This is a genomic window from Parapedobacter deserti (assembly GCF_042646065.1).
GTDB classification, from domain to species: Bacteria; Bacteroidota; Bacteroidia; order Sphingobacteriales; family Sphingobacteriaceae; genus Parapedobacter; species Parapedobacter deserti.
Genome location: NZ_JBHRTA010000036.1, coordinates 1 through 57,671 on the forward strand (window position 1 = coordinate 1; position 57,671 = coordinate 57,671).

50 protein-coding genes (1 of these 50 running past the window's edge) are annotated in these 57,671 nt (G+C 50.6%); 31 read left to right on the plus strand and 19 right to left on the minus strand.

Features of this window, described 5'->3' with window-relative positions; all coding sequences use genetic code 11:
* The 3 genes from ACFOET_RS11485 to istB form a co-directional block, all read left to right on the plus strand.
* The coding region (locus ACFOET_RS11485; RefSeq protein ID WP_379022717.1) for a transposase domain-containing protein at positions 1 to 216 on the plus strand (216 nt) is incomplete at its 5' end.
* Between the two features lie 37 nt (positions 217 to 253).
* Positions 254 to 958 carry a Mu transposase domain-containing protein gene (locus ACFOET_RS11490; RefSeq protein WP_379022719.1) on the plus strand — a complete coding sequence of 235 codons (705 nt, stop codon included), beginning with the start codon at positions 254 to 256 and terminating at the stop codon, positions 956 to 958.
* A 21-nt stretch (positions 959 to 979) separates the two neighbouring features.
* On the plus strand, positions 980 to 1,711 hold the full coding sequence (gene istB, locus ACFOET_RS11495; protein WP_379022721.1) for an IS21-like element helper ATPase IstB: 732 nt from the start codon (positions 980 to 982) through the stop codon (positions 1,709 to 1,711).
* 279 nt (positions 1,712 to 1,990) lie between these two features.
* Here the strand turns inward: istB and ACFOET_RS11500 are convergent, their stop codons facing one another.
* The 10 genes from ACFOET_RS11500 to ACFOET_RS11545 form a co-directional block, all read right to left on the minus strand.
* Positions 1,991 to 2,677 (minus strand): hypothetical protein, encoded by a 687-nt coding sequence (locus ACFOET_RS11500; protein ID WP_379022723.1) that lies wholly within the window; start codon positions 2,675 to 2,677, stop codon positions 1,991 to 1,993.
* 350 nt (positions 2,678 to 3,027) lie between these two features.
* Positions 3,028 to 4,737 carry a DUF262 domain-containing protein gene (locus ACFOET_RS11505; protein WP_379022725.1) on the minus strand — a complete coding sequence of 570 codons (1,710 nt, stop codon included), beginning with the start codon at positions 4,735 to 4,737 and terminating at the stop codon, positions 3,028 to 3,030.
* 291 nt (positions 4,738 to 5,028) lie between these two features.
* Positions 5,029 to 6,171: an AbiH family protein gene (locus ACFOET_RS11510; protein ID WP_379022727.1), complete on the minus strand. Its 1,143-nt coding sequence runs from the start codon at positions 6,169 to 6,171 to the stop codon at positions 5,029 to 5,031.
* 236 nt (positions 6,172 to 6,407) lie between these two features.
* Positions 6,408 to 6,926: a hypothetical protein gene (locus ACFOET_RS11515; RefSeq protein ID WP_379022729.1), complete on the minus strand. Its 519-nt coding sequence runs from the start codon at positions 6,924 to 6,926 to the stop codon at positions 6,408 to 6,410.
* A 397-nt stretch (positions 6,927 to 7,323) separates the two neighbouring features.
* A complete protein-coding gene (locus ACFOET_RS11520) occupies positions 7,324 to 8,241 on the minus strand; it encodes a restriction endonuclease (protein WP_379022731.1) in 918 nt (305 codons plus the stop codon).
* Positions 8,238 to 8,906 (minus strand): hypothetical protein, encoded by a 669-nt coding sequence (locus tag ACFOET_RS11525; RefSeq protein ID WP_379022733.1) that lies wholly within the window; start codon positions 8,904 to 8,906, stop codon positions 8,238 to 8,240. Before ACFOET_RS11525 ends, ACFOET_RS11520 begins: the two co-directional genes overlap by 4 nt.
* 77 nt (positions 8,907 to 8,983) lie before the next feature.
* Positions 8,984 to 9,442, minus strand: a complete 459-nt coding sequence (locus tag ACFOET_RS11530; RefSeq protein ID WP_379022735.1) for a hypothetical protein — start codon at positions 9,440 to 9,442, stop codon at positions 8,984 to 8,986.
* Positions 9,443 to 10,067: 625 nt separating this feature from the next.
* Complete coding sequence (locus ACFOET_RS11535) at positions 10,068 to 10,658, minus strand: hypothetical protein (RefSeq protein WP_379022737.1); 591 nt, start codon at positions 10,656 to 10,658, stop codon at positions 10,068 to 10,070.
* 597 nt (positions 10,659 to 11,255) lie between these two features.
* Positions 11,256 to 11,759: a hypothetical protein gene (locus tag ACFOET_RS11540; protein ID WP_379022739.1), complete on the minus strand. Its 504-nt coding sequence runs from the start codon at positions 11,757 to 11,759 to the stop codon at positions 11,256 to 11,258.
* A 152-nt stretch (positions 11,760 to 11,911) separates the two neighbouring features.
* Positions 11,912 to 12,328, minus strand: a complete 417-nt coding sequence (locus ACFOET_RS11545) for a helix-turn-helix domain-containing protein (protein WP_379022741.1) — start codon at positions 12,326 to 12,328, stop codon at positions 11,912 to 11,914.
* A gap of 773 nt (positions 12,329 to 13,101) precedes the next feature.
* Here ACFOET_RS11545 and ACFOET_RS11550 point away from each other — a divergent pair.
* Together ACFOET_RS11550 and ACFOET_RS11555 are read left to right on the plus strand one after the other, a co-directional pair.
* On the plus strand, positions 13,102 to 16,929 hold the full coding sequence (locus ACFOET_RS11550) for a SusC/RagA family TonB-linked outer membrane protein (RefSeq protein ID WP_379022743.1): 3,828 nt from the start codon (positions 13,102 to 13,104) through the stop codon (positions 16,927 to 16,929).
* Positions 16,930 to 17,005: 76 nt separating this feature from the next.
* Complete coding sequence (locus ACFOET_RS11555) at positions 17,006 to 18,289, plus strand: RagB/SusD family nutrient uptake outer membrane protein (protein WP_379022745.1); 1,284 nt, start codon at positions 17,006 to 17,008, stop codon at positions 18,287 to 18,289.
* A gap of 75 nt (positions 18,290 to 18,364) precedes the next feature.
* Here ACFOET_RS11555 and ACFOET_RS11560 read toward each other — a convergent pair whose 3' ends face one another.
* From ACFOET_RS11560 to ACFOET_RS11585, 6 genes are all read right to left on the minus strand, one after another.
* A complete protein-coding gene (locus tag ACFOET_RS11560; protein WP_379022747.1) occupies positions 18,365 to 18,871 on the minus strand; it encodes a hypothetical protein in 507 nt (168 codons plus the stop codon).
* Between the two features lie 17 nt (positions 18,872 to 18,888).
* Complete coding sequence (locus tag ACFOET_RS11565) at positions 18,889 to 19,557, minus strand: hypothetical protein (RefSeq protein ID WP_379022749.1); 669 nt, start codon at positions 19,555 to 19,557, stop codon at positions 18,889 to 18,891.
* 72 nt (positions 19,558 to 19,629) lie between these two features.
* Positions 19,630 to 20,217: a Crp/Fnr family transcriptional regulator gene (locus ACFOET_RS11570; protein ID WP_379022751.1), complete on the minus strand. Its 588-nt coding sequence runs from the start codon at positions 20,215 to 20,217 to the stop codon at positions 19,630 to 19,632.
* 13 nt (positions 20,218 to 20,230) lie between these two features.
* Entirely contained in the window at positions 20,231 to 21,160 is a 930-nt protein-coding gene (locus ACFOET_RS11575; RefSeq protein ID WP_379022753.1) for a hypothetical protein, read from the minus strand.
* Complete coding sequence (locus ACFOET_RS11580) at positions 21,157 to 21,726, minus strand: hypothetical protein (protein ID WP_379022755.1); 570 nt, start codon at positions 21,724 to 21,726, stop codon at positions 21,157 to 21,159. Before ACFOET_RS11580 ends, ACFOET_RS11575 begins: the two co-directional genes overlap by 4 nt.
* Before the next feature lie 2 nt (positions 21,727 to 21,728).
* Positions 21,729 to 21,959: a hypothetical protein gene (locus ACFOET_RS11585; RefSeq protein ID WP_379022757.1), complete on the minus strand. Its 231-nt coding sequence runs from the start codon at positions 21,957 to 21,959 to the stop codon at positions 21,729 to 21,731.
* A gap of 188 nt (positions 21,960 to 22,147) precedes the next feature.
* Here ACFOET_RS11585 and ACFOET_RS11590 point away from each other — a divergent pair, with 188 nt between their 5' ends.
* The 14 genes from ACFOET_RS11590 (at position 22,148) to ACFOET_RS11655 (ending at position 38,045) form a co-directional block, all read left to right on the plus strand.
* On the plus strand, positions 22,148 to 22,951 hold the full coding sequence (locus ACFOET_RS11590) for a LytR/AlgR family response regulator transcription factor (RefSeq protein WP_379022759.1): 804 nt from the start codon (positions 22,148 to 22,150) through the stop codon (positions 22,949 to 22,951).
* Positions 22,932 to 23,990 (plus strand): histidine kinase, encoded by a 1,059-nt coding sequence (locus ACFOET_RS11595; protein ID WP_379022761.1) that lies wholly within the window; start codon positions 22,932 to 22,934, stop codon positions 23,988 to 23,990. The genes ACFOET_RS11590 and ACFOET_RS11595 overlap by 20 nt, the downstream gene beginning before the upstream one ends.
* Before the next feature lie 147 nt (positions 23,991 to 24,137).
* Positions 24,138 to 24,455: a helix-turn-helix domain-containing protein gene (locus ACFOET_RS11600; protein ID WP_379022763.1), complete on the plus strand. Its 318-nt coding sequence runs from the start codon at positions 24,138 to 24,140 to the stop codon at positions 24,453 to 24,455.
* 686 nt (positions 24,456 to 25,141) lie between these two features.
* Positions 25,142 to 25,783 carry a DUF6266 family protein gene (locus tag ACFOET_RS11605; RefSeq protein ID WP_379022765.1) on the plus strand — a complete coding sequence of 214 codons (642 nt, stop codon included), beginning with the start codon at positions 25,142 to 25,144 and terminating at the stop codon, positions 25,781 to 25,783.
* Positions 25,686 to 26,477 (plus strand): DUF6266 family protein, encoded by a 792-nt coding sequence (locus ACFOET_RS11610; protein ID WP_379022767.1) that lies wholly within the window; start codon positions 25,686 to 25,688, stop codon positions 26,475 to 26,477. The genes ACFOET_RS11605 and ACFOET_RS11610 overlap by 98 nt, the downstream gene beginning before the upstream one ends.
* Positions 26,478 to 26,506: 29 nt before the next feature.
* Positions 26,507 to 26,965, plus strand: coding sequence for a DUF5675 family protein (locus tag ACFOET_RS11615; RefSeq protein ID WP_379022769.1), 459 nt, complete (start codon positions 26,507 to 26,509; stop codon positions 26,963 to 26,965).
* 234 nt (positions 26,966 to 27,199) lie between these two features.
* Positions 27,200 to 27,517, plus strand: coding sequence for a hypothetical protein (locus ACFOET_RS11620; RefSeq protein ID WP_379022771.1), 318 nt, complete (start codon positions 27,200 to 27,202; stop codon positions 27,515 to 27,517).
* The gene (locus tag ACFOET_RS11625; RefSeq protein ID WP_379022773.1) at positions 27,504 to 27,677 is read left to right on the plus strand and encodes a hypothetical protein; all 174 of its coding nucleotides are present in this window, start codon (positions 27,504 to 27,506) and stop codon (positions 27,675 to 27,677) included. The genes ACFOET_RS11620 and ACFOET_RS11625 overlap by 14 nt, the downstream gene beginning before the upstream one ends.
* 73 nt (positions 27,678 to 27,750) lie before the next feature.
* Positions 27,751 to 28,200, plus strand: coding sequence for a hypothetical protein (locus ACFOET_RS11630; protein ID WP_379022775.1), 450 nt, complete (start codon positions 27,751 to 27,753; stop codon positions 28,198 to 28,200).
* Between the two features lie 216 nt (positions 28,201 to 28,416).
* Entirely contained in the window at positions 28,417 to 29,016 is a 600-nt protein-coding gene (locus tag ACFOET_RS11635; RefSeq protein WP_379022777.1) for an RNA polymerase sigma factor, read from the plus strand.
* Between the two features lie 61 nt (positions 29,017 to 29,077).
* Positions 29,078 to 30,334 carry a FecR family protein gene (locus ACFOET_RS11640; RefSeq protein WP_379022779.1) on the plus strand — a complete coding sequence of 419 codons (1,257 nt, stop codon included), beginning with the start codon at positions 29,078 to 29,080 and terminating at the stop codon, positions 30,332 to 30,334.
* A gap of 152 nt (positions 30,335 to 30,486) precedes the next feature.
* Complete coding sequence (locus ACFOET_RS11645) at positions 30,487 to 33,858, plus strand: SusC/RagA family TonB-linked outer membrane protein (protein WP_379022782.1); 3,372 nt, start codon at positions 30,487 to 30,489, stop codon at positions 33,856 to 33,858.
* Positions 33,859 to 33,869: 11 nt separating this feature from the next.
* The gene (locus tag ACFOET_RS11650) at positions 33,870 to 35,555 is read left to right on the plus strand and encodes a RagB/SusD family nutrient uptake outer membrane protein (RefSeq protein WP_379022784.1); all 1,686 of its coding nucleotides are present in this window, start codon (positions 33,870 to 33,872) and stop codon (positions 35,553 to 35,555) included.
* A 15-nt stretch (positions 35,556 to 35,570) separates the two neighbouring features.
* Positions 35,571 to 38,045: a hypothetical protein gene (locus ACFOET_RS11655; RefSeq protein ID WP_379022786.1), complete on the plus strand. Its 2,475-nt coding sequence runs from the start codon at positions 35,571 to 35,573 to the stop codon at positions 38,043 to 38,045.
* 291 nt (positions 38,046 to 38,336) lie between these two features.
* On the opposite strand, the gene ACFOET_RS11660 is transcribed toward ACFOET_RS11655, so the two are convergent.
* Positions 38,337 to 38,951: a hypothetical protein gene (locus ACFOET_RS11660; RefSeq protein ID WP_379022788.1), complete on the minus strand. Its 615-nt coding sequence runs from the start codon at positions 38,949 to 38,951 to the stop codon at positions 38,337 to 38,339.
* Between the two features lie 199 nt (positions 38,952 to 39,150).
* Between ACFOET_RS11660 and ACFOET_RS11665 the strand changes: the two genes are divergently transcribed.
* The 7 genes from ACFOET_RS11665 (at position 39,151) to ACFOET_RS11695 (ending at position 51,012) form a co-directional block, all read left to right on the plus strand.
* Positions 39,151 to 39,693, plus strand: a complete 543-nt coding sequence (locus tag ACFOET_RS11665) for an RNA polymerase sigma factor (protein WP_379022790.1) — start codon at positions 39,151 to 39,153, stop codon at positions 39,691 to 39,693.
* 61 nt (positions 39,694 to 39,754) lie between these two features.
* The gene (locus tag ACFOET_RS11670) at positions 39,755 to 40,876 is read left to right on the plus strand and encodes a FecR family protein (RefSeq protein ID WP_379022792.1); all 1,122 of its coding nucleotides are present in this window, start codon (positions 39,755 to 39,757) and stop codon (positions 40,874 to 40,876) included.
* A gap of 263 nt (positions 40,877 to 41,139) precedes the next feature.
* Entirely contained in the window at positions 41,140 to 44,502 is a 3,363-nt protein-coding gene (locus ACFOET_RS11675; protein WP_379022794.1) for a TonB-dependent receptor, read from the plus strand.
* 22 nt (positions 44,503 to 44,524) lie between these two features.
* Positions 44,525 to 46,330 carry a RagB/SusD family nutrient uptake outer membrane protein gene (locus ACFOET_RS11680; RefSeq protein WP_379022796.1) on the plus strand — a complete coding sequence of 602 codons (1,806 nt, stop codon included), beginning with the start codon at positions 44,525 to 44,527 and terminating at the stop codon, positions 46,328 to 46,330.
* Positions 46,331 to 46,353: 23 nt separating this feature from the next.
* Entirely contained in the window at positions 46,354 to 48,762 is a 2,409-nt protein-coding gene (locus ACFOET_RS11685) for an outer membrane protein assembly factor BamB family protein (RefSeq protein ID WP_379022798.1), read from the plus strand.
* 368 nt (positions 48,763 to 49,130) lie between these two features.
* Positions 49,131 to 49,670 carry a DUF4142 domain-containing protein gene (locus tag ACFOET_RS11690; RefSeq protein WP_379022800.1) on the plus strand — a complete coding sequence of 180 codons (540 nt, stop codon included), beginning with the start codon at positions 49,131 to 49,133 and terminating at the stop codon, positions 49,668 to 49,670.
* A gap of 97 nt (positions 49,671 to 49,767) precedes the next feature.
* Complete coding sequence (locus ACFOET_RS11695) at positions 49,768 to 51,012, plus strand: DEAD/DEAH box helicase (RefSeq protein WP_379022801.1); 1,245 nt, start codon at positions 49,768 to 49,770, stop codon at positions 51,010 to 51,012.
* A 20-nt stretch (positions 51,013 to 51,032) separates the two neighbouring features.
* On the opposite strand, the gene gldG is transcribed toward ACFOET_RS11695, so the two are convergent.
* Entirely contained in the window at positions 51,033 to 53,429 is a 2,397-nt protein-coding gene (gene gldG, locus ACFOET_RS11700) for a gliding motility-associated ABC transporter substrate-binding protein GldG (RefSeq protein WP_379022803.1), read from the minus strand.
* A gap of 149 nt (positions 53,430 to 53,578) precedes the next feature.
* On the opposite strand from gldG, the gene ACFOET_RS11705 reads away from it, so the two are divergent.
* Positions 53,579 to 54,376: an alpha/beta fold hydrolase gene (locus tag ACFOET_RS11705; protein WP_379022805.1), complete on the plus strand. Its 798-nt coding sequence runs from the start codon at positions 53,579 to 53,581 to the stop codon at positions 54,374 to 54,376.
* Positions 54,369 to 55,520 (plus strand): sensor histidine kinase, encoded by a 1,152-nt coding sequence (locus tag ACFOET_RS11710; RefSeq protein WP_379022807.1) that lies wholly within the window; start codon positions 54,369 to 54,371, stop codon positions 55,518 to 55,520. Before ACFOET_RS11705 ends, ACFOET_RS11710 begins: the two co-directional genes overlap by 8 nt.
* 533 nt (positions 55,521 to 56,053) lie before the next feature.
* Here ACFOET_RS11710 and ACFOET_RS11715 read toward each other — a convergent pair.
* A complete protein-coding gene (locus ACFOET_RS11715) occupies positions 56,054 to 56,176 on the minus strand; it encodes a helix-turn-helix domain-containing protein (RefSeq protein ID WP_379022809.1) in 123 nt (40 codons plus the stop codon).
* 203 nt (positions 56,177 to 56,379) lie between these two features.
* Here ACFOET_RS11715 and ACFOET_RS11720 point away from each other — a divergent pair, with 203 nt between their 5' ends.
* The 3 genes from ACFOET_RS11720 to ACFOET_RS11730 all read left to right on the plus strand — a co-directional run.
* The gene (locus ACFOET_RS11720) at positions 56,380 to 56,577 is read left to right on the plus strand and encodes a hypothetical protein (protein ID WP_379022811.1); all 198 of its coding nucleotides are present in this window, start codon (positions 56,380 to 56,382) and stop codon (positions 56,575 to 56,577) included.
* A 159-nt stretch (positions 56,578 to 56,736) separates the two neighbouring features.
* Entirely contained in the window at positions 56,737 to 57,150 is a 414-nt protein-coding gene (locus ACFOET_RS11725; RefSeq protein WP_379022813.1) for a helix-turn-helix domain-containing protein, read from the plus strand.
* Positions 57,151 to 57,328: 178 nt separating this feature from the next.
* Positions 57,329 to 57,671, plus strand: partial view of a tail fiber domain-containing protein gene (locus ACFOET_RS11730; RefSeq protein ID WP_379022815.1) — the 5' portion only. It continues 260 nt past the right edge of the window; 343 of the gene's 603 nt are visible here — the first part of the coding sequence; its start codon is at positions 57,329 to 57,331; its stop codon lies beyond the right edge, outside the window.

The window sequence follows — 57,671 nt, forward strand, 5'->3', positions numbered from 1 at the left end:
CTCGGACGCAAAAATTACCTCTTTGCTGGAAGCCATGAAGCTGCGCAGCGTGCTGCGATGATCTATTCCTTCTTCGCCACTTGCAAAAAACATGAAGTCAACCCGCTCAAATGGCTCAAATACACCCTGGAAAACATCATGTCCATCAACCATAAAAACCTAAAAGACCTCTATCCGCAGAATTATAAAAGAAAACTGCAGGAATCAAACATGTAGTTCATAGGACGGATACATATTCACTTCGCTGGGGCAATTGAACCACGCCATCCGGCAAAAGCTGGGGGAACACCACGACAGGAACTTCCAGCGCAGGACATTCAGCCGCAGGGAGCTTTTTACCGATAAGGAAAAACCGGTACTTCAGCCCCTGGCCGGGACACCTTTTGTTGCCAAACATTACACAAGGGGCAAGGTACAGCGTAATTACCACGTGGTGGTGGGCGAAGACTGGCACTTCTACAGTGTGCCCGCCCGCTATATCGGGAAAGAGGTGCGTATTGTTTACTGCACCGACACGGTGGAAATATACCACGGCAGCCAGCGTATTGCCCTGCATAGGCGCAGCTATAAAAAACATGGGTACACGACCGATAAAGACCACCTTCCGGAAAACCACCGGCATATGCGCGAGCGCCTTGCATGGAACCCGGACCATTACCTTTCAAAAGCGGAAAAATACGGCCCCGCTACGCGCGAGTACTTCCAAAGGGTCATGGACAGCAAGCTTGTCATCGACCAGTCCTACCAGGCCTGCCGCGGGCTCATGCGCCTGGCAGGCCTCTATCCGGACCGTATAGAGGCTGCCTGCACAAGGGCGCTCAAAGGGCAGCGGTTCAACTATATGTCCATAAAAAACATATTGGCCAACAATATGGACCAGCTCGAAAAAAAGGAAGCCCCGAAACAATATACCATACCCCTGCACGAAAATATCCGGGGTGCCGGGGAATACAGATAAGGAAAACCATAAAAACAGAAAATGAATACAGATCAGACCATCGAACAGCTGAAAGCGCTCCGTCTGGCCGGGATGGCCAGACGTTACGAAGCGGTGAGTGCACTGCCCGTGCACGAAGTACAGAACGTACATGAACTATTGGCATCCATGGTGCAGGCCGAGGTGGAATACCGCGACCACGCCAGGACGCAGAAATACCTGAAGGCAAGCCGGCTGCGCTATAACGCCCTGCCCGAAGAGATCATCTGCAACCCGGAAAGGGGGATCACGCGCGAACAGGTGCTCCGGCTATCGGACGGGGCCTTTATCGGGCGGGGGGACAATGTACTGATCACCGGGGCTACCGGATCCGGCAAAAGCTTCCTGGCCTGTGCCCTGGGACGGTCGGCATGCCTGCTGGGATACAGAACAATCTATTTCAGCATGAACCGTTTCATGGATACGGTCACCCAGAGCAGACTCGATGGTACATACCTCAAGTGGATCAAAGCCATATCCAACCATAAATTGCTTATAATCGATGACTTCGGGCTGAAAGCCATCGATACGGACGCCAGGCTGGCACTATTGGATATACTGGAAGACCGGTATGGCAACAGTTCTGTTGTTGTCACTTCCCAGTTACCCGTGGAGGCGTGGTACAACTTCATAGATGAGCCTACACTGGCTGACGCGATAATGGACAGATTGACAGCATCGGCACATAGGCTGCCCCTGCAGGGAAAGTCTATGAGGAAGAAAAAAAATCTTTAACTTTGAAAACCCAGTGGCGCAGCTGCGCGGATTATTGGCCTCTTCACTGGTGTACTTTCATCCGGAACGGGTGGTGTACTTTCCCCGGAATATTCAATAGTGTTCTAGATTGCCTTGCGTCTGCAGTATGCTGGCTGAGGATGATCGGTTGCTTTCTTTTTTTAGTTTAATCTTTTTTAGTTTTCTATATGGTCATCATTCATTGTTCTTAAATTCTTGCATCGTTACTTTTCGATCTCGGTTAAGACTCGCCCGAATGGGGATTTCTGTTTTCGGTGGTTAAATTGGGCTTGGCAATATATTCGCGGGTCTAGGCGTTTCAAACCTCGTATAGTCAATTTCTTCAGCTTGTTCTATTATTCCGTTCACATAAAGGACTATGCTTTCCTTCAGGCGTATTACTGGCGTATTCTCCAGTATATAATACCTATCTTCACTCGGGTCATTTATTTTTATTCCCAGGGACCTTAATAATTCTGTGAATCTTTCTCGGTTTTTACTGTCACTGCTTAGAGTGGAGTTTTCATGTATGATATTATTCCTTAATTTTTGGTATCTAGATATTTCTACCCATTGAGTGTCGAGTTTGTCAAAACAAAGGTGACCAAAAGTCTCTAAAAATTTTTTGGTCTTACCGATATAGTTGTTGCCCGTATAATCCTCCATGTGCATAGGTAGGCCGCATTGGCTGATAATCTCTCTGCAAATGCCATTTAACGTCGATTCAAGTATGGAAAACAACATGAGAATGCTTGACGAAAAGAAAAGCGACGGGATTCTCTCGATTTCATCTTTGTAAACCAAATCCATTGGAATTGAAGGGTTGTAAAATTGATCCTCTTCAATATTGGTTATTAACCTTTCATTTCGCTCTTTCAGAGATTTTTCGTTAAATGTTAGATATTCTTTAAAAAAATCGATTTCTATATTAAATCTTGCTTTAAGGTCATTCAGTTCTACTTTCATATTATAATATTCTGTATTGCATCGCACTATTATAATGTATTACATCGCACTAAAATGGCAGCCGTCATCAGTATATGGCACGAGCCGATCGATCTTATATCAATGGAAAATTCCTTTTCGAGGTCGGAGTCAAACCTTTTATAGGAATAATCGAAGCTAACAGGTAAATTGTGTTTGCTTAGTATTTTTGCGATTTCGTATACGGAATGCTTGACGAAAGTAACCTGTCTTTCCATTTCATAGTTTCCGATTTAAGGAAGGCTTGATAAATCTCCTTCCATAAAAATTTGGTGACGTATTTTTATGTTGGGCACACTCACCAAATTAGCCATGTTCTGTTTTTTAATTGGTTATCTGAAATGCCTGATTATTTTTTCCAGCAAGTCTGCTTGCCTTTTTTGAAGTACCGGTAAATCCCATTCGTTGTACTGCATCACTTGAAGCGAGTTGGGAAATGCACTTATGGAACCGTTGAAATAAACCCTCTTCTTGTCGAGAAAGTCCTTTCGGCCTAGCGAGGAATTTTTGCTTCTTGATATTAACACCAAATTACCAAGCTTATGAACGTTATCCACCATTTCGTCGTCTGTGAATATTTGTTTCCATTTGCTCTCATTTGAAGGGCTTTGCGGTAGTATGTGTTCAACAGACAGTCTAGAAAACTCCGGAAATGTCGATGAATGATCATGCATAAGGTATTCTAATAACAAAAGGATATATTTTCCGAATCGCTTTCTATAGATGTGGCCGGACACACTATTCTTTATATCTTCAATGGAATAGTTGAAAACCACATCATTGAGTAAAAGTGCTTTATAACTGTCTGCTTTTTCAATCGCTCTCAGTACATTTGCCATGTTGTTTATCCGAGACGACGGGCTCAATTGAGACATCCAGTCCGCACTGAATTTATTGCCAAGCTTTTTGGTGAAATCCAGCAAACCGTTATGTTGGAACTTTTTATAATAGCATAGGAGTGGAGGAATCCAGTCGTTGGACGGGAATCCATGCCTCATCACGGTAATTAGGTTCTTGAATTGACAAGAATCCGCAGGTAAATCCTCTAATAAAATTAGTTTTTTATATACGTCCGCATAACCGAAGATCGCGTCAAACGTCTCTTTGCCTTTTTTCAGTAGTGGCGGTCTGGTATTGTATATTCTTTCATTGAATTCCTTAACAATGTTTTCGCGCGCCTTGTCTTTAACATAGATGGTTCTGATAAAGGAAAGTAAACGGTTGAAATCTTCGCTCCCCATCGAACTCTCCAGCTCTTCCCAATCCTGAGCAATCTTGGTCGACAAAGATTCTGCCACCTCGCCCAAGTTCAGCGATTTCAGAATATCGGCATTCGTAAGGGGCACTCCCCGATTGTTCAATATTGTAAACAAACGAAAAGCATCTTCAAGCTCTTCCGATGCAACGTATATAACGATTACATTATTAAAGAGATGCTTGGCAAATTTCTCAAGCTCAGTTTGCTGCACTTTCCGGAAATAATCTTGAATACATAAAATGGCTTTGGCCATATTCGAGATGGAAATGTTTTTCGTGTCTTGGGCGATTTCAAGATCAGCGGTGAGTGATGTGCCTCCGGATGATTTGATGTGCTTTTGGATAAAAGATTCCACATTATCCCTGATCTTGTATACCATTCTCAAGCGCTCTGGTATTTGTTGGAACTCGTCTTCTTGTTGGTAAATATACGCTGTGCAGACCTTTGCCAACCCATTACTACCCGTCAAGTCCCGAACTACTGCCAGTATTAACAGAATTGTGGTCAATCTTTGCTGCCCATCAAGTAAATCATATTCATAGTAAGATATCCCTTCGCTATTCAAATCATTAACTTCCCTTCTTTGCAGCACTAAGGACCCGAGGAAGTACTCAGAGTATGGATTATGTTCGGCAGCATAGAATATGTCTTCGATAAGTTCTAAAACGTTATCTTGCTGCCATACATATGAACGTTGATACTCAGGCACTTTAAACCAATAATTTTTGAAAAGCTGTTGGATACTTACTTTTTGTGTTTCGATTTTATTTGTAGTTGCTTTCATTATTAGAGTTATTAGGAGACCGATTTAGGCAGCGTATCCGCTTAAGGTCTCGGTCGGATGCGGTAAAGATATAAACTCCGATGTTAATTTCCAACACAGCGCTGTTTACAGATATTATGGGTTGAATAACATACTCATTAACTTTGTTAGAGGCAGTACTTGTGCTATTTCTTTATATTTTTATTGTTTCAAGTGTCCGAAATAATTAGCTATGCGAGGAGCATACAGTAGCTATTAAAATTTTTATCGACTGTTCTCCCATTTTCTCTTACTTGATTTGGCTGTGGCTAATTAAAGTGGCCTACATTCCTTTTTATTCACCAGTCGGTTTCTGAATTTTTGTTTGTTTTTGAAGTGCCTTGATAAGTTCTGAATCATTTCCGTAAAATTATCCGTGCCGTCCGGTCGCTTCCAATAAAATGGCTGAATCGCAGCACAATTATCGTGTTCAAAGATCATGTTTAACAAGGTTCTGTCTGAAAGGCCGCAAGAATGACCCCATATATAGACATAAAAGGAATCAGATTCAATAAAGCGTGTTAAGTCAGAATAATTGCGATTCTGGGAATACGCAAATGATTTAGCAAAGGATAGGAATCTATTATCATTCGTTTTTTCCATTTCAGCATATTCTTCTCCAACTTCGTCCCCATATCCAAATATGGGGGGGCTATTTTTATCATGGATGGTTCCATGGATATTCATGTAGTTGAATATACCATGTCTGTCAAATAGTCGATTCGGAAGAGTCGTGTAGTTGAAATTCAAGAAAAGCACTTCCCCCGGTCTTATGTAACGTTTGCTTTCAGGATCATCATAGTCAGCGTCTTCCAAATGCCTTAAATGGTGTTTTCCCTGTATCAATGCGGCAGGAATAGATTCGTCAGCTAGATCACCAAAGTGTTCATTCGCTCTTTTGCTGCCTGCCACTTCACGAAGGTATTCCTTTAGTTTCTCAATCAAGTATCCTAAATTTTGATTTAACGTATCTAAATTGTCTATTGCTTCGTTCTTGATATGATTCTCTTGATTATAGATTCTGAGGATTATGGACAATTGCTTAAAATACGCTAACTCGATATCCACCCAGTTACGTGTTCTCATATTTTCTATGATTTCGGTCGCAAATTGTCCTTGGAGGCATAATTCACACCTGAATAATTGGGAATTACTATTAAAAATGTTTTCTTCTTCTTTGGCTGTGTTTTTAAGTAAGCATTCAATTAGCTCTTCAATTGATTGTACATGAATTGGTGATGTACTCGTACTATGAAGATTATCTATCCTAATTGTGAACAGCTCCTTGTCACATGGTTTATTAGCTAATACCTTTTCTAAGTTTTGCTTAATCAACCATTTTATAAATGAACCGTAGCTCGTTGGCAAATTGTGGTGTAGATCGAAACCGTTTCCTATGATTATTAATTTGTTCATTCGTGTGAGTAGTACATTTGGTACTTCAATTGTAAGCCTTTTTCGTTATGCATTTATATATACAGTCAACGACCGTATTACCCAAATCAAAATTCCTTGCAGTAGGCTAAGTTGCTGGTCAAATATAAAAGTAGGGTGTCAAGGTTTCATTTCCAAACTTTCACCAGAAATTGTAGAGAAGGAGCCTTTAGTTATTTTCAACCTAACGGCTTTTTTTGGGGTCATATGTGCAAGTCTTATTGGAACACAAATTTTTGGAATGGATCGACGCTTTTTTTCACGTCCTTCCAGAGAAAATCGTACATCTCATTTTCGTGCCATGTTTGCGGAAGGATTACACTAAACAGGGTATCAGTGCCTGAAAGCTCATAATTATCGTCAGATCTCCAAGCCCAGGTGTTTTGGTATTGGTTAAATATAAGCATATGAAATTGTGCAAATACAATCGAAAAAACAGCTCCTACAGCAAACAATACATTTTTTAAGGAAGCTTTTGGAAATTCGTCATGTCTATTATGCTTGACCGAATTGTAATCTTGGTACCAAGATAGGGTAGGTGTTGACGCCCACTCTGAGAAGGGAATAATTTCTTTTTTTCCACTCCCCCATACGTTGATAAATAAACGGTACTCACTCAAACGCATCGCTGCGTTTATTTTGTAGTAATCAGATACATTCCAATTGCCACTTCTTGCGTATCCATTTGCAGTCAATATTTTTCTAGCGTTGAGCTCAAATTCCGTTGACGCCCTCAATAGGAGCTCATATGTTTTATGAGAATAAGTACTAAGATTAGCGTCAGTCGGTTCAATAAAGTCAAACAGTCTAATAAGTCTTTTTCAAGTATATAGTAAGCCCTGATAACTTCAAATCTGTCTGCAGCGTATTTGTCATCTGCAAAATAGATGTTTTCTAGCGGGCCATGAACATAATTGCTCGGCAATGAGAATGGTCTTATTATTCTTTTGTATGGCGTTTGAATTTTCATAGTTAGGTGTATTATTTATGAGCCTAGTCTCAATGTCTTCTCGGTATCCGTATTTAAGTGGTATAAAATGCCATGATTGTATTGTCATCGTTCTGTTTTGCTTTAGGTCATATTTACAACCTGAAGATGGCTGGGTAAGCGGTTAAGTACTTTTTCATTCTTATTTATAATCCGGAAATCCGAAAATATATTTCGCCTGTATCTGATGCATGTCTCCGTTTGATAAATATCATTTCATTTAGTCTTATACGCCCGTCCAAAACCATCATTAGGTCTTGCCCATCCATTAATATCATTGATTTGACTACCGGGCTTCCCGTTTCAGTACATTCGCTTGAATAGCCATCAAGTGAAACGAAAAGGCCTAAAGTGTTTTTCAGTTTCCCAGAGATTTTACCACCAAATTTATATAGGTCGCCTGCATTTACTTGGGATGTTTGCCATTTTGCCTCCAATAAGTAGTCATGATTATCAAAGGTAAATGAACCATCAATTTGTTCGCCCGTAAGTTTGAAAGGAGCTTTTGGTTGTAGATCAAAAAGATGAAACAAATCATTTAATAATTTTTCCAATTTAAAACCTCTTTGTTGGTGGTTTAAGCTAGTAGCAAGCTCTAAGAACTGATTTTTGAGTTCATTGAGTTTCTCCGCGAATGAAATAGTATGTTTAACTTTTTCTATATTTTCCAGCCGTTTTTCTGCTGCTTCATTGAGTTCTTTTAATGTGTCAAAGTAGCCCTTTGTTTGTGCTCTTAACTTTGCAACAGATTCTTTCGCTCGTTTCGTTAAGTCGCCTTTATCATCCCAATATTTCAAGTGACTGAAGTCATTAATGTTTGAAGTTTCCTGAAGTAGCCTTAAAAGGTCATTTTGATACATGGCCTGGCGTGCAACCATTCTATCAATTAATTGCGATACGCTTTCGTATTTTGGATTTTCTTGCCAATCTATGGTCGAAACAATGTAAGAGTTCTCCATTGTTAACTCGATAAACTGTCTCAATTCTTTTTTTCGCCAATAGACGTTTGCTAAGGCGTCTTTTAGAGCGATGAGAGCCTGTGTTGAGATTTTTTGAACTTTCATGGTGTATTGATGTTGTCCATACCATCTACTTGGTCTTTAATTCCTATCCATATTATATATACAAAGAAAAGAAGGGTATAGGAAGACACTACTGTTGGTGTTGCAATTAGGAAATAATCGTATAGCGTTTTCGAATCGAATTTAAGTAATAAGGATATACCGTCCCATAATATCCAAAATGGAATCAGATAAATGCCGAGAAAAACCAAGTGCATCGGTATGTTTATGAATGAAAATTTCCCCTTAAATGAATAGATGGTTTGATTAAATTCTAAAGGAGTGAGAAGTCTTGTAATCCAATGTAAATCAAGTGGTTTTTTAGTTGATATTTTGTATTTATTTTTGAGTTGCGTGTCCAGCAAATGCTTTAGCTCTTGTTTTCTGAATTGAATATTTATATATAGGAAATATGATATAGATAAAATTGAGGGCATTACCGAAAAAAGCAGCTCCGAGCTTCTTATGGAAAGACCGAACAGTTGTAATTCATCGACCAAATTAAATTTGAACAAGAAATAGATAAATAGGGTGATTACAATAAATTTGGTTACAGCTAAGACCCTTCCATCATTTTTTTCCAGGGAGTTGAGAACCAATGTTTGTAATTCTGACTTCTCATCATCTGTTCTGTAGCTTAAAAAATCCTTGTATTTATTTATTTCCATAAGTCTATTGATATCTTATAGTATTAGTTTGGCAAACATCTTGAGTAATAATGTTTTTTGGTGGCGTTTTCCAGTGTTTAAAAATAGTTTTCAGGATAAAGAAAAGAGGGGAGACATTTCCTAATTAAGGTTGCCTGCGATTTGTAACCTCGTTTTTCTAATTCATTTAAAAATACAGGCCACGGTGGGATATTACTTTTATAGACATTGGTCGATGAAGTAGACATTCCTCCCCCAATTGCGGTTGATAGTCCTCCATACATTGCGCTAGAAAGCCCTCCATACATTGAAGTAGATAATCCCCCATACATTGAAGTAGATAATCCTCCGTACATTGCCGTTGACAACCCACCGTATAAAGCTGTTGACATGCCACCATACAAGGCTGTTGACATGCCGCCATACAGGGCGGTAGAAGCTCCGCCATATAGTGCGGTTGACATGCCCCCTCCTACAGCCGTTGACAAGCCCCCACCAGTCGCAGTACTTAGGTTTCTAGGCCAAGTTCTTAGTTTCTCTATTTTAGGTTTGCTCATAATCATTTCGGTTTAATTGGCTATTATTTAGCAATTGAGATATCAAGTTCGGTTAACAATCATTTGGATATAAAATGGCTTTACTTCATCCTATACAACTTCTTCTGCCTTTTCTTCTTCCCAGTACCCCCACTTTGTCCTTATTCCGATGGACTTAATCCGCTCATTTATACGTTTGAGCAGCAGTGTCCAAGTCGAGATTTCATCGTCACCCGTTTCAAAACCAAATCTATTTACTTCAGGCCCAGCTCACAATTGGCTCCGTTAAAAGTAAAAACTAAAGTATTAAAATCCAAACTTCAATAAGGGAAATGGCTACGCACCAGCCATTTCCCTAAATCAAAAATTAAACTCATGTGTGTTCATGTACACAGTAGATGTGAGGATATTTGCCTTATTCTGCACGCCAATGGCTAATTAGCGAGTTTTTAAATAATCGTGTTGCACGAAGCAAAACCCAAATCCAAAAGTTGCAATTTTAAGCAATGTCACATTACGGTTTACCGTAAACGCACAAACCAATCGTATTTCGCTAATTGGGCGGGAATAGTGCTATGAACGAGAATGTAGAGGTTATATATTTCCAAGCGAGAAAAGGCAAGTTCATGCATTTTTTTAATCGATTTTAATCGGAAATTGGTGATTTTAATAACTTTGGTATCGCTATAAAGATTGTGCCGACGTCTTCCGGTATATCTGTAGCGTTATTTAAAACCACGCCACATTCATTTATTACATGTTCGTAAACCGCATTACCAAGCTTAGAGTGCTTTAGAGAAACTACTTGCAACTCCTGCTCGTCTGTTCCACCCATTAGGTATTTATGTATAGCTTTAATCCTGGTTTCGTTGAAGTCTTTTATGTCAGCGATTATTTTCTTATCAAACCCGAAACTTTCGCATTCATTTATTATCGCGCCAAAGAGTTTTCTGCTATCTTGATCAAGGATCGCACCCGCCGGATTCTTTGTTACCCAGAATATTTTTAAGTAAAATTCTATATACTGAATTTTTAAAGATATAAACTCAATATAATGTCCAGCCTGCAAAGCATGCTTCGCCCTTGCTACTATGATGGAAAGATTTTCAAGGGCCTTTTGAGCGTTAATTATACCAATATTAGAGGATTTTGGGAGTAATAGTATTTCAAACTGTCCACTCGCTATCTGAGCTTTCATATCGTCATACGTTCCCACATTTTCTACATTATTTGTCATCTTACTTGATTTTATGAAAGTGTTTTTTTGGTATAACCTCCTTCCGTTCTCATGACCTAAATCTCGACGCGCCATACCGAAGTTTTTTCAATATCCCTTAAAATGCCAATTCATTTAATATAAAAATAAGAAGAAGGCTGTTCCTAAAGGTATTAATGAGCGTTTGAAGAATTTTGGCCGCTATAGCTCCTAAACCGAATTCCACGTTTACTATTAACCTTGCTAATCGCAAATGTCGAAATCGCATTATCTAAACGATCCCAAAATTCAAACCCCGTTACCTAAGAAAAACTATTTGCCTTTTTTTGAAGGAGGGGGGGATTGCGTAGTTGTTCGTCTAGGCGGTGGTGGCGGATTTCGCATTCCACCAACCTGACCTTTCTCGAAATGGTCTCTACTTGGTTTCTGAATTGGTTGCTTTGACATGTTCTACAATTTTTTAGTTATTACTTTCTATTTTTGGGGGGTGGGGGTGGCGGATTTCTAAACCGTGGTACCTGACCGTCGCGGATGGCTCCGGAAACAACATCTTTGCGATGCAAGTCACCGCTACGCTTCGCAGCCCTGTCTCGTTTTATCTCTTCAGTCCTCTTAGGGTTATTCTGTGTAGCCATGATATTGATCTATATAAGCCTGTGTATTTAGTTGCGCTTTATTGTCCAATTTTCTTCGCTTTTTAAGCAGTAACGAGTTATCTAGTTTTTCGATATCACGCGCTTCTTTTCGCGTTTCATAATACCGTATTTGAGCTTCGTCATCATTGATTCGCTCGTCAAACATTTCAAACCATAAGTCTTCCAGCTTTGCCCAGCGCTCATAATACATCATTCTCAAACCACCCAGTTTTCCAAAATTGTCATCACTCATAACAATGAAATTTTGCACCTGACTGACTAATTGCGAAATCCAGACCACCGTCAGTGACAATACCGGGACTAACGGATTTGTTTGTGAAAAATATAAACCAGCGGTTGTTACTACAATTAACCCCACCTTGTACCATACACGCCATTTTTTTTCCCTAGCCAAATACAAGGTAAGATATTCGTCTCCGGCCTTAGCATGTAGCATATCGTACCAAACACGTGTTCTAATACTCATGACGTTGATTGCGCGTTCGCATATTTTCTTTTACTTTCTGAACCGATCCCAATAGACCATCTTTTGTTTTCTTCACAAGATATGACTCAATATTGTCATCATCTCACCTGGCTCTTTCCTGACAGTTTTTTATCAGAAGAAATTCATATGGCTCATAAGCGGCGGGATTTACTTTTAATCTGCTTATTAACTTCCGCTTTCGTCTCCCCATCCACGACAACAATTTCCACCACTACATTTTCCATTATCTTTGAGTCACTGCCGTCAGCTTTCTTCTTAGGCACTTTTTTATACAGAATTACGATCTGTTCATCTTTAGGCATTCCATTAGGAAACAAGTCATCCAAACTTTTGAAGCCAAAAACTTTTTTTAATAGTCCGATATGGCGTAAATTATATTTTTCTGGCTGATCTAAAGATTCGCATTTACCAACAAATGTCTCCGTAAAGCCCATTTTTCCGCTCAGAACTTCTTGTGACCAACCTCTATCGTCGCGAAAAGACTTTACATTTAATATCAACTCATATTCTATTCGAAAGATAGCTTTTGTCTGATAAATCTCCGTCATGTCCTGAAATTTTCCCACCGAATACTTGGTGGTTTAAAACATTGTTTTTATATTTGTGTCAGCGATTGATAATCACGGCAATTTTGCCCTGATAGACGATGTTTTCTCGGTCCGTAAACGACCAATTTCCGCCGAGGGAACCGTGTGATCGCCCCATGCTTTGAAAAAGTTTCCTACTTTTGTCATATAGCATGTGGGTGGCTGCACGTCAACTTTAGGTGGAAAATGTGCTCTCATGGGTCTCGCGAGACCTAGGGACTACTGGGTTGGTCACCCTCGGGCCTAAAGTGTGCAGCTGCCCCTTGCTTATTTCAAGTGGTAACTATTTCACATAGAGACTGACATCGTTCTGCATAAAACCAAATGGATTATGAAAAGAACGATTTTAAACCAAAGCCATAGTGCCGAATCTTGCCTCTACGAGGCGCGACTACGGTTCGCACATCGCATCCTTATAAAGAACGTAAAGCGACATCCAGTTTAACACGAAAATACTGCAACTAAGGGGAACGAGTAGGGGATAGGCGTAAAACCCAAGTCCCTGAAACGAGGCCAAAAAAAAAAGCCTAACTTCCCGGTTGCTACCGACCCCAATGCTGAATGAAAAGCCATTTTTTGCTCAGGTTGGAGAAGGTGTCTATTTTCGGTAAATAATGTCAACGATAAAAGTAGTCGCTTTTTCTTATACCTGCAAGTAAATCGAGGAATTTCTTCGGCGTTGGAAGTCGGTTTTGAGAATGAATTTTTCTTAAACCATTAATTATCAATGCTGAATGAAATTAAATTTACGCATAGGGGAGGGGTATGCCTTTTCCACACATAAACTTAAACACACTTATATACGACATTTCAGCCTACTGGCTGTAGCAACGATCATGTGTTTGTACGCCCATGCCCAGCGCCCCGAGCCTTCGGGGCCTGTGCCGCTGGGCATTTCATTGGACAGTATCAAGCCTTTGCAAATCGGCGATACCATCCCCCACGGGGTTTGGCATATGCCGCTTACCGTGTGGTCTTCAACAACCGGTTCCACAGAGACCATTACCCTGGATGACTTTAGAGGAAAATGGATCATACTAGATTTCTGGAATACATTCTGCGGCTCCTGCATCCAGGCGTTCCCAAAGAACAATGCGTTACAGCAGCGTTTCCACGATGAAATCCGTATCCTGCCGGTAACCACCGAGGACACCGTACGGTTGCACCGTATGCTGGAGAGGAGGCCACATCTCAAAGCCAGCATCCGCGAATCGGTGATAAATGATACCGACTTGGGCAACATATTCCCCCATCAGACGGTGCCCCACATCGTGGTAATCAGCAATGACGGCATTGTTTCCGATTTTCCATCGAATAGCGAACTAACCACGGATTACATCGCGCAGCGGATAGCCCCTAATCCACAAACCATCGGACGAAAGGAGGTGAAAGAGAGTAGATCCTTGCAGCAGCAAAAAGAAGTAAGCATCATGGTGGTGGATACCATAACCGGCCAACCGCTCCGGGCCACGGTGGTGGATGTGGACGCACAGCGGGAACTTGCTGTCCATGAAGGAAACCTTCTGTTTCGGATAGCGGGAAACACCCACAGGCTGAGGGTATCCCATGTGGGCTACGCTACCAGGCTCGTAACCATCAATCGTGAAACGCCTGCGGAGTTCGTTGTGGGGCTTTCCTCCACCCGCAACATGCTGGAAGAGGTACCGGTTTATACCGGCTACCAGAGCCTCCCGAAGGAACGGGCTACCGGCTCATTTGAACCAGTAGACAATGCATTGATAAACAGGAGCGCGGGATATGACATCCTGAGCCGGCTGGAAGGGGTTACGGCCAGTGTGTTACTGAACAGGAATAATTATGATCCGAACCAGATTACGGCCCGGTCGCTTAATGCGGGCCAGTTACGCATCCGGGGCGAAAGTTCGCTGTTTACCGAGGCCAACCCGCTGGTCGTTTTGGATAACTTTCCTTACGATGGCGACATCAGCAACATCAATCCGAATGATGTGGAAAGCATCACGCTGCTGAAAGATGCGGCTGCCGCCTCTATCTGGGGGGCACAGGCGGGAAACGGGGTGATCGTCATCACCACTAAGCGGGGCCGATTTAACCAGCCGTGGCGGCTGTCGTTCAACAGCAACGTGGGGATGCACGATAAACCTGATCTCTATTATAAACCTGTATTGCCTTCGCCCGCGTTTATCGATGTCGAACGGTTCCTTTTTGAAAATGGGTATTACAACAGCATCGAAAACAACATCAGGCGGCCGGCGCTATCACCTGCGGTGGAGCTGTTGATCAGCAACCGGGATGGGCTGCTCAGCGATGATGATCTGCAAAGGCAGCTCGATGCGTTGGGTGCACAGGATGTGCGGGATGACTACCTGAATCACGTATACCGCAACGCAGTACAGCAGCAGCATGCGGTAAGCCTGCACGGCGGCAGTGATCGGTTGACGTTCAGGACATCGGTGGGGTATGACGACCGGTTGCAGGGGATGACGGGCAACCGGGACAACCGATTCTCACTGCGCAATGAACTTGTATTCAAGCCTGTCGATAAGCTGGAAATCCAGACTTCATTGCAATATGTGAAACGCCGGGTAACCTCGCGGGATTTGAGTGGCTATGGAGAGACCAGGATGGGCAGCTACGATCTCTATCCCTACGCTGCGCTTATGAACGAAGATGGTACACCTGCACGTATAGCCCGCGACTACCGCCTCGGATTCACCGATACCGCCGGTGCGGGCCATCTGCTCGACTGGAACTACCGACCGCTGGCTGATGTGGGCGACCGGACCATCCTGAACAACGAGATCCTGCTGCAGACGGGTTTGTCTTACACCATCATCCCCGCGCTGCGCGTCAACCTCAAATACCAGTACCAACAGGGAAAAGGGGAGCTCCATGCCATCAGCGGATTGGAAATGTACACCGTACGAAATAAGATCAACCGCTTCACGCAGATCAACGGCAGCGAAATCATCCGCAATTTCCCGCTGGGCGCGGAGTATTACATGACCAACCAGCGGCAGGAGTCGCACAATGCGCGGTTGCAGTCCGATTTCAATAGGCGTTGGGGCCGGAGCGACATCGCTGCCATCGCGGGGCTGGAGGTGCGGCAGCATACATCGATAGGCAATGGCCGCACGGCCTACGGGTTCGACCGCGAAACGCTGACCTTTGCCAAAATCGATCCGGTAAACCGCTATCCGCTGTACGGTAATCTGGGTTCGACCGCGCTGCTGCCTGTTTCGAACGATATGTTCAGTGACCTGACAAACCGCTACGTGTCCGCATTCGGAAACATCGCCTATACCTATTATGACCGGTACATCTTCTCGCTGAGCGCACGCAAAGATGCGTCCAACCTGCTCGGCGTGGAAACCAACCGCAAATGGCAGCCGCTCTGGTCCGTGGGCGGCTCGTGGATCGTCAGCAGGGAACCTTTCTTTAATAATCCGGTCGTCAATTACCTGAAAGCGAGGGTTACCTACGGCTACAGCGGCAACATCGACCCTAGCCGGGCCGCCTACACTATTATTGCCCATCGGCCGATAGAAACGCTCACCGGGCGATCATACGCCGATATCATGAATCCGCCCGATCCCGCGCTGCGGTGGGAAAAGGTAGGCACGCTCAATGCAGGGTTGGACTTCGAATTGCTGGATGGCCGCTTATCGGGTAGCGTGGAAACCTACTGGAAAGAATCGACGGACCTGTTCGGTACCACTCCGGTAGACTGGACCGTGGGGTTCCGTACACTAACCGTAAACAGCGCAAACACGAAGGGACGCGGTACGGACGTTACCCTGCGATCGGTCAATTTGGCTGGTAGGTTCAAATGGAATACAACCGCGATCTACAGCCACAATCAAGTGGAGCTTATCGAATACCTGGGGCCCGAATTTATGCCCAGCTCGTATATTAGTTCGGGCCAAAGTATCGGAACGCTCAAAGGCTATCCGTTCTACTCCCTGTTCAGTTATCGATGGGCCGGTCTGGATCCCGCAAACGGCGATCCGCAGGGATGGCTGGATGGCGGGGTGTCGAAAGATTACACTGCAATCGAGCGGAATTCTACGTTCGACGACCTCGTATTCCATGGCTCGGCTATACCCCTGCATTTTGGTTCGCTGCGCAATGATTTCAGCTATGGAAGCATTTCATTATCCGTCAACCTGACGTATCGCCTGGGGTATTATTTCCGTCGCGACGGTCTGCATTACACCAGCCTGTTTTCAAACTACGACAGCCACTCCGAGTTACAGCAGCGATGGATGAAACCGGGAGACGAGCAGTTTACCGACGTGCCTTCAATGATCTATCCCGCCAGCCGCTACCGGGACAATTTTTATGGCAACTCAGAGGTTATGGTTGAGCGCGGCGATCACATAAGGCTTCAGGATGTAAGGCTTGGCTATACGATTGACAATGTGCGGCTCGGGCGGGCCACACTGCGGAATTTCCAGGTTTCCCTGTATGCCAACAACCTAGGGATAATCTGGTCGGCAAACAAACGGGGAATCGACCCAGACCAGGTAAGTACCTTCCCGTCTCCGCGTTTTTATAACCTCGGACTATCACTAACGTTATAACTATTTGATGATGAAAACGAAAGCAATACTAAGATACTTTCCAATCGCCTTATGTATGGTTTCTTGTAGCGAATATTTGGATTTAAAACCTGACAAGAAGCTGGTTATACCGGCTACTTTAACCGATGTACAGGCATTGCTGAACAATGCCGGTTTCCTGAATACATCGGAAGAGGCCATGCCGGAAATGTCGGCTGATAATTACTATCTCACCGACGATGCGTTCAACGCGCTGGGGGAGAGCAGCCGCTTGATTTATGTATGGGACAAAAACGCTTCATCCGGCGGATCGGCATGGTCAAGCTATTACCGGACTATCCTGTACGCTAACGAGGCACTGGCAACGCTGGATGGAACCGAAGGTCCGGAGGCGGAGAAAGCCATTTTAAGAGGGAAAGCCCTGTTCTTCCGTGCGAATGCATTTTACCATCTTGCTCAGATTTTCTGTAAGCCTTACGGAAAAAATGATGCTGCCGACAATATGGGGTTGCCACTCCGTCTAGCGCCCGGAATTTCTGACCGTTCGGAAAGAGCTACGCTCAGCCAGACTTATGACCGGATAATTAAGGACTTTTCTGATGCCATTGAGCTGTTACCTGACGCAGTTTCCGAAGTGACTACCCAACCCAATATAGCAGCTGTCTACGCCGGATTGGCGCGTACATACCTGCTGATGGGTGAATACGAAAATGCATTGGCCATGGCAAACGCCAGCTTAACGATATACGACACGCTCATCGATTACAACGAGTTGGATACGGAGACGGCTAATCCGGTTGAATTATTCAACAAAGAGGTCATCTACTATTCAAACTACGGGGGAGCTACATTACTGCGGAATAATACCTGTAACGTCGACAGCAATCTGTTTAATTCCTATGAGGAAGACGATTTGCGGAAAAGCGCGTTGTTTGATATCCGTGACGACGGAACAGTCCGTTTTAAAGGTAATTACGCAGGAAACGATTCGCAGGGAATCTTCAATGGAATGACTACCGCTGAAGTAATGCTTATAAAAGCCGAATGCTTGGTACGACTAGGGGATTTACCGAAAGCTCAACAGGCGTTAAATGGTTTATTGATCAACCGTTATGAAATCGGTAAATTCCATCCGGTCAACTTTGAAGGCTTTGAGGAGGGATTGCGGAAAATTATAGACGAGCGCAGAAAAGAACTGCTGTTCCGCGGCTCGCGGTGGATTGATCTGCGAAGGTTAAACCGCGAGGGTTCATTGCAGTTGACCATTTACCGGAACATTGGCAGCAACGTATATTCCCTGCCTCCCAATGATAACAGGTACGTGTTTAGGATACCAGACGAGGTCATAGCGTCCTCGGGGATGGAGCAAAACCAGCGCTAATTAAATGAAAAGCAACCAGGAATCCTCAGGCAGGAGGATTCTTGGTTGCATCTATGTTTGATTTATCGACAACTGTTAGTTGTCCCGTAATTTTACGTTTGCGGTATCATCCCGATCTTCTGGGTCGGTCTGGAATATCGCGGTGATCTCATTCCTCAGGGTTTGAGTCATCACTGGGCGCCAGTCCTCTTCGGGATCATCGGGATTCTCCACTTCAGCGATAATATAGCAGACTTCTGCAACACCTGGGTCACATGTTGGCGGTGCTGAAGCATGCTCATAACTGTCAGCTTCCAAAGGATCGGTATCGATAAGAGCAAAACTTGAAGTTTCCAACCGCTTTGCCTTCCTCTTCACCACCGGCAAACCCTTTACCCAATTCGGGTCCACCTTCGTGATTGCAGCCACAACCGCTTCCAAACTAATGTTTACTACTTCCACTTTTGCCTTCTCGACAGTTGGGCTTATGGCTGTTTCCTCGGCATAAGACATCATGCTTATCCCACCTAGAAATGCACCGAGCAATACCGCTTTTCGGGCTTGTCCGACGACTTTCTTGAGTATTTTGGTTATCGCTTTCATAACCGTAAAGGCATTTATTACACGGAAATGCTTACCGTTTTAAGTTTAAAATAAGGATTGGTTAGTCTCGTATCGGTAGACCGGGCGCCGGCTTCCACTCGCTGGAGTGGGGGTCGGTAGATAGTGATTACCCGTTGACCACCGGAAGCATAACTTACGGCCCTACGCCGAAACAAGGCAAACCTGCGATCATGCACGAACCGGTTCATCGCTCCATAGGACAGGGCGGGTCTGCGGAACCACATCCATCGCGAAACACGGACGGTGATGGCAATCAGGCGAACGAAACGAAAAGTAAGCTTGGTGGTCAGCGCCACATGTTTACGCATATGCGCCAGGTAGTACCTGTGGATTTGCGCTTGCCTCGCCGTTACTTTTGCTTTCACCCGGCCAACCAAGGCCTTCCAGCCTTTCGCTGGGACCTGCTCCGCCCCGCCGTCACCGCGCTGCTGCCTCGGCAGCGCGGGGCCCGGGTGGCATATGACAGCACATATCGCCGTGCCGGGCGTCCCTTGCGATGGCTCCGGAAACCTTGTTGCCAGCACCGCCGGTTTGCGCAAGAGCGGGGTGTTCAGACTTCGGGGCACCCCGCCCGAGCGGCCATAGCTTGCCTGCGGGGGAACCGCAGTGTCAAATCCGGTGCTCCCCTTGCCGTATCTTTTGCTTATGTATGTTGCTTTTACCATACAAGCAAAAAACGGGCTTTCGCGGTGCCCCTACAATCTCATATGAGACAACGTAAAAAAAGAGATTTCAAATCATCGCCCCCGCCGCTCATCCAGATATCGCTTTAGTACCCGGTAGTAAGTCGGCCGCGTGATATTGATAAAATCCATCTCCTGTTCCGGTTCCGTCCGTTTTGCCAACTCGGGGAAGGATGCCGAGAACTTGGTGTAGCGTTTATAAGCCGATGGCTGCTGCAGCACTTCCACGAGCATATCCTGCCGCTCCTGATAGCGTTGGTTCATCAGGTGTAGCAACTCGCTCACCTCAGCGAATCGCTCCTTCCCTTCGCGCATCTTCAGGGCAGGAACGCGCAAAATGCGGGATACTTCCGCAAACTGAATGTAATGCAAACCCGGCTTGGGGGTGTACAGGTGCCTTACCCCGGCAAAGCCCTGCATCTCCGTGGCAAACCAACGGATGCGGCGCTGGCCGTCTTCGGATAGCGTATAACCATAGGCCATCCCTTCGAGCACCACGCACCAATAGGGCGCCCGCGTATCGGGCGTCAAAAAGTGGCTCAACCGGTCGTAAGCCAATACACGGCTATGCTGCTGCAGAAATGCTTCGGCCTCCTTGGAGAGCGGAATGCGATGGCGGATATAGTCGATAAATCGGTTCATGGTTTTTTGTGTGTTAGATACCTCCTTCCCTTGTATCGCCAGCAACGTGGTGCGGTTGCTTCCAAACCGCCCACCGCAGCCGCGAGGGTTTTTTATTGGATGGATAAACGGGCTGTTCGGTTTCGGTGTGGTACGCGTAGTGATACGCAACCACGTTGAGCAGGATCATCACGGCGGCAAATTGGAATAGCCCGATGACAAGCGCAATGCCCATGTGCATGCCTACGATGCTCCAAAGCCAATATGGCCGTAAACGGTGTAACCAGATAAACAAGGCGTAGCCCAGCTCCAGCATGATCACGCCCCAGCCGCCCACCGCCCAGAGCCATGTAAACTGGCCCAGCCAGGCGATAAAGCCGGGTACGGCATCGAGATGATAGGGTTGGTTAACCGCCTTCCAAAGGGCTTCGCCGTTCCACCACGTAGCGCCCAGCGCCTTGGCCAATCCGCTGAAAAAATAGATGATGCACAGATGAAGCTGCAACAGACGCAAGGCCGGGGCATGCCACATTGGCCGCGCTCGTGGCGTACATAAGCAGTAAAATAGCGCTGTTGCGCTGAGGTAATCTACCCCATAGCTAAACGCGGAGCCGCTGGTGTGCCACAGCGCATGGATGGCCAGCAGCGTACCGATGCCTACGCAGGGCAGCCGGCCTAAAGCGAGCATCGTAGCCAATGCGATGTATAGCACGGCGATTAACTTCACGAAATGTTGTTCATAATCGCCAATGAGGTGGGCGGTACCGCGTACGATATCGGTTATCGTGATGCCGAACGTGCGGCCATGCACCAGTGCTTGGTCAACAATGCCAGCGGGCCCATACAGCATCGACACATCGGGCAAGAGGAATAGGGCCTGGATGGCAAGCAGCACACCGGTGCCGGTATGCAGCAACCGGATGGCACCGGGACGTAATGGCGCATCGAAAAGAAAGTGTTTCATGGTGCGGCGCAGGTGTCAAAAAGCTCAATATAATGCGAGGCGTACCCGCGGGATGGGCGCAGCGGCGCGGGATACCACACGCCCACGCGGCACTCTACCCGGATGGCCGTCCCTAGCGCAGCCAACCGTTCGCTGAGCGACTGGGCTATCGCTTGGGAGACCTGCCGCTGTAGTTTTGGGGTAGCCACCTCATGAGGGTGGGGGAGTAGGCCGCTGAATACATCGGAAAAGGCGCGGTAACGGATGCGCCCTTCCAATGTTTTTAGCGGCGGGTAATGCCGCACCTCTTGTGGCCCCCCGGCGGTGTACAGCCGAAATTCCGTAAGGAAATGGCTGCCCACGCGGGGTGCATAAAACCCATACCCGCTGGCGTAGCCGCAGGTATGGGCCAGGAGGCGCAGTACCGGATTTTCGGCAAGTTGCATAAGTAGCGGCGGCAGGGCCGTGCCCCCATCGTGGGCATATTCCTGCTGGTTGTGCCAGCACGAATACGTGCTGAAGAGCACCACCTGCGCAAGGAAAAACCCCATCAGGAGCATAGCCGCTTGCTGTAACTTGCCTACCACGGTTACTTCCCCTTTTGAATCAAACTTGGCTCTTCCGGTATTTCCTTTTCAGGGGGCTTCGGGAAAAACAGCTTTTTCGAGACACATGCAAGCCCTTCAAGCTGGGCTGATGTGCCGTCAAATGATTGGAATTCCGCTTCGTTGGCTTGGTGTGTCGATAAGAACAAGAGCTGGCCTGCTACAAGTAACGACAGCGCGGTGCCGATGGTGGATGTACCTGTAAATCGTTTCATGTTTTTGAATTTTTTGGTTAAAAACTGTAACGAAGTTGTGGAAAATGGTAGCTGAACGCTGTTTTTTTCGACCGATCTTGGAATTCGCTCGATAGATGTTTAATTTCGGACGATAGTTAATTAACCAATTCGTCTAATTATCCAATTCGTCCTTCGGATCGAATAATTACAAACCATGTGTACAAACCATGACAGTATTTCACAAAATCAGTGTATTTATTATCGATGACGAGCAGCTCGTATTGGAAGACGTTGCCGACGAACTTACCGCATCGGGCTTTTTTGACGTAACGGGTCGGTTTACCAACTTGCCAGCCGCATTGCAGGCGGTTGAAAAAGTGGGCGCGCCCGATTTTATACTGTGCGATATCCACATGGAAGGCATGGATGGCCTTCAGGTAACCACCCTGTTTAAAGACGTGTGCGATTTTATTGTTTTGATGACGGGGTACCCCGAGTTGTCAGAAAAGGCGTTCGGCGCGTACCCGCAGGGGTGTGTTTTTAAACCGGTCGATATCAAAGATCTGATGCCGCTGGTGAAGCGCTTCCTTACCCATCACCGCAACAGGCAGACCGAAATCGTCGGCGGGAACCTCATGGCTAAGGGCAGTAAAGAAGGCGGTATCCGGCCCATCCCCGTGGATGATATCACGTACATCGAAGCACTAGCTGATTACGCGAAAATAGTTACGGCATCGAATGGCACGCGGGTGGTGCTTGCAACGATGAAAGGGCTGGCTGCTAAGCTGGTGCTCACAGGTAAGTTTATGCGCATAAGCAATAAGCACATCATCGCTTATAGTAAAATCCGGGCTATTGAGGATAAATCGGTTTACGTGGAAGGGTCAGACCGCGCATTGAAGGTAACCACCATGGGCGAGCGGGCCTTTGAGACGTTTTTGAAGAACGTTTGGGCAGGTGAGTACAAAAAGGAACTCAAGGATAACCAGCAGAGGAAAAAGGGGGGGCGCGATGAAGCCTCGACGGAATAAGTATGCGCATTTTGGGCGCCATGTGTTGCTGTGGCTGATTATCGGCATCGTGCTCTGGTGGTTTGTGATGGTTACGGCGGCACCGCTTTTCAGTGGTTGGCGCGACTGGCTGGTGCTTTACGTGCTGGCGGTCTGCACGTATTACCTGGGGGTATATCGAATTGCCCGCATGCTCCTCGCCGCACCCGATCCAAGTGGAAAAATATTGGTGCGCATAACGGCGCAGTTGCTAATCGTGCTGCTGTTCGCGTCAGTCGTGTTCAGTTCGTTTACCGGTGCGCTATCATTTGGTTTCAGTGATGAAATCCGTTCGGATACTGGCATCAAAAACTTCATCGAGGTAGGTATTGCGATCGTTGTGGTCATGCTGGTGGCTTACCTCACCCACACGTACCGCTGGGGGATAAACCAGTATTTTTTCCGGGTGGCGGCAGAGGCCAAACTACGGACGATAGAAACCCAGTTAAGGCGCATCCAACAGTCATGGGCACAGCAAGACCTGCCCCCACACCTGTTGTTCAACTCGTTGAGTGTGGCTCGTGCGCTCACGCGCGAAGAGCCCGCAAAGGCCCGGGAGGCAATAACGCTGATATCCGGCCTCGCCAAATATTACATCAAAAAATGCAAGCTGCCCGAGATACTGCTGCTTGAAGAACTGAAACAGTTCGGCCAGTTGCGGCGGCTGTATGCGCTCCGGTTTGGTCGTGACCTTGCGCTGGATATCCGGTTGCCGGATGACATCGCCGAAATGACCATCATCCCCATGCTACTCATCGTTTTGCTGGAGAACATGGCTAAGTACGGTGTGCTTACCAAACCGGAGTACCCTGCAACATTGCAGATAAGCAGGCGAGGGGAGCGGACGGAAATCGTTGCCCAAAATAAGGTGAAGCGCGGACTGGAAACGGTACCCCATGGGCTGGGTATAGCCATCAACAACATCCGCAGACAGCTCGAACTCCGCTACCCGAATCAAAGCGGCATCGAAATCATTCAGTCTGCTCAAAGCTACTCTACCAAACTGTTTTTTATACAATAGACTGTATATTCGTTTTATTTTATCACGCCCATCCCCGATGGGTAAGGATGCCAAACCGATTGCAAGGGCTGTAAATTGCATGGATGGATAGGCATTCGTTTATTCCTTACCGAGCTTTCTCCTTGGTGGTGGCTAATCTTTTAAGCCATGGAAAACTTAGATTTAGCTATCGTATCAGAACTCCAAAAACAACACCACACATTAAAGCAAATGCTCTCTTGCCTAATGGTACTGGCCGGCGAAAAGCACCCAGATTCTCGGGCCGAACACGCAGAGCCGGTGCCGGAAGAAAAATTATTCAACCGCAATGAGGCGGCGGCATTTCTGCTGGTGCACCCCCGCACCGTAACGCGCTATCGGACCAGCGGCAGACTTCGGTTTGTACACAACGCGGATAGCCGGATTCGCTACCGCGAAGAAGACCTGAAAGACTGCTATTTTTGGAAATGGGACAAACGGCCATAAGGTTGTGCATTCGCTGCACGACTGCTCCGCGACTGCTGCGCGTGGCTTGGCGATCTACCTGCTGTGGGCTGGCTGTCAGCCGGGTGTTTGCAGCACGCTTACAGCACGGCGACAGCAGCCTGATAGCCAACTGACCCCTCCGTGATGCGGCGCGGTTTGGTGCGAGGTGTGCGGTGTGCGCTCGCCGGCGTACGGGCCGCCGATTGCCGTTTTTTTGGGCGTCGAGGAGTGGCCAAAAGTGTATGAATTTTGGCCAAAAGTGTAGGAAAAAGTGTGGCCATTCGTGTAGCAAATTTGGCCATTCGTGTAGGAACAAGTGTGGCCATTCGTGTCGTGAATGTGGCCATTCGTGTCATCTCAACCGTGGGTCAAAAGTGTATGAATTTTGGCCAAAGGTGTAGGAACAAGTGTGGCCATTCGTGTCGTGAATGTGGCCATTCGTGTCATCTCGACCGTGGGCCAAAAAGTGTAGGATACCTGGCCATTCGTGTCACCAAATGTAGCCAAATGTGTCATCTAAAACTAACCATCGGTGACAACCCGCCCCGAAACGGGTGACAACAGGGTGACAGCGCTATGACGCTGTGGCACAGTATGCTATGTTTGCCGCTGTCCAGTTGTCGTACCGGTACATCGAAACTCGGGCAAGGAGTATTCATTGAAATCAAAATTAAATAAGTAAAACAATGGCAAAATTCATAAACGGTGCCAACGGCACCTTTTCCGGAAAAGTGGGCAGCGTCATCGGCGCAAGCTGGCGCGGTATCCACTACCTGCGTGGACTGTCGAAAAAGACCAAGATACCACCCACCGAGGCACAGGTGGCCCAGCGCCTCCGCTTCGCCCTGGTCACCAAATTCCTCTCGCCCTTGCTGGGCATCCTGGCGGTGGGCTTCCGCAACGTGCGGCGGCTTACGGCGGCACAGTTCAGCATGGCGGTGAAGCGCAACATCGAGCAGGCGGTTATCGGTGCAGCGCCGGATTTTGAGCTGGATTTCTCGGCCATCACGCTCAGCGAGGGCGGCTTGTACATCCCGCTCACCAGCGCACTGGAGGTGGCTGAAGGATCGATCACCCTCTCGTGGGATCCGGCGCCCAATCAGTTTGGCGGTGCCAGCAACGATGTGGCTTACATCGTGGTGTACAACGCGGAGCGGCAGCTCTTCATTACCACGGAGACACCTGCCACGCGGGCGAACGGCTCGGCCGTGGTAGACGTGCCGGCACCTTTTGCCGGGCAGCAGGGCCACGCGTGGATGTTCTTCGCCAGCCACGACGGCAAGAAGGTTTCAGCAACGGTCTACCTGGGGGAAATCACCTTCCAGTAGGCCCATGGTTTCACCGGCAGGGGGCATGGCCCCCTTGCCTTACTCAATAACCGTACGGATTATGGCTATTCTCAAAGGAGGTGCGCTGCACGGCAAGGTGGGCGGCCTCATCTACTACACCCGCAACGGGGTATCCTATGCACGGTCGGTACCCAAGCCAGGCGCCGCTCCGCCGTCGCCCGCCCAGCTGGCGCAACGGCTGCGGATGAAGCTGGCGATGCAGTTCCTCGCGCCCCTGGCGCCGGTGCTGGAAAAGACCTTCAAGCCGTGGAACAGGCAGGTGTACTCGGGGCTCAACTGGGCGACCAAGCAGGTGCTGCAGGATGCGGTGGCGGGCGAGTATCCCGACCTGTACATCGATGCGCCACGGGTAAAAGTGAGCTGGGGCGCACTGCCCCGGTTGGACAAGCCCGAGCTGTCGCCCGGCGGGGACGGGCGGTTCACACTCCGCTGGATACCCGGCAGCGGTCGGTTTGCCGATAACAACGAGCCGGTGTTCCTGCTGATTTATAACGAGACGCACGGACACGTGGTGGTAAGCGACGGCACGGCGTGCCGGGGCCACGGGCAGCTGACATTGCAGGTGGCACAAGAGGTGCTGCGGGGTAAGGTGCATGGCTATGCCTTCTTGACCGACCGCGCGCGCCGATCGGCGTCGAAAAGCGTGTTTTTGGGAACGGTGAGCGCTCAATAAGAGGCGAGTGCCCGATAAGATTGAAAATCATGAATGAAAAACAACGAATCAACATTATCCGCGTGGCGCAGGGGAAGAACAGTACCCTTAGCCACCTCTATATCGGCGGCCTGTTTTGCTGTTACCTGCTGGAAGACAGTATTCGCAAGGAAAAGATCCAGGGGCTTACCTGCATCCCCGAGGGGGAGTACCGCCTACGCCTCAACCCGTGGGCGGGCATGAATGCGCAATACGGGGTGAAATACCCGAAGGTGCACCGGGGCATGCTGGAGATCACCGGTATCCCTAACTTCGACCTGGTATTCATCCACATCGGCAACTACCATACGCAGACGGCGGGCTGCCCGCTCACCGGCTCGTACTGGCAGCGGCTGGATGGCGACTACCAGGTGCTACACTCGGCGGCGGCATATAAGTACGTGTACCCGCTGCTGGTGGGTGAGATGGAGAAAGGAAACAATAGGATCGTGGTAGAGAATAGGGTTTAGGATTTTGGCCTGCTGCTCCTCGTCTGAGAATTGCTAACGCTACGCTTGCAATTCCTAGGTCTCGTCTGCAGCAGTCGTAAAATCAATCGTGAGGCAGGGACCTTATTTCCACCCCAAGGCAGCTTCGGATGCGCGCAAGCAACCTAGCGGCGTGAGCGGCGCGAGCGTTGCAGTTCCGTTGGGCCTTATTTCCACCCCAAGGCAGCTTCGGATGCGCGCAAGCAACCTAGCGGCGTGAGCGAAGCGAGCGTTGCAGTTGCGGCGCACATCCGAAGTGCTCCTAATCCGCATTCATTTATTAATCACAAAACGACAAAAAGCATGAAGGAAAACAACGAAACCGTCGAGCTTCCCGAAGCGGAGAAGCCGACACTATACGACAAGATCAAAGAAACGCTGGCGATCGCCAGCCAACTCATCATTGCCGCACCCGTAAAGCTACCACCCAAAATAGTGGTCGTCGCCAAGTACGTCGCACTGGCGCTCGGCGTACTGGAAGCCGTGGAAAGCGCCGCGAGGAAAGAGCGGAGGGAAAACGATGAAGACGAGTAACCTCAAGCTGACCGTAGGCACAGGCAGCGGTACACTGCTAAGCACACTGGCTGTTATAGGTACCCACGATGTGCTCAAGACCGCCGCTCTCGCAGCCATCGGCGCTGTGGTGAGCTTTGCGGTGAGTTGGGGATTGCAGCGGTGGTGCCGACGAAAGTAATTTTCAAAGCGGGTGTGGATGCACCCGCTTTTTAAAAGACATTGCTTCGATAGCGTGATAGCAAGGCGGGATATTGCTTACAGATTGCCGCTATGATACTAACCGCGTTAAAAGCGCGTTAAGCCGAATCGATAGCCCATCTTGGCGCGCATGGAGTGGATACGCCTTTGAAAACCTCTGCCTACTTCATGTACAGCCTATTAAAAAAGCCTTGGGCATCTCCGGGGTATACGCCGAGGTGTCGTCGTGGCAGAGCCGCGAACACGGCGCGCAAATCGATCTGCTGATTGATCGCCGTGACCATATCATATCGGTATGCGAAATCAAGTTCTCGAAAGACCCGTATGTGATCAACAAAGCGTACCGGGGGGAGCTTGAAAGAAAACTGACGGCCTTTCGCTTGGAAACGCAAACCCGGAAGACGGTGTTTCTCACATTAATCAGTACGTTCGGGCTGCAGGCTAACCAGCACTCCATCGGCTTCGTGCAAAACGTGGTAACGATGAACGACCTATTTGGCTAGCGGCACGCAATCAGGACCTAGGGGAAACGTACATATATCGCTGCTGATGGAGCACAAGTGGGGCTTGTTATTTTGCTAATTGTCTTCTTTTATATACCTTTGGATCGATGGGCGTGTCCGTAACGTCGTAATTCTAGGATACGTCCGTCTAGCCGATTATTGGATTATGAACCCCCCGCTTGTATTTATAGCGCTACAACAATTAGTCTGATCGATATGGATATGGTCTCAACTGACGAAATTGCGTTACTGCGAAGATTAAGAACGGGGGATGCCCGGGCGTTTGAGACGATGTACCATCGGTATAAACGTCCACTGGCCAAAAGCTTATTGCGGTTATTGAAAGCGCAGTCACTGGCCGAAGATGTTTTGCAGGAGTCGTTTGTAAAAGTGTGGGAGCGCCGGGCTTTCATCGATCCGGAACGCACATTCGGAGCCTATCTTTATCGAATAGCGGTCAACTTGGTCTACGATATTTATCGGCGATCCAACCTTGATCGAAAACTGACCGACTACCTGATCAGCCATGCAGACGATGTTTACACGCATGTGGAAGAGCAAATAATCAACCGTGAACAGCTCGGTGCATTGAAGGCATTACTGGAGCAAATACCTCCCCAGCGCAGACGGGTCTTTGAACTGTTTAAGCTGGAAGGCAAATCCTACCAAGAAATCAGCATGGAGTTGGGTATCTCTAAACCAACCATTAATTCGCATATTACCAAGGTTAACCAATTCCTGCGGGACAAGATTGGTGGACATCTGTTTGAGGGGATTTTGATCTGTGCAATTTCCGGCATGTTTCCGTTCGAATAAAAAAATAGATTTCCATCATTACTTTTTTGCTGCTGTCCGTAATACAAGAAAAGGACAGTAAATGGACCGTGCTAACCAACTCGTAGAACTGTTTCGGAAATTCTTGGCAGACGATTATACGGTGGCCGAATTCCGCCAATTGCAAGACTACTTCAGTACTGATGGCCATGCGGAGCTGATTAAACAGCTCATCAGGCAAGCGATGCGCGAGGAAGCGGATGACGTGAAAGATCAGGAGGTAGACCTCCTTTTAGAACAAGTGGATGCACGGCTTTCCTACAAGCTTTTTACCACAAGTAGTCATTCCTCGCCAAAGAGGCACTGGTTGCTCTACGCGGCGGCGGTGGTGCTCATAGCGCTATTGGGTGTGTGGGCTTACATGGGTGATTACCTTCACCTCGGTTCAACCGAAAACGGTCAACAGTTCACACAGGCAGATGTTGCACCGGGAACCAACAGGGCTACGTTAACATTGGCTAATGGAACCATCGTAGCGCTAAACGAAGCGCAACACGGCATTGTCATAGGAGAGGAGCTCGTCTATACCGATGGGAGTAAGGTCTTGGCCGAGGGGCAATCGCAGACAGGGGGGCAAGTACAGCTACTATCCTTATCCACACCTAATGGCGGGACCTATCAACTTACGCTCCAAGACAGCACAACGGTGTGGCTGAATTCGTCAAGCACATTATCCTACCCAAGCCATTTCGACGAAGGTGAACGCGTGGTGCACTTGACTGGCGAAGCTTATTTTGCGGTTAACCCCCAGCATGGGCAAACGGTCAGGAGCCAAACAACGGCTCCTTCGATCCCATTCAAAGTCGTCACAAACGGCCAGACCATCCACGTGCTGGGTACCGAGTTTAATGTTTCGGCCTATCCCGGCAAAAGACAGGTCACGACCACATTAGTAGAAGGGACTGTGGAAATCGCTGCAGAAAACACAGCCGCCACGAAGCGGTTGGCACCCGGCCAGCAAGCTATCGTACAGGAGGGCAATGTGCACGTGTCGGACATAGACGTTCGCCCATTTGTGAGTTGGAAAAACGGCGTATTCTATTTTGACAGAACGCCCCTGGCCGATGCGATGGACGCATTAAGCCGCTGGTATGATGTAGAGGTGAGCTATGAAGGCTCGATCCCCCGCACGCATTTTTATGGCGAGATAAGCCGAAGCAAACCCTTATCAGAAGTATTGATGGTCCTTAAAGAAGGGGGGGTTAATTTCCGGATCGAGCCAGTGGAAGGTCGATCCAAGCTTATCGTCTCTGAAACGGACACTAAAAATAAAACCAATAAAAAGGGAGGTTACCGATGAGGACATAACCGATTAGACCAGATGAACCGCCACCAACAAAAGCCGGATAGTGCTGGAGACACTACCCGGTAACCGTTGCGTGTCGTTGACCTGTTGCAAATGCAGCAACGAGTTTAGCCAATTAGTATAAACAACGCAAGCAATACAAACATATGATTTTTGATGTAACCATCAAAGACCCGCGCTGGTCTTTGACGTTCAGTGTGTTATTGATGATAAAATTAACGACAGTCATCACGTTGTTGATGATCACGCAAGCCGCAGGGAAAAGCCTCGCACAGTCGATAAACCTCAAGGCAACCGATATTACGTTGGCGGAAGCGATGCGACGTATCCAACACCAAAGCGGTTATACGTTTTTCCTGAGTGGGGAGCACATCGGGGAACTGAAAGTAAACCCGGAAATCGAGGATGCAAACCTGAAACAGGCGATGGATGACCTGCTGACGCCCTTGGGGTTGGAGTGGGTGTCAAAAGGTGACATTATCATCGTCAAACCCCCGGCAAGACGGGCTATGCCCACGAAACGGGCCTCGCTAGCGCTGCACGAAACACCGCGACCACAGCAACGGATGATCAACGGACGCGTAACCGATGAAAGCGGGGCCGCATTGGAGGGCGTGACGGTAGCGGTAAAAGGATCGTCGCTAGCTACGTCTACAGACCCGGATGGGCGGTATCAACTCACCTTGCCGGAAAACGCACAGGTGTTGGTGTTCTCCATCGTGGGGTACGGGCAACAAGAGCAATCCATCGGCGAGCAGTCCGTTATCAACATGACTCTACGGGAATCGATGAGCGATTTGGAAGAAGTGGTGGTGGTGGGTTACGGAACGCAGCGCAAAAGCGACGTCACCGGCGCGGTGTCTACCTTGGAGGGCAGGGACATCGCCGAGCGGCAGGCCGTGCAGGTATCGCAGGCGCTCCAAGGAGCAGTGGCGGGTGTGACTGTCACGCGCGACAACGGTGCACCGGGGGCCTCATCCACCGTCAGGGTGCGTGGGGTGACCACCATCGGCAATAACGATGCGCTGGTCATCGTGGATGGCGTGCCCACCAGTAACATCAACAACGTCAACCCAAATGACATCGCCAGCATAAGCGTGCTGAAAGACGGTGCGTCGGCTTCCATTTACGGTTCGCGGGCAGCGGCAGGGGTTATCCTGATTACCACCAAACGGGCTCGAGAGGGCCAGTCTGCGCTGAACTACCAATACGAATTCGGACTGGAATCGCCCACGCAACTTCCGGAATACACAGACATCGTGCGGTACATGGAGTTGTTTAACGAATACCTCCATAACGACGGCACGGCGCCCCTGTATCCGGCCGACCTGATTAACAATTACTGGGAAAACCACCGGGCCAATCCGGACGCTTATCCGGCCACCGATTGGCAATCTGCTATCTTGCGTAACAATGCCCCGAGGCACCGGCACGACCTGTCATTTATCGCAGGTACCGCCAAGCTGAAAACAAATGCGTCGCTGAGCTATGCTGCGGTGGATGGTTTGTATGAAAACCGCTCGTACGACCGGTATACCGCACGGATCAACAACGACATCCAGGTGAATGACTTCATCAAGGCAAATGTGGATGTATTTTATAAGCGTACCTTTTCTGAGGCTATCGCTGGCGAAAACCCCATATATGCAGCAAGGGCCTTGCCGGGGCATTTCGCGCATTTGTACTCCGACGGACGGTACGCCCCCGGAAAGGAGGGCAGGAATCCCTATGCCGAGGTGCGCGACGGAGGATTCCGAAATGAAACGTATAACCAGCTTGGCGGCAGGCTTATGTTTGAGGCGAAACCGCTGAAAGGTTTGACCATGACGGCACTGGTGTCGCCGACGTTTGACTTTAATAAAGTTAAAGTGTTTTCCAGGGTGATCGAATATTCAGCATTGGAAAACCCTGGGCAGGTCATCTACCGCAACCGGCCCAATACCATACTCCGTGAAGAACGACCTGAAACATTTACCTTCAACGGGCAGATGCTGGTGAACTACGCCACGGAAATCGCCATGGATCACCGCGTGGAAGCGCTGTTGGGCTATGAGGAGAATTACATTAAATCTGAGGAGTTGATGGCTTCCCGCCAAGGGTTTGCGCTGCAGGATTTCCCGTATTTGGACGTTGGCGCATTGGATTTACGTGATAACAGCGGAACAGCTAGTGAAGCGGCATTGCGTTCGGTTTTCGGCCGGCTGATGTACAACTATAAGGACAGGTACTTGTTGCAAGGAAATCTTCGCATGGATGGATCCTCACGTTTCCATCGTGACCACCGTTGGGGGCTATTTCCGTCGTTCTCTGCGGGGTGGGTAATTTCCGAAGAACCCTTTTTCAACGGGATTTCCCATGCTGTTCCCCATCTTAAATTCCGCGGTTCGTGGGGGATACTCGGCAACGAACGGATGGTAAATTTCTATCCCTACCAAGCGTCTATCTCCTTCAACAATGTGCTGTTCTACCAGAACAATGCTTTGCTGCCCCTGCAAACGGGGGCGCAGCTTGTGTATGCCATGTCAAACATCACCTGGGAAACCACCGAATCGCTCGACTTGGGGATGGATGTGACATTTCTGAACAGCCGTTTGACAGCTACGGTGGATTACTACCAAAAGGAAACACGCGACATCCTCCTGCAGTTGGACATCCCTTCGTACATCGGCTATGGGGCACCCAACCAGAACGCCGGCGTAGTGCGGGCTAGGGGTTGGGACCTCGAACTGGGCTGGCGTGACAACATCGGCGAACTTAACTACACCGTAAGCGCTAACGTGTCTGACGTGAAAACACAGGTGGTAGACCTCAAAGGTACACAACTGCGCGGCAACATGGCGCAAATCGAAGGGCATGAGTTCAACTCCTGGTTCGGATATGTGAGCGAGGGCCTCTTCCAGACCGAAGCAGAACTGCAAGGCGCGCCGGTGCCGAACGCCAATACGCGGGTGGGCGATGTGCGGTATGTAGACATCAACGGCGATGGAAGGATCACGCCGGAAGGCGATATGGTGCCGCTTAGGGGGGCAATGCCCCGCTATACCTACGGCGGTAACATCCGCCTGGACTATAAAGGGTTCGATCTGGGAGTGGTCTTCCAAGGTGTGGGCAGAGTTAACAGCCGACTCAGCAACGTCCAGGTGGAACCTTTCCTGGAGGCCTTCGGCAACATTCCGACGAACATCGACGGAAATTTCTGGAGCCCCTACAACACGCCCGAGCAGAATCTGGCCGCTAAGTACCCCCGGTTATCGCGGACATCCGCATCGAACAACTACCAGATGTCTGACTTTTGGCTTATAAACGGAGCTTACTTCCGATTGAAGAACGTGACACTCGGCTATAGCCTACCCACCGAGACCGCGGCGAAAATACGCATGCAGGGCCTGCGCATCTATGTGGCCGCCAATGATGCGGTGACACTGCATGGATTCCCCAGGGGATGGGATCCGGAAGTCGGATCAGGCAGTTACCCCATTGTCCGCACCGTGATGGTCGGATTAGGATTAACACTTTAATGTTCAAAACGATGAATAGCTATAGATTAAACTTGGCCATTTTAGCCTTGATACTTTGCTCGGCCTGTGTGAAACTTGATCTCGACCCATTATCACAGAGCGCCACGGGCAATTTCTATAACAACCAGAAGGAACTTGAGTTGGCGGTAAACGACTTGTATCACGTGAATTTCTGGGAAAACGATAACGAGGAGTATACCGATAATTTCTGGCACCGGGCATCTGGTGGCAACGCCATTACCTTCGGCAACATGGATGCCGAAAATCCAATCGCGGATAGCCTGTGGTCGCGTGCTTACCGCGCCATCGCCCGGGCCAACAGTTTATTGGAAAACATGGATGATGCAGCTGAGTCGACACCCGAAGCGGTGATGCTGCGCATCGAGGCGGAAGCCCGCCTCGCCCGGGCCTACCAATACATGCGTCTCGTCACCCATTTCGGCGATGTGCCCCTGATGACCGAGACACCCGAACTGGAGGATGCCTACGATGTGCAACGGACAGCGATGGAAACCATAGTGGACTTTATTTTTACGGAGCTGGATTGGGCGGCGGAACACTTACCGGCATCGTATGGCGGTGATGTGAAACGCTTTACCAAAGGCTTGGCGTGGGCCATCAAAGCGCGTGCGGCACTGTACACAGGGCATTGGGCCGAAGCACGCGATGCGGCTGCGGCCGTGATGCAACTGGCCAACGAGGGGATTCACGGGCTCTATGGTGATTACCGGCAGCTATTCTTACCTCCGGGAGCCATCAGTAACGAAGTGGTTTTCTCGGTACCTCGCTCGCAGGAACATGGTCTCAGCTCCACTGCATTGTATGCCCGCGACTTTATCTCGCGCAGTACGGGGGGGTATGGCGCGCAACTGCCTACCTGGGAGCTGATGGATAGCTATGAATGCACCGATGGGCTGCCCATCGACCAGTCGCCGCTGTATAACCCGCACGATCCCTTCGCCAACCGCGACCCCCGGCTGTCGATGACGATCGTGCCTTTCGGGGAGGTTTGGCTTGGCGTGACCTACCAACCCCACCCGGATTCGCTGACGGTATGGAGCGTGCGGGATAACCAGCGGATCAGCAACCTCGACAATCGCGCCGTCAACGTTTTTGCGAGTTATACGGGTTTGTTGTGGAAAAAGCGGGTAGACGAAAGCTGGGTGACCCGCTTCACGGAGGATAACGATGCCATCATCTTCCGCTATGCCGAGGTACTGCTCACCTACGCCGAGGCCAAGGTGGAACTGGGCGAGGTGGACCAGTCGGTGCTCGACGCCATCAACAGCGTACGTGCACGGGCATACGGTGTGGAGGTGGGTAGCACAGGCGACTACCCGGCTGTGGCCACCACGGACATCGCCGCGCTCCGAACGCTGATCAAACGTGAACGGCGGGTGGAGTTCGCACAGGAAGGCCTGCGCTACATGGACCTCATCCGTTGGCGGCTGGCGGAACGTGCGCTCACCCAACCGGTGTTGGGGCTGCCCGACCCGGCAGATCAAGACCGCGACAACTGGCCGTTCGCGGGAGCACCGACCATTGACGCAGATGGGATGCTGGATTACTCGGCCCTGATGGGTCACGCGAAAATCCTGGCGGAACGGAATTTTGACCGCAGCCGTCAGTACCTATGGCCCATTCCGGCCAGTGAGCGGCGGCTCAACCCACAATTGGACCAAAACCCGAATTATTAACCGTAAAGAAAAGACATGACACGAAATAGATCAACCCCGAAATGGTTCCTTGCACTGCTCTTAGCCGGATGTCAGTCGGTGCAGAATACCGTGGTTTCAGACCGACCTTCCTTCAGCGGCATCTATCCCCACTTGGCCTATTATAACGAGGAAGGCGAGTGCGGTACTGGTGCCGTGGTGCCTTGGGCAGACCGCTTATGGGTGGTTACCTATGGGCCGCACTTGCCGCGCGGCTCATCCGACAAGTTGTATGAAATCACGCCCGACCTACAGCAGATTGTGCGCGAGGAAAGCATTGGCGGCACACCGGCAAACCGCATGGTACACCGAGAAAGCAACCAGCTTTTTATCGGCCCCTACGCGATAGACTCGATGGGTAATGTCCGTACGATACCGTATGAACGGATGCCGGGGCGCCATACGGGTAACGCCCGTCACCTCATCGACCCAGCGAACAAAATCTATTATGGTACCATGGAAGAGGGGTTTTATTCGGTTGATGTGCATACTCTGGCGGTAGATACGCTGTTCCTCGATGGCAATGCAATGCGCAAAGCAGGGGAGATGGGGCAGGAGGCACACCTGCTGCCGGGAGCGCACGGCAAGGGCCTGTATTCCGGTCAAGGCGTGTTGGTCTATTCCAACAATGGGGAAGCGACCAAGGAGGCGCTGGAGCGTTTTGACGTGGAGGCTGGGGTGTTGGCCGAGTGGGATGGCAACGAGTGGACGACCGTGCGCCGCAACCAGTTTGTGGAAGTGACCGGCCCGGGTGGAATCACGGGCAATGCCGACCCCGATACCGATCCGATCTGGGCCACGGGTTGGGACCATAAATCGGTGATCCTCGGCGTGCGCTCGCCCGAGGCGGGCTGGGCATTCTACCGCCTGCCAAAAGCTAGCCATTCGTATGACGGGGCCCATGGCTGGAATACCGAATGGCCGCGCATCCGCGATGTAGGCACGGAAGGTGAACCGGATTACCTGATGACCATGCATGGGATGTTCTGGCGGTTTCCGGGTACGTTTGCCGCCAAGCAAGCCGCAGGGATACGCCCCCGGTCGGCCTACCTGAAGGTGGTGGGCGACTTCACCCGCTGGCAGGACGGGCTGGTGTTCGGCACGGACGATTCTGCGGAAAAAGAGTTTCTGAACAAGCGGAAAATCAAGGGCGGCATCGAGGGCCCGGGGCAGTCCAACTCGAACCTCTGGTTCACCGCACTGGACAAACCGGACCAGCTGGGGCCAAACACGGCCAGCGGCGCAGTATGGTTGCAGGAGGATGTGGCCGCCGGTGCAGTGTCTGAACCCTTCCTCTTCGCCGGATGGGATGAACGTGCGGTATGGGCCACCAACGAGGGAAACCGGCAGACGACGTTGGAGTTTGAGGTCGACCAAGCCGGCGATGGGCAATGGCAGACAAGGCAGCGCTTGACACTGGATCCGGGCGAAACCATGCACCTGGCGTTCGCAGCTGAAGATAAAGGGGAGTGGATACGGGTAGCAAACACCGAAGGTACACAGCTGACCGTGCAGTTTACCTACACCGATAGGGGCCGCTTCGCCGAGTATGACGGCGCGCTTTTCGCAGGGCTGGCAGACGTGGCCAGCGGCGGGGAGACCACCGGGGGGCTGCTCTATGGATTGGGCGATAACCGGCGGGCGTTGGGACTGCTCGCGGGAACGCACGGGCCAGGCGGTTTTAACGAAACGGGTTATTACGAGTTGAATGGTGAGATGGAGCTGAAACGGGTGGACGATACGGCCACTGCCGGCTTTATCCGTAACCAGTTTGCGATCCCGGAAGAGGTGGTGACCATTGATGAGGCTTCTGCGCTGGTGGTTGATGACCGTGGGCGTCGCTGGCGGCTGCCATTGGGCGATAAATCCTATACCAAGTATATCGAAAACGGTTTGCTTCGGATATGCCGTGAGGTGGCCACGGAACGCGACCTGCTGAACTTGCACGGTACCTTTTATGAACTGCCCGCCGAAAATGCCGATGGTTTCGCGAAGGTGCGTCCCGTGGCATCGCACGGGCTAAGGATACATGACTATGCCTCCTACCGAGGGCTGCTGGTGATGACGGGTGTGGATGACGAAACGGAAAATGAACACATCATCCGGTCGGACGACGGACAGGCCAGTGTGTGGGTAGGAGCGATCGATGACCTGTGGAAACTGGGTAAACCGGTGGGGCAGGGCGGCCCATGGAAAGATAGCGATGTGCAACGAGGCGTCGCCTCCGACCCGTACCTGATCGGGTTCTACGACCATCGGGAACTGGAACTATCACACGATGGTACGGAAGCCGTGACATTCCGCATCGAGGTTGAACCGGTGGGGCACGGCCCATGGATGACGTATGAGGAGGTGACGGTAGAACCGGGTGGTACTTTTAAACACGTGTTCCTCGATGAGTTCCAAGCGCGTTGGATCCGGTTTGTGAGCGACCGAGACTGCAAGGCAACGGCATGGCTGACCTATCGCTAAACGGTTTGTCGGTACATAGACGCCACGGGCACATCACCCGTGGCGTTTTTTAGGGTCATCCTTTTTTTGAAATCGATTTATTGATTGAAAAAGGACTACTGGCTTACCTTTCCCTTACCAGTTCCTTACCAATTCCTTACCTCCGCCTTACCATTTCCTTACCTCGGGGTTACCAATTCCTTACCAATCTCTTACCAAAGGGGTAGGGGAAAGGTAGCGAAAGGGTAAGCGAAGGGTAGGGAAGGTATAGCAGGGTGCTTATTCGGTGATACGGATTTGCTGGGCATGCAGCTACCTCCGGCCAATGCCGGCCACGGTCTTTCCCCTGGGCTTTTCGCACCCGATGTTTGCTTCCGGAAACGGCACTGTACCGGTACGAAACGGAGTAACGAACGCCAGCTGCCCCGCCGATTCCGGCAGCAGGCAAAGGATTGAAAATTTAATGTGAAGTATTATGGGAAGTTTTAACAGGGGAATCCACGGCGGATTCTCGGGAAAAGTAGGAAACTGGTAGGCGCCCACTGGCGCGGCATCGATTACATGCGCAGCCTGCCACGGGTAAACAAGGGGCGGCCGGTCACCGAAGAGCAGCTGATGCACCGGTAAGGCTGCCGCCCAAGGTGGTGACCGAGGCCAGGTGCGTGGCGCTGGCACTGGGTGTGCTGGAAGCGGCGGAAGGCGCGGCAAAAAAGCAGGAGGGAGGCGATGATTAAGGCTAACCATGAGCTGGGCATCGGCACCACGGGCGGCACGCTGCTGAGCGTGTTCGCGCAATTGGGCGGCCACGACATGCTGAAGACCGCCGTGCTGGCGGCCATCGGCGCCGCGGTGAGCTTCGTGGTAAGCTGGTTGCTGCAGCGCTGGATGCGGAGAAAGTAGCCTGAATGCGGCGTACCACCGATCCACCGGACACAGTTTAACTGCTGATTATGTGCAGAGCCGAAGTCAGACGGCAGCTTCGGATATCGTATTTGTTTAATGTATAGATAATATTGCTATAAACTACACTTTAATCTAATGTATTACCTTGCATCCTCAAATGCATCGTATGTTGACTGCGGAAAGAAAACGTCATGGTGATATCAACTAAGTGTAATGCAGCTACATGAATAATTTGTCCGACGTTGATTTGCTGTCGCTTATGCAGGACGATAACGAAGAGGCATTCTCGGTTTTGATGGATCGTTATGCCGATGTGTTGTTCCGTTTTGTCTCGCGCCGCATAAAATCAATTTCCGATACGGAAGATATTCTCCAGGAGATCTTTGTGTCGCTGTGGAAAAATCGGCATAGGATTTCGATCAAGGATTCCTTTTATCCCTATTTGTTCAAGTCGGCAAAGTACGAATCGATCGATTGGTTGGTGTCACATAAAAACAGGATAGCCAATGAGCACATGCTCATGTTATCCTTAGCGCCAGGCAATATGACGCGTTCGGCCGAAGAGGAATTGTTGGCGAAAGAATTGGAAGAAATGCTGGAGATGGAAGTCAATAAAATGCCTGATACGATGAAATCTGTCTTTTTTCTAAGCCGAAAGAAAAATCTTTCCATCAAGGAAATCGCGTTGCAGCTATCGGTATCCGAACAAACGGTCAAAAACAATATCTCATTGGCACTCAATCGGCTACGGTTGAAAATCAAGTGATACCTTAACTTTTTTGTTTTTTTTCGGTACCTCCCCCGGGCTTCTGCGGTTATATGGGCGTATGAAGAAGCATAGCCCTCTCCCGCTCGACGAGATCAGGCAACTCTTGAGCAAATACCTTCAGGGCAATTGCACGGCTGAAGAGGAGCAGAGGGTGCTGAATTGGTATTACTCATTCGGTCGCACCGATGATGTCCGTATTGCTGAATTGCAATATAAAAGGCGGCTCGATAGTCTCAAGAACAATGTGCTTGGAAAAATAGGAGATAAGCCGGCTAAACCTAAGCATCTTATGCGGCCATTTGCCATCGGTATTGCTGCACTGGTGGTGATGGCTATCGGTATTTCCATGCTCCTGTTCCGGTACGACCAGGCGGGCAGGCCCGATTTGGTTCCAAATGCTGCTATCGTGCCGGATGAAACCGGAAAGCATAAGAACGATATCCTGCCGGGGGGGTATTACGCCCAGGTGGTTTTTGAAAATGGAAGGACCGTAGCGGTTACTGATAGCGGCGAGCTCGATGTGAGCGCCCTCGTTTCAACCGGTGAACCGGCTGGCTACCGTACCGTAAACGTACCGAAAACCGCTACATTCCGTGTGAAACTGAGCGATGGCTCCATCGTATGGCTGAATTCGCTTTCTTCGCTGCGATACCCTGAAAATTTTGGCAGCGACGAGCGGCAGGTGTACCTGGAGGGAGAGGCCTACTTCGAGGTGGCCAAAGAGGCATCAAGGCCATTCAGGGTAAAGGTGGCGGAATCAACCATTGAGGTGCTGGGCACAAGCTTCAACGTCAAGGCGTACGGCGGACAGGTCTCTGCGGCTCTGGTGGAAGGCAGCATCAAGGTGATCAGCCGCGATGTGGAGCGGATGGTGGTGCCCGGTGAGGAGGCCGTGATCAGCCGTGAGCAGATCCTGGTCGAACGGTCGGATATCCGCAAACAGGTAGCCTGGAAAGACGGGGATTTCTTCTTCAAAAAGGACGGTCTGCCCGCCATCATGGAACAAATCAGCAGATGGTACAACGTGGATATTGTCTATGAGGGCGATATTTCGAGCGGTGGCGGTATTACGGGCTCAATAGGCAGGTCGGCCAGGCTGTCGGACGTATTGACAATGCTTTCTAACGTCTCCGACCTGCAATTCGACATCGACGAGAGAACGGTGACAGTCAGAAAGTAAGTGGTATTTTTAAACTAAATGTAGGAACTATGGAAGATTAACTCAACGCTATCTCCTTATGGAGCTTGCCGAGGGCTACGAAAAAGGGAGTGTTGGCGCACTCCCCGATGTCTAAGGCATTTTGGATATCACAAAAAATTAGCATACACTAAGATTTCGAAACCTTAAAACTATTCAAAGTTATGAATTTTTTTTCTCCGCACCAAGTGCTGGATAACTGGAGAAGCTATACCTGTTACCTGGTCTTTAAATTCTTTTTAATCATGAAGTTAACTTGTGTCCTCATCCTTGTTTTTACCTTGGGTGTGAAGGCTTCCGGTCTTGCGCAGCAGGTGAGTCTGTCATTGAAAGACGCCAGACTTGAAGAGGTGCTTGAAGAGATAAGCAGACAAACCGAACTCCGTTTTCTTTATAGTGAAAAGCTGATCGAACGTACTACGCCCGTATCCATCAGTGTCTCGAACGTGGACGTAAAACGAGCGCTGAGCAACGCCCTGCACGGCCAGAACCTGACCTATGAGATCATCGCAGGGACGATAACGATCAAGGAGCGCAAGCAGACGGTGCACGTGGTCAGTGGCGTGGTCACCGATGGCGAGCAGCCCATGGCCGGGGTCACGGTGTCCGTAGTGGGGGTGGCAGGGCTGACCACAACAACGGATGATCGCGGCAGGTATACGATCCGGGTACCTGAAAATGCGACCCTGTTGTTTCGCTTCATGGGCTACCAGGATCAGCAGGTCGCCCTGACGGGCCTCACCGAAATCAATGTGGTGCTTGAGGTTGCCCAGTCGCACTTGGATGAAGTCGTGGTGGTGGGCTATGGCACGCAGAAGCGGATTAACCTCTCCGGGGCGGTTGACCAGATCGGCGAGCAGTTTCTGGACAGCAGGCCCATCAGCAATGTGGGGAGGGGCCTGCAAGGGGCCTTGGCTAACTTAAACATTACCCCCACGAGCGGGCAATCTACCAGTTCGCCCGGAATAAACGTCAGAGGCTACAACTCCATTTCGGGCGGAAGCCCCCTGATCATCATTGACAACATCCCGGCAACAAACGAAGAATTGAACCGCATGAACCCCAACGACATTGCGAGCGTAACGGTATTGAAGGACGCGGCTTCGGCAGCGATCTACGGCAGCCGTGCTGCCTTTGGCGTCGTAATGATTACCACGAAATCCGGTACCACCGAGGAGGTCAAAGTAGCAGCAAATTCGTTTTTTGCCACCAACGCTATCACACGGAAGATAGAAATTGAAGAAGATCCGTTTCTGGTAATGAGCTACCGCAATTCGATGAGTACGCCCTGGTATAACCTGTATAGTGAAGACATGCTGGAGTACGGCAGGCAAATCAGCAACGACCCATCGCTTCCGCGGGTCATCCAGCATCCGGAAAACCCCGACGCCTACATCTACCTGGGGTCCACGGATTGGTTCAGCGAGGTCTACAAAAATGCGCAGCCAGCTTATACCAACAACATCAGCATCTCCCAAAAGACGGATCGATCGTCTTACTACCTGTCCGGTGAATACTTCCGGCAGGACGGTATGCTCAAAATCAGCCCCGATACCTACGACCGGTACAATTTCAGGATAAAGGGAGACTACCGGCTCACCGACTGGCTGACGGTAAGCAACAACACGACCTATACGCATGGCAAGTACGACGAGCCTACCGCGATTGTAGACGATTGGTTGTATTGGCATAATGTAAACCGGCAGCCGTCGCTGGATGTCGTTTACAATCCGGACGGCACTTACACCAGCGCAGGCGCTTCCATGGTTGGCGCTGTGGCTGACGGAGGGCGCAACATAGACCGGATCAATGATATACAGACTAGTTTCGGTGTAAAAGTAGACCTGCTGAAAGACGTTTGGTCGTTGAACGCCGATGCGACATTCCGGCGTACCAGCTCCAGGAACCACCGGTTTGATTTTCCGCTATCTTTCAGCACGGGCCCGGGCATCACCCAGATGCAGACGTTTAATTCGTATGCATCCAACAGCAGCGGCGAGACCCGCTATAATGTCTTTAACATCTATTCAAATTTCAATAAAACGTTTGGCGACCACTACTTCGGCGCAATGGTGGGTTTCAACCAAGAGGAACGGATCTACGAGAATTTCAGCGCCCGCCGGGACCAGCTGATTTCTTCCGGCCTGCCCACCATCGGGTTGGCTACAGGCGAAACGCCGACCGTCGGAGCGTCCAATTACGACTGGTCGGTAAGGGGTGCATTTGCGCGGCTGAACTACATTTTCAAGGATCGGTACATCGTGGAATCCAACGTGCGCTACGATGGCTCCTCCAGGTTCCCGAAAAAGGACCGGTTTGCGTTCAACCCGTCGGCCTCGGCAGCGTGGGTAGTATCGCAGGAGGAGTTTTTCGCTCCGCTTTCTCCCTTGGTAAACAACCTGAAAATCCGGGGGTCCTACGGCTCGTTGGCAAACCAGGACCTGCGTGACAACTACTACCCCTATATCGCCAACATGGGCAGGGGTACCGGCGTGATCTTGAATGGCATACGGCCCACGGTGGTTACCAGCCCGGGTTTGGTATCGTCTACGCTCACTTGGGAGACCGTTACCCAGTCAAATATCGGCGTGGACCTCGGCCTGTTGAACAGCGAATTCAATGCTTCATTTGACCTATACAGGCGTTACACGAAAGATATGCTGACTCCCGGCCGTACGTTGCCAGCCGTACTGGGTACTTCGGTGCCGCTTGCCAACGCTGCGGACCTGGTGACAAAGGGGTGGGAGCTCACCCTGAGCTACAACAAGAATTTTATGGTGGCCGAGCGCCCGTTCAATTTTTCTGCGCGTTTCAACCTGTCCGACAGCCGGGCGTTTATTGAGAAATACGACAATCCCAACAATAACCTGGGTGACCACTACGTGGGGAAGGAAATCGGCGAGCTTTGGGGACTGACTACCGAAGGTTTCTTCGGGTCGGTAGAGGAGATCAGCAAGCACGCCAACCAAAGCGCGGTGACCTCTTATCCGGGTACGAGGCCCATCGAGCCTGGCGACCTGAAATTTGCAGACCTGAACGGCGATGGATTCATCAACCGCGGTGATTGGACGCTCGAAAACCCGGGCGATTACCGCATCATCGGCAACACGAGTGCCCGCTACCGCTATGGCCTTGACCTGACCACCGCATGGAACGGCATTGACCTGCGGGTGTTTTTGCAGGGGGTGGGCAAGCAGGACTACTACCCGGGCGGAGGCGACCATTATTTCTGGGGGATCTATGCGCAGCCTTGGGCTAACCTGACCAAGTTCAACCTGGACCATTGGACACCGGAGAATCCCGACGCCTACCTGCCGAGGCCAAAATCGTATGTGGCCGAGCAGAGCGGTGTGGAACTCGCCGCGCCCCAGACCAAATACCTGCAGAACCGGGCGTACATGCGCGTAAAGAACATCACCCTGGGGTATTCGTTGCCGCTGTTCATCACCCAACGGTGGGGGCTGGATAGGCTGCGGATCTTTGCCAGCGGCGAAAATCTGTTTGAAGCGACGAAGCTGATGAAATACCTCGACCCGGAAATTGCCGGAAACAACACCTCATACCCGTTTCAGCGTACCTATTCATTTGGCCTGAACTTGAATTTTTAACGCTCTTCTAAAGTACAGTGACATGAAATTGAAAAATATAGTAACCGGATTTAGCGCCATCGTCCTGTTGACGGCATTGCTGTCTGCATGCAACGATGATTTTATGGATCGCGTGCCCAGTACCGCCATTACCGGAGAGAATTTCTTCAGCAACGTAAACGACCTGAAAACGTATACCGATAATTTTTACAGTACGTTGAGTGCCCCCATTTTGGATGGGGGGAGCGACAACCTGTCGCACCATAATTCAGGGAGTACGATAGACAACATCATGCGTGGCGGCGTTACCCCGCAGAATGCATCGGCCTGGTCATGGACGGGGTTGCGAAACATCAACTTTTTCCTCGAAAACTATGGTAAGGTCCAAGGGGCCAACGCTGCCGATGTGAACCACTACGTGGGCATTGCTAGGTTTTTCAGGGCCCGTTTTTACATCGATATGGTGAAACGCTATGGCGATGTGCCGTGGTACGGGAAAACCCTGGGGACAAATGACGAGGAGCTGCTGTATAAGGCGCAGGATCCCCGTGCGCTGGTGGTCGACTCCGTGATGGCCGATCTGGAGTTTGCCGTGGCAAACATCAAACCCGATGGCCATAAGTCTACCGTGACGCGGTGGGCGGCCCTCGCGCAGTTGGCGCAGTTTGCCCTGTACGAAGGTACCTACCGCAAGTACCACGATTACCTGGGGTTGGCGTCTTCCCATACTGCGTTTCTGGAAAGGGCGGCTGCTGCTGCCAAGACGATCATGACAGAAGGGGGCTTTGCCCTGCAAACCGGAAACCCCGAGCGCGTATACCGCGAGCTGTTTATCAGTGAAAATCTGGGAGGCAACCGGGAAACTATTCTGTTCATCGACTACGACAAAGATCTCGGACGGCGACGCAATGCGCACACCGTTTTGGATTATGAATGGGCCCTGAGCCAAAGCTTGATGGAGTCTTACCTGATGAAAGACGGTAGCCGCTATACGGCGGTGGCCGGCTATGCGACGCATGAGCTGGACGAGGTCTTCGTGGGCCGCGACCCTCGCCTGGCACAGACGTTCATGAAGCCCGGCTTCCAGCCGGTCAATGCCACCCAACCCTACCGGACAAAGCCGTCTCTGGGTGGGTACAACCAGATCAAATTTTATCCCGAAGTGACAGACATGATCAGTTGGGAGGCTGCTTACACGGATGCATTTGTGTTTCGTTTTGCGGAAGTACTGCTGACGTATGCGGAGGCGAAGGCCGAATTGGGCAGCATTACGCAGGGCGACCTCGACGAAACGGTGAACCTGATCCGGGCACGGGTGGACATGCCCGCCCTGACACTGGCCTATGCCAACGGAAATATCGACCCCGAACTGGCAGCATACTACCCGAACGTAACCGGCGCCAATACGGGCGTGATCCTGGAAATACGGCGTGAGCGGCGGGTGGAACTCGCCTGCGAGGGCTTCCGGCAGGGCGACCTGTTCCGTTGGGAAGCCGGGGAGCGGCTCGCCGACCAGCAGCAGGGAATGTTCGTGGCTGGACTGGGCGCGTTGGACGTGACCGGCGACGGTGTCGTGGATATCGCTATCCTGGAAGCTCCGGGGGCAACGGGACCCATTGACAATCTGCCGGCCGCCATCAAGGATAACCTCTCGCTGTATTACCTGAAAGATGCCAATGGCAACCAAAACAGTTTTTACCTCGAACATGGTGATTACGGTCATATCATGTTTTCCATCGCGCGTGACCAACCCAAAACATTTGTGAAGCCCCGGCATTACTACTTTCCCATTGCGCACGCGCAGGTGGTGTTGAATCCGAACTTGAACCAGCCCATCGGTTGGGAATAATGTCGCGTATGATTCGTTTGCCTATGAGATACTTGTTGCTGGCCTGCTGCCTCGCCGCGCAGGTGGCGTATGGCCAGTATAGCGGCTCCGTATTCGTTGATAGCAATGGGAACGGAAAACGGGATGCCGATGAAAAGGGGCTGCCAGCGGTAGCCGTAACGGATGGTTTGCATGTAGTCCGAACCGCAGCGGACGGTAGCTTCTCCCTGCCCGGATTTGACCGTACCCGGTTCATCACCGTGACCACCCCTTCGGGATACAAACCGGGGATTGGCCACTTCCTCCGGGTGGACAGCGGCCGGACGGACTATGCATTCGGTCTCCTATCGGATGAGCGGGCGCGGGAAGATGGCCTGGTGAGGATGATACAGATTTCGGATACGGAAACCGATATGCACGGCGAGTGGATATACGACCTGAAGCAGTACGCCAGGGCGCACGGTGTCGATTTCATCCTGCACAATGGCGATATTTGCTATGAACCCGGGATGCGTTTTCATGCCAGCCATTTCAACAGCGAGGCATTGGGAGTACCTGTTTTCTATGCCGTTGGAAACCATGACCTCGTTAAGGGCGCTTATGGTGAAGAATTGTTTGAGCAGTTGTTCGGACCGACGCACTATTCGTTTGATGTGGGCGATGTGCATGTCGTCGTGACGCCGATGGCGGGCGGCGACCATGCGCCTTCGTACCGGCAGGCCGATATGGTGGAATGGGTGAGGAACGATCTGGAGCTGGTTGGTCCGGAAAAGGCGGTGGTTTTTGTGAACCACAGTCATCCGCAGGATGGATCGCGTTATGTGCTGGGAAATAACGCATTTTCGGTCGATCTTTTGGACCATAACCTGAAAGCATGGTTTTACGGTCATTGGCACAGCAACTATGTGTTCAAAGACAAGCGGTCTGGCGTGTACAGTATTTGTACGGCTCCCATAAACAAAGGAGGCATTGATAATTCGGCCGCGCGCTTTGTGGTCGCTACGATAGGAAAGGAGGGCGTGGTGGACGTGGAGTCGAGGTATGCCTTTCTGGATAACCATGTCGTGGTGGCCTCACCGGGCAAGCATGGCGATCTTCGCGTGGCGGACGGTAAGTTGCAGGTCAGTGCGCAGGTCTACGACAGCAGGCAACAGGTAGACAGTGTGTCTGCAAGGTTGGTCGCCCTGGGAAACCGTATACCGTTTGGGGATTCATCACTGGCCCGCCGCTCTGACTGGAACTGGTCCGGAGAAATAGCCCTGCCTGCGGCTTGCAGCGTGGATACCTTGGTGCTGGAGGTGGAGGTGCATTACCGCAACGGCAAGATGAGCGTAGCGCGGCAACGATTGGGTGCTGATAAGCAGACCGCTGATTCGGCAGTGTCGGGTCAATTGCGGCTGGAATGGACGAAAAATGCGGGGGGTGAGATCTGGAAATCCGCACCGTTGGTTGCCGATGGCATTGTATACACCGCCACGATTGATGATGCCATGCTGGCAAGGTGCCACATCCAGGCGTTTGATGCGGCTGATGGCGACGTCTTATGGAAGTTCCCTGCCGGAAATTCGGTAAAAAACCGCCTTGGATACTGGCAAGGCACGGTGCTCGCCACTGACGTAGCGGGCATGGTGTATGCACTTGATGCAAGATCGGGGAAGCTGCTTTGGTCGAAGCGGCTCCGCTCTTCGGCCATTCCCGGATACATCACGGCAGGGGTGGTGGCTGACGGCGTATATTACGTCGGGTCGGGCGAATACTTCCAAGCCCTCGATATCGCCACCGGTGAAACCCGTTGGCAGAATACCGCGTGGAGCGGGGGAGAGGGCACCGGCAGCGCCATGAGCATATCGGGTGAGGTGCTGATTACCGGGGCAAACTGGAACGCGCTGTTTGGGCACGATCGTAGTACCGGTGCCCTGCTGTGGAAGCGGAATGAAGATGGCCTGCGCTTCAGGAGCAGCAGCGGCACGCTGGCAGATGGTAAGTACGTTGTTGGGAGCGGCAATACACTCTTTGAACTGGACGCGGAGACCGGCGCGACCCTCCGTAAAAGACAGACGCCGTATAATTTCAATGTGATGGCAGCCCCCTTGCTTACGGCAGCATACATCGTGCTGCCCACGGCTGATGTGGGGGTTGTCGCTTTTGACCGGTATACGCTGGAGGAGGCATGGAAGTTTACGCCGGGCGAGGCGTTGGTCTATTCGGCACCGTACACCGGAGCGGGCGTTAGGACCGTGGAAAGCTCGGTTGTACAGTGGGAAGGCTGGCTGGTCTTCGGGGCGTCTGACGGGAAGCTTTATGTGCTCGACCAGCATACGGGCAAAGCGGTGGCCGAGCGAAATCTTGGTGCTCCTATCTTCGCGGATATCCACACAGGCGCCGACAATAGACTGTATGTAGGGGATTTCGCAGGCAACGTATACTGTTTCAGCGTGCACCGCTCGCAATAGCTAGTTATTGGCGCGGCTTGACCGTCGCAAAGCCCCGAGGCTGACCGCCCCGGGGCTTTGCATTTTTTTGTGATTGCACGTTGTCCGGTGAGCGGACGCAGCACATCGCTTAACTAATGCGGCGACAAAAATCATTAACGATTGGATCTGTTTCGAAGCAATAAAGTCGACGGAGGCCTCGGCGTTTCTCGCCAAGCGTGCGGATATTGGAGACGGAGTACGTGGCCACCCACGAAACCGGACTGCAATACCGGTTTGGTAATGTGCAGGGACTATTGTGATTTCGCTGGATTTGCCAACAAAACGGCATGTTACTTGTATATGATTAGTAGGAAGTAGTCACATCTACGTAACTTGCTTCACAGAAAATGGTCAGAACATCTGCTTTACTTTGGTTATTGGCGCCATGCGGCTTGCTGGCAGTAGCCCTCAACGACAACGGCGACGCCGGGGGCGGGATGCGGGACCAGGAATTTGTAGCGGTGGCGACGAACTGCAGCCGGTTTGAAATTGAAGCGGGCGGACTGGCGTACATGCAGGGCTCGGATGAACGGATTGTCGATTACGGCGCCCGTATGGCAGCGGACGACGGTGCACGGTGTACCGAGCTGGCGGCATTGGCGGCATTGAAGAACTGGGATGTACCGGACGATCTGCCCGAAAGGGAATCGCAGCTGATCGATGAATTGGCAGCACTGGAGGGCGAGGCCTTCGACCGGGAATTTGCCAGGAAAATGGCGGCCTCCCACGAGGAAGCCATCGCCTTGTTCGAACAGGCTTCCGCGCCGGGTGGTGTGCAGGATGACGAGCTGCGGGAATGGGCTGCGGCGAAGCTGCCTGTGCTGCGATCGCGTCTGCAAACGGAACTGGACCTGCTTGGGCAGGACATGGTGCAGGACAGCCTGTAACGTTGTTCCAATGGTATCCCTTTGAAAACCATCTTTTTTTTCCTATCTTTGCATCGCCTTTCGATAATAAGTCGATTGGTTATTAGCATATAACGACTTGCAATTCTCATCTTTAAATCTCGCGACACCGATTTTACAGGTATTGGAAAAATCGGGATACCAAACCCCCACACCCATACAACAACAGGCCATTCCGGTAGTGCTGCAACGGCGCGACGTATTGGCGTGCGCCCAGACCGGCACGGGGAAAACGGCTTCATTTGCCTTGCCGCTTATTCAGTTTCTGATGGACCGCCCGGCGGGTAAGCCCGACGGGCCGCAGGCGCTGATCTTGGCGCCCACCCGCGAACTGGCCATCCAGATCGGTGAAAATATAGGTGTCTACGCCAGCCTCACCTGTGTAAAGCACACGGTGGTGTTTGGTGGCGTATCAATCAATAATCAAATCGATGCACTGCGCAAGCGGCCGGAAATACTGGTGGCAACACCCGGACGGCTGCTGGACCTGCTCGGCCAGCGGGCCCTGTCCTTGCAGGACATCCGCTACCTCGTACTCGATGAGGCGGACCGGATGCTGGATATGGGTTTCATCCGGGACATCCGTAAAATCATTGACCTTATTCCCAAGGAGCGGCAAACCTTGCTGTTTTCTGCTACCATGCCGAAAGACATTGAAGAGCTGTCGCGTACCATTCTCCGCAATCCGGAGCGTATCGCTGTGACGCCCGTCTCTTCGACGGCGGAGCGGATCACACAGGCGGTGTATCCGGTGGCCAAGGCGGACAAAGCCGGGCTGCTGGCGCATCTGGTGACCGAGGAGAAAGGTAGTCACATCCTGGTGTTCTCACGCACAAAACATGGCGCCGACCGGATCGTACGCAAGCTAAAGCAGGCGGGCGTGGCAGCGCAGGCAATACATGGCGATAAGTCGCAGTCAGCACGGCAAAAGGCGCTGGCGCAGTTCAAGGCGGGAATCGCCAAGGTGTTGGTGGCAACGGATATTGCGGCGCGAGGCATCGACGTGGATAGCTTGGAACTGGTGATCAACTATGACCTGCCGAACGAGGCGGAAACGTACGTGCACCGCATTGGCCGTACCGGCAGGGCGGGCGCAAGCGGACGCGCCTGGTCATTTTGCGATGTGGACGAACAGGACTACCTGCGGCAGATCCAGAAGCTGATCGGCCGGCAGATCACCGTCGTTACCGATCACCCCTTTATGCTTGTGGGTGGATCAACGGTAGCGATGCAGGCTCCGCAACCTACGGCGCCGTCGGCCAAGAAAAAACGGAAGAACGGTCACCGGAATAAACGTAGAAGGATGGAAGGGGCTGCGGTATAAGCGGCAACGCCGCATTTCCCTCAGCTGGTCGTATACCGCCGTTTTCGAAGGTATTGCTGCACAAGGCCGAACAGCAGCAGCAGGATCGGGGGCAATGCCACGTTGATGAGCTGCCAGTAGGTACGATCCTGCCTGATTTTGACCTGATCCAATAACCTGAGCTTGACTTCTTTTTCACGCAAGGCGATGATGCCCGCATCATCGGTGAGGTAATCCACGGCGTTCAGCAGGAATGCCTTGTTGCCATATTGGTGCTGGGTATAGCGGTCCCACCCCAAGGGATAGGGCGACCCGTCGGTAGGATTGACCTGACCCTTGAGCACGTCTCCGTCGGCAATCACGAGCATTTTTGTGGGCATGCTACGCTTCGGCATGGCGACAGCCGGGTCGATGCCTTCCGGCACCGGCCGGTGGGCAAACACCGATGGTAGCAAGCCTTCCAGCAACGCGGCGACGGCATAGGGCTTGTTTCTGAATTGCGCCGGATCGGGCGTTTCTGCTGCCAGTTCCAGGGAAATGGTGGCAGGGGTGCTGAGGACCCGCGAAAAAGGGGAGGACTGGAGAACGATTGTCTTGCGGACTCCCGGCACGGCGATGGTGTCCAGCGTGCCTGCAAATTCACTGCGGATGCCGTCGAGGTTTTTCAGCGCAGGGTGAGCAGTGGTCGGCACGAAGATGGGATAAAATAGCCATGGAGCCAGTTCGACTTGCTGTTGCTGGCCGCTGCCCATGGTCAGGGGGATCTGTGCACAGTTCATGTCAGCGATGAGATCGTAGTTGAGCCGTACGCCGTAGGTAAACAGCAGATCGTCGAGGTTGAGCTGCCTCGCTACCACCGTCTGGTCGCCGGTCGCTCGCATGCGGTCCAGCTCGGCATCCTGTTGGTCAATGGCCCACAGCATGCGACCGCCTTTCATTACGAAATGGTTGATCTTAAACTTCTCGGTTTCGCTGAATGGGCGGGTGGGTTTCGCGACAATGAGCACGGCAAGCTGACTGAGCCCTTCGAGGGAAATACTGTCCAAATTGACAAATCCTACCTGGTACCCGCTCATCAGGCTCTGGATGGCGTCATAAAGCTGCACGTTATCCAGTTCGCCGTGCCCTTCGGTAAAACCGATCAGCGGCCGGCCTCCCGATGAAGCCTTGCGGAGGGCCGATACAAAGGCGTATTCCAGGTTCTGCACGGAGTTGTTCAGCACGTCTTCATGGGAGGCCCCGGTCCGGTTTTGCAGCAGGTATACCGGTAGCTCTTCGTCGCCGTAGGCAAGGAGTGCCGCCGGAAAGATCAGCTGCTGGGTAAGTCCCGTTTCCGTGCGCACATTGAGGTTGGTGGGGGTAATGCCGCGGTCTGCGAGTGCCGCAGTGTGTTCGCGTTGCTGCCCCGCATCGCCGTCCATCGGGTCGACGAAGCTGAATGTCAGCTTCCCGTTGGAATAGGCTTTCAGGTCGTTCAGCAGGTCGGCGGTGGCTTTCCGGAGCCGCGCAAACCCTGCTGGGAGCTTGCCATCGAGCAATACGGTGATATGCACTTCATCCTGGAGACCGCTTGCGGTGTGCTTGGCGAGCGGTGACAGCGTAAACCGCTTTTCGGCGGTAAAGTCTACACGGCCAAAGTATAGTGACGCCAGTACATTGGCCAACACGATGCTCGTAACGATGGCCGCACCGCGCAGCAGCGCGGGTGCGCGGCGGCGCGTGCCGGCCAGCACCGTGTGGGCAGCCCACAGGAAGAAGACAACAACGCTGACGAAGTACACAAAGTCGCGGCTGTCCAGTACGCCGCGGCTGATGGCTTCGTAGTGCGACCGCATGCCAAACGACGACACCACGTGGGCGTAGCCAGAAAATGCCTGTAACGCACTTACGGCATCAAAGGCATAGAACAACATGAAGCACAGTGCGAGCGCGGTGAGAAAGGCCACGATGAAATTGGCGGTGATGGCCGAGGCGAGCAGGCCCACTGCGGTGAATGCAGCACCCAATAGTACCAGTCCAACATAAGAGCCGATCACCGCACCGGAATCGATATTGCCGACAGGTTGAGCCAAACGCCAAACCGTATAGTAATAGATCAGCGTGGGCAGGAGTGCCAAAGCCACAATGGTGAGGCTGCCGAAATACTTGCCGAGCAGGATATCACGCATACGGAGTGGCCGCGTGAGCAGCAGTTCCCAGGTGCCGTCGGCCTTTTCCCCTGCGATGCTGCGCATGGTGATGGCCGGAATGAGAAAAAGAAAGAGGTAAGGGCTGAGCTGGAAGAAGCTTTCGAGCGAAGCGTAGCCGTAGGCTGGAATGCTGGTGTCGGGAAATACCCATAGCAAAAGCCCTGTGGCCAGCAGAAACAGGCCGATGGCCAGGTAGCCGGTCAGCGAATTGAAATAGGTCGCTATTTCCTTTTTATAGATGCTCAGCAATGGTATAGTAATTTTTTTCTAAGCCCCGAAAATAGGGAAACGCAGGCGGTAAAGCAAGAAAAGCCGCCTCGTTCATGAATAATAAACAGTGAAGATCGTACTGCGTTTTGTATATTCGCATATAATATGCACACGTTAATGATATTGATATGAACGTAATTGACAGAAACAATATAGTTATAAAGGGTAGCGGCACCACGCCGATGGTATTGGCTCATGGTTTCGGATGCGATCAGCATATGTGGAGATTTATTGTTCCTGCTTTTGAGTCATCGCACAAAATCGTTCTCTTCGACCATGTCGGAGCAGGTAAATCTGATTTATCGGCCTATTCGTTTGAAAAATATGATGACTTGGCGGGATATGCTCAAGATATTGTCGAAATCGCAGAGGCGCTGGAATTGACAGATATCGTTTTCGTCGGGCATTCCGTCAGCAGTGTCATTGGAATGATTGCGGCCAACTTGGCTCCTGAGCTTTTTAGCCGTCTTATACTTGTAGCCCCTTCGCCTTCGTACATCAATGATGGTGATTATATAGGCGGATTTACGAGTTCACAAATCGACGAATTATTGGACGCTCTTGATAATAATCATCTTGGCTGGTCGTTGACAATGGCCCCGATCATCATGGGAAATCCCGACAGGAAAGAACTGAGTGAGGAATTGGCCAATAGTTTCTGCAGAACTGATCCTACTATCGCAAAACACTTTGCCCGGACCACCTTTTTGACCGACGGGCGGGACATCTTGAAAACGGTAAAGGTTCCAAGCCTGATCTTGCAGTGTGCTAACGACGTCATTGCTCCCATTGAAGTTGGTCAGTACATGAAGGCTATGATACCGAATAGTGAGCTGGTGATTCTGGATGCAACCGGGCATTGTCCTAATCTTAGTGCTCCTGATGAAACAATTGAGGCGATCAAGAGCTTTTTAAACAATGGATGATGCTTCAAACCCTCTTGGCACAGATGCGATGGAAGATTTCGAAGATTTCTTCCAAACGGCTATCTGCGGCTTAATCATTACCGATGCGAAGGGCAAGATACTCAGGGTCAATAAACGGATAGCCACTTGGCGGGATGAACCGCCGGAAATGATTGAGGGACGTAGCGTATCTGACCTGCTAACAATAGCCGGCAAAATTTACTTTGAAACCCATCTGTGGCCGCTGCTCCGCATGCAGGGATTCTTTGATGAAGTTGCCGTCGAGCTTGCCGACACCACAACAGGGAAGCTGCCTGTGTTTCTTAATGGGTACGAGCGCAGAAATGAGGATGGCGTGCCGCTATTTATGCGTTTTATGTTGTTCCGTGCCGCTGATCGTCGCCTGTATGAGGAAAACTTAAAGACGTTCAAAGCGATCGCAGAGGAGAAACTGGCGGTTGAAAAGAAGCACGCAGTGCTCCGGGAGCAGTTTATCGCTGTGCTTGGGCACGATTTGCGGAACCCGCTGGGTGCTATTGACGGTGTGGCACAACTGATGGGAAATGCCGCAAAGAGCGATGCAGAAAAACAATTTGCCCGCATATTGAACAATGGCGTAAAAAGAATGAAGGAGATGATTGAAAACGTCATGGATTTCGCCCGCGGTCGCCTGGGAGGGGGGTTCGATGTGACGTTTCAGAACGTGAATCTGAGAGACCTGCTGACTGAGGTGGTAGACGAGATTAAGTCGGCATGGCCTGGCCGGGAGATCAACTTGAGTTGCAATTCGGACATCAATGTCGTTTGTGACCCGGCTCGTATCGCCCAGCTTGTGTCGAATTTGTTGGCCAATGCAATCACCCACGGTGCTCCGACATCACCGATCGATGTGATAGGCAAGGCAGATGCTGCCTGCTGGAGTATCGCGGTAGCAAATAAAGGGAAGGTTATTCCTGACAAGGATTTGCCAAATCTATTTCTTCCTTTCAATCGTGAAAAATCGAGGCCGAGCCAGCAGGGCCTCGGTCTGGGGTTGTATATTGCTTCGGAAATCGCGAAGGCCCACCAGGGAAGGTTGGAGGTGGCTTCTGACGACAGCCAAACTTGCTTTACGCTGACAGTTGCTCATCCAGCCAGCATCGAAATGCCACGCTCAACTTCGTAACCGATGGCCACAAACGACAAAAACAAGAGGTTGTGTTTGATGTTTCCGAATACCGGTTCCACGTCATGGCAGCGCTGGAATACTAACAATTGAGACCTATAGGGATATCAGATGGATGGAGGTACTTTTGGATATAATACTCAACTGGCATCTGGAAAATTGGCAGGTGCATTACCAGGAGCTTGGTTAGGGGCCAAGGCGGGGTCTGTTGGGGGCGGTGTCGTTGGTTCTGCTTTTTTCGGTGCGGGAGCTGTTCGCGGAGCATTAATTGGAGGGGTTAGTGGTGTCATACGAGGTTTTATTGGAGGGTACTATGGCGCCGAATGGGCCTGCCGCATATAATGGGCTGTGGGGTTGGCTCTGGTCTCATCTGTTACGTGTTTGTTTTTAGGCAGGATAAATACATAAAATACTTTGACAAATACGAGAAGTGGTCGAAGAAGAAAAAGCGGAAATATGGCTGGTTGACGGTAGGATCGATACTTTTTGTCTTGCTCTCCTTTTATCTTTGTCTGGTACTTTGATATCGGAGGTTAAGTAATGGCGGTCTGCGTGGAGGCCCCCACGAGATAATCGAGGGATATCTCGAGCGCATCGGCGAACTTCTTCGCCTCGATGGAAGGCACGGCCTCGCCACGCTCGTACTTGCCTATCATGACCTTGATATACCGCTCTTTTCGGCCAGGTCCTTCTGCGCCCAGGTTTGTTGCAGTTTGCCGAGTTATACGCTACACATAGGGAGAACCAGAACCAAATACCCGGCCGTGTTTGGCTTAGTGCCAAAAGCGATAGGCACAGCCTATCACATTTATAGCCTAGGCCTATCACATTTATAGCCTGGACATAACAGCCGCCTGCCATGCCTTGTGTAACTTTGGAAGGTTACGGAAGCGGAGCTCGGTGGGAGAGCATGATTGTTTTCCTGTCTCAAATGCGCAAAATGTTTTACCTAGAACGGGATAAACTGGATTTAGCCAAGATGAACCTGCTGCTGCTGGAGAAAGTGGAAGTGCTGACGTTGCATTTGATTGAGAAAGAACAGAGAAGGAGTTGTTAAAAGCTGTCCATACACTAACACAAACTACCGACATATTAAAGGCCGATATAGCAATCTTAAAAACCGAAAATAATTTATGAGCATTATTCCAGTTTTATCCCAAGAAAATCCCGGCGTTATTCACACATCGCCATCGTGGGATAACATTTCAATAAAACCATGGTAAAACAGCTTAAAAACATAATTTGTACGAACCTAGTTCGTATTCGCAAGAAGAGGAGATTTTCGCAGCGGGAGGTCGCTGCCATCCTGTCGATCAAGCAGTCTTCCTATAGTAATATAGAGGCGGGATATACGCCCATCAGTGGGGTATGTCTGGGGTTGTTAGCTGATTTTTACGGTATACCTGTGCAATGGTTCTTTCACCTAGATGAAGCGGCTATGACGGATTCGATCCAAACAAGCACACAGCAAGAGCAGTTAAAAGAACAACTGCATGTTTACAAGGCGTTATCCGGTGTTTACGAAAAGCGTATCGGGGAGCTGGAAGCGAAGGTGAAGCAAAAAAACGCGAAAATCGAGTCTTTATTGGCCGGCAACGGGCATGATATGGAAGAGTTCAACGATCTATAGGCATTGCCTACCAAAATAATAGGCAAAAGGGTGCAAAATAATAGGCAAAAGGGTGCAAAATGATAGGCAAAAGGGTGCACGGGGTGCCGCATTATGGCGTAATATTGCAGTATGTAAGTCACCTATTATGAATGAAAATTTTAAAATCTTTTTTCCAACGTATAATCCCCATCAAACCATGAAAATTTTAGCGGTGTTTGTATCCGTTGTGCTATTGGCCGGTTTAGGCGCGCAAGCGCAAGTGAAGGTCATTGCCAATGGAAATCTTGGTGTCGGCGTAGCCACTCCCACCAACAAGTTACAGGTAAGCGGACTCGCTGCTGATTTCCTAAACGCCTCACACCTGCGCTTGGGCGTGTATGCTGCGGATCCGCGAATCCAATCCACGACCAGCAAAGTGGTGTTCTATAACATGGCCAGCACCAATTACATCGCCGTGCATGTGTCAAACGTAATCACTTCTTCCGATGAGCGCTTGAAAACCAATATAAAAGCGATCAACAGCAACGCCCTTGATATCG

Coding starts and splice junctions, on each gene's coding strand:
- istB (WP_379022721.1), top strand. CDS start 980: ATGAATACAGATCAGACCATCGAACAGCTGAAAGCGCTCCGTCTGGCC.
- ACFOET_RS11500 (WP_379022723.1), bottom strand. CDS start 2,677: ATGAAAGTAGAACTGAATGACCTTAAAGCAAGATTTAATATAGAAATC.
- ACFOET_RS11505 (WP_379022725.1), bottom strand. CDS start 4,737: ATGAAAGCAACTACAAATAAAATCGAAACACAAAAAGTAAGTATCCAA.
- ACFOET_RS11510 (WP_379022727.1), bottom strand. CDS start 6,171: ATGAACAAATTAATAATCATAGGAAACGGTTTCGATCTACACCACAAT.
- ACFOET_RS11520 (WP_379022731.1), bottom strand. CDS start 8,241: ATGAAAGTTCAAAAAATCTCAACACAGGCTCTCATCGCTCTAAAAGAC.
- ACFOET_RS11525 (WP_379022733.1), bottom strand. CDS start 8,906: ATGGAAATAAATAAATACAAGGATTTTTTAAGCTACAGAACAGATGAT.
- ACFOET_RS11530 (WP_379022735.1), bottom strand. CDS start 9,442: ATGAGCAAACCTAAAATAGAGAAACTAAGAACTTGGCCTAGAAACCTA.
- ACFOET_RS11535 (WP_379022737.1), bottom strand. CDS start 10,658: ATGACAAATAATGTAGAAAATGTGGGAACGTATGACGATATGAAAGCT.
- ACFOET_RS11540 (WP_379022739.1), bottom strand. CDS start 11,759: ATGAGTATTAGAACACGTGTTTGGTACGATATGCTACATGCTAAGGCC.
- ACFOET_RS11545 (WP_379022741.1), bottom strand. CDS start 12,328: ATGACGGAGATTTATCAGACAAAAGCTATCTTTCGAATAGAATATGAG.
- ACFOET_RS11550 (WP_379022743.1), top strand. CDS start 13,102: ATGAAATTAAATTTACGCATAGGGGAGGGGTATGCCTTTTCCACACAT.
- ACFOET_RS11560 (WP_379022747.1), bottom strand. CDS start 18,871: ATGAAAGCGATAACCAAAATACTCAAGAAAGTCGTCGGACAAGCCCGA.
- ACFOET_RS11565 (WP_379022749.1), bottom strand. CDS start 19,557: ATGGTAAAAGCAACATACATAAGCAAAAGATACGGCAAGGGGAGCACC.
- ACFOET_RS11570 (WP_379022751.1), bottom strand. CDS start 20,217: ATGAACCGATTTATCGACTATATCCGCCATCGCATTCCGCTCTCCAAG.
- ACFOET_RS11575 (WP_379022753.1), bottom strand. CDS start 21,160: ATGAAACACTTTCTTTTCGATGCGCCATTACGTCCCGGTGCCATCCGG.
- ACFOET_RS11585 (WP_379022757.1), bottom strand. CDS start 21,959: ATGAAACGATTTACAGGTACATCCACCATCGGCACCGCGCTGTCGTTA.
- ACFOET_RS11590 (WP_379022759.1), top strand. CDS start 22,148: ATGACAGTATTTCACAAAATCAGTGTATTTATTATCGATGACGAGCAG.
- ACFOET_RS11595 (WP_379022761.1), top strand. CDS start 22,932: ATGAAGCCTCGACGGAATAAGTATGCGCATTTTGGGCGCCATGTGTTG.
- ACFOET_RS11600 (WP_379022763.1), top strand. CDS start 24,138: ATGGAAAACTTAGATTTAGCTATCGTATCAGAACTCCAAAAACAACAC.
- ACFOET_RS11605 (WP_379022765.1), top strand. CDS start 25,142: ATGGCAAAATTCATAAACGGTGCCAACGGCACCTTTTCCGGAAAAGTG.
- ACFOET_RS11615 (WP_379022769.1), top strand. CDS start 26,507: ATGAATGAAAAACAACGAATCAACATTATCCGCGTGGCGCAGGGGAAG.
- ACFOET_RS11625 (WP_379022773.1), top strand. CDS start 27,504: ATGAAGACGAGTAACCTCAAGCTGACCGTAGGCACAGGCAGCGGTACA.
- ACFOET_RS11635 (WP_379022777.1), top strand. CDS start 28,417: ATGGATATGGTCTCAACTGACGAAATTGCGTTACTGCGAAGATTAAGA.
- ACFOET_RS11640 (WP_379022779.1), top strand. CDS start 29,078: ATGGACCGTGCTAACCAACTCGTAGAACTGTTTCGGAAATTCTTGGCA.
- ACFOET_RS11645 (WP_379022782.1), top strand. CDS start 30,487: ATGATTTTTGATGTAACCATCAAAGACCCGCGCTGGTCTTTGACGTTC.
- ACFOET_RS11650 (WP_379022784.1), top strand. CDS start 33,870: ATGAATAGCTATAGATTAAACTTGGCCATTTTAGCCTTGATACTTTGC.
- ACFOET_RS11655 (WP_379022786.1), top strand. CDS start 35,571: ATGACACGAAATAGATCAACCCCGAAATGGTTCCTTGCACTGCTCTTA.
- ACFOET_RS11665 (WP_379022790.1), top strand. CDS start 39,151: ATGAATAATTTGTCCGACGTTGATTTGCTGTCGCTTATGCAGGACGAT.
- ACFOET_RS11670 (WP_379022792.1), top strand. CDS start 39,755: ATGAAGAAGCATAGCCCTCTCCCGCTCGACGAGATCAGGCAACTCTTG.
- ACFOET_RS11675 (WP_379022794.1), top strand. CDS start 41,140: ATGAAGTTAACTTGTGTCCTCATCCTTGTTTTTACCTTGGGTGTGAAG.
- ACFOET_RS11680 (WP_379022796.1), top strand. CDS start 44,525: ATGAAATTGAAAAATATAGTAACCGGATTTAGCGCCATCGTCCTGTTG.
- ACFOET_RS11685 (WP_379022798.1), top strand. CDS start 46,354: ATGAGATACTTGTTGCTGGCCTGCTGCCTCGCCGCGCAGGTGGCGTAT.
- ACFOET_RS11690 (WP_379022800.1), top strand. CDS start 49,131: ATGGTCAGAACATCTGCTTTACTTTGGTTATTGGCGCCATGCGGCTTG.
- ACFOET_RS11705 (WP_379022805.1), top strand. CDS start 53,579: ATGAACGTAATTGACAGAAACAATATAGTTATAAAGGGTAGCGGCACC.
- ACFOET_RS11710 (WP_379022807.1), top strand. CDS start 54,369: ATGGATGATGCTTCAAACCCTCTTGGCACAGATGCGATGGAAGATTTC.
- ACFOET_RS11715 (WP_379022809.1), bottom strand. CDS start 56,176: ATGATAGGCAAGTACGAGCGTGGCGAGGCCGTGCCTTCCATCGAGGCG.
- ACFOET_RS11720 (WP_379022811.1), top strand. CDS start 56,380: ATGCCTTGTGTAACTTTGGAAGGTTACGGAAGCGGAGCTCGGTGGGAG.
- ACFOET_RS11725 (WP_379022813.1), top strand. CDS start 56,737: ATGGTAAAACAGCTTAAAAACATAATTTGTACGAACCTAGTTCGTATT.